Raw genomic sequence first — 57353 nt, forward strand, 5'->3', positions numbered from 1 at the left:
TTGCCAAACCGGCGACTGCCAGTCATCTACCAGAAGGCATGGCGGCTCTGCCCCGCTTACGTCAGTGCTTTGAGTGGACATCATGGCCTCTTCCAAAGAGCGATTCATCGGACTCGAGTGGCTGAGATTCTTTCTCGGTCTCTACATCGTTATTTTCCATACCCTGCACAACTATCCGTCCATTAGAAGCTGGTCGGGCTATGTCACGGATCTGGGGTTTTTCTCGACCAGTACCTTTTTCATTTTGTCAGGCTTTTTGCTGGCCCATGTGTATCTCAACGACCAGAACGAGATGCGCGAGTCGGCCAGAAGCTTCATGACCAAGCGCTTTGCCAATCTCTATCCGATCCATATCGGCTCGTGTCTGCTGGCCATGGCGGTGTCGGCAGGCGTGGGCTATCTGGCCCTGACGGCGCAGGATGCCGGTACGTCGCTGCGCTTTGTGCTCTACGACGTCAACAACGACACCGGGATCGTCAATCCCGAAGCGCTGCGCCACACCATGGGCGACGTCGAACTCTGGTTCAATGTCGTGCTTAACGTCTTCATGCTGCATGCGTGGAACCCCTACTATCTGACGTTCAACCCGCCGTCCTGGTCCATCTCGGCGCTGTTTTTCTTTTATCTGACCTTTCCCTTCATCGCACCGCGGCTCATGAGGATCAAAAGGACGCGACCGGCCATTTTGATCACCAATCTGGTTTATCTGGTGCCGCCGCTGCTGGTAGTGGCCTTTACGCCCTATGACATGCCGGAAACGGGCATTCTGCATCGCAACCCGATCATTCGACTGCCCGAGTTCATCGCCGGCATTTTGCTGTGTGCCTTTTACATGCAGCAAAAGGACGCCGGCAGGCGGCTCAAAATGCGCGGCAAGCTGACGCTGGCGCTCTATATCGTGGTGTGCTGTCTGGTGGCCACCTGGCTGCTCGAGCAGGGCCGGGCGTGGTACTACCTGCTGCATAACGGGTTGCTGCTGACGGCCGAAATGGCGTTGATCTATCTGTGCGTGCATATCCCCCCGCCCGGCAGCAAGCGGGTAACTACCCTGGCCGGGCGTCTGGGCGGGGCATCGCTGCCCATGTTTGCCCTGCATGTGCCGCTTTATGTGATCTTTACCCGCAGCGAGCAGATCCTGAAGGGCGAGCCTTCCCTGTGCCCCGACAATCTGCGCCTGTGCCTGGCGGCGGCCGGCGATATCTCGATATGGCTCTATCCGGTCTATCTGCTGATGACCGTCATCCTCTGCGTACTCTTTCAGGAGCAGTTCGTGGTTCGGATACGCCGCTGGATTCTGGGGTGGATGCTGCCCTCGGCCCCGGTGCGTCAAAAGACGCACGCCGAACGCATGGCCGATCCGCGGGAACCCCGCTGAGGGAAGGGGGCGGTCCAGGTTACAATAAGGACCGCCCCGCAATGGCGTGATCGAACATCTGTCCCATGAGGTATTTTTTGAAAGAGAGCCTGCAGACCTGGTGTGCCCAGCGTCTGGCCAGCCACGGCTGGCATCGTGAGGTGCCGCCCGAGCGTGCCATGAGCGTTTCTCGTGCCCTTGCCCGCCTGCGCAGCATGGATATCGAGGAGCCCGGCGCGCTGGGGTGGCAGATGGTGGGACGTGTTGATCAGGCGCAGCGTGATGAAGCCGTCACCATGCTGGTACTGGCCTTCAATGCGCAGTGGCTGGATGAATCGGCCCTGTCGCAGTGGCTGGGCTGGCTTAAAGAGGGCGCGTCGCAACCGCCCTGGCCCGATCAGGGCGACAGCGTGATCTGGCGGGCCCGCGCCCCCTTCGGGCCCATCATGATCGACAGCCCCGACAGCGCTGCGCTGGAGCGTGAGCGCACCGGCCATTTTCTGGACCGGGTCTGGTCCATTCATGATCGCGAGGAGCTGATCCGCATGCTGCTGTGGCTGGCCGGGCAGGGCCACCGCCATGGCTGGGAGCTGGATCATCAGCGCTTGACGGCCATGACACGGGCGCAGCGCCTGAAATGGCATGCGCGCATGGCGCCGCAGGCCACCTATGCCGCGACGCTCGAGGCGCTGGTTGTGCAGGGCCAGCCCCGCGATGTGGCGGCCTGGGACTGGCTGCGTCTGGTGGATCTGGCCTGGGCCGGCATGGCCATGGGCTGGCTCGATCAGGAGGAGGCCAGAGGCTTTGCCGCCCACGGCGTGGACCTTCTGAGCTGTCGCTACGAGAGCTGGCATGACGTGGCGCTGGCCTGGCAGCGCGGTCGCAGTCTGCATGAAGGGCTCGATCTGATGGAGAACGTTACGGCGGACTGGCAGCTGCTGCTCGAAGCGCCCGACGGCCCGTGGCAGCGACCGCTGCATCAGCTGCTCGATGATGATCTTCGCCGCCGCTCCAGGGCCATGATCCGCGAGCTGCGCCGTAGTGCTCGCCACTGGGCGCTGGCCGTGGCCTCGGTCAGGGAGCCGGATCTGCTGTATCGCCAGCATGTGGCGCCCGCGGTCGGCGACGACCATCGCCGGCAGAGCCGGGAGTATCTCACCGACATCCTGGACTGGCGCCCGGAAGAGGGTGTGGCGGGGCTGTCACGCTTCTGGATGCCGGGGCAGGTTCACCATCTCAATCAGCTGGCCTCTGATGCGCGTCATGGCAGACTGCCGGAAACCGCAACGCCCTTTGGCACGCCGTCGGCCGAGCTGCTGGCCTGTCGTCAGTCGCTGGCGGCGTGTGCGTCGGTCTCGGCCACGATTTTCATGGCGGAAAAATACGCCTTTCATCTGCAGATGTTTGAAAGCGCCGACTATGGTGAAACCGAGCGGCTGACGCGTTATTACACGCGCCTGGCCGCCACGCTGAGCCGTCACTATCGCGATATGGACACCATGCTGGAGGCCTGGGCGCAGTGGGAGCGGCTTCTGCCCGAGGACAGCTCGCAGGGGTCTCTGGCGGAAGATATCGAGTGGCATCGTCATGACCCCGGCAGCCCCTTCCACTGGCTGACCGCGCCTGCCGGGGTCCATGATGAGCCCGGCAGGCGCCCGTCGCTGTCACGGTTTACGGCGCTGTCGCTGTCGGGCCCTCTCAATACCGTGCTCTGGGGCGAGCCCGAAAGGCAGTATGGGGCACAGGCCAATGACATCCGCGAGTGGCTGGAGAGTCATTACGGCATCAGCGCCGACACGCAGCTGACCCGCTTTCTCGATTTTCTGGTCGAGGCGGGGGACCGCCAGGAATATCTGATCAACTACGCCCCCTATACCCTCAATCAGCGACGCCTGGCGCAGGAAATTGCGGTGCTCGAGTCCGCGGATCGCAGCGAGGACGAAAATGTCCATCTGGAAAGACTGCGTCGCGTGCTCAACAACGATCACCAGTGCAACGACATCGACATGGCCGCATGGGATATCGCGCAGCTGGTGGACCTGGCCGCTGCGGCGCGTCAGGTGGGCTGGTTGAGTGTCGAAGGACTCCACTATTACCTGGATCAGGCGCTGACACTGGCATCGCGCCACTATAGCGGCTGGTGGGCCTACGGCAGGGGCATGCTGGCGGGGTACAGCTTTTTCATGATGGCCACCCCCGAGCGCGAGCAGTTTCTGGCGGAATTCAGTCAGGCCATGACGGCCTGGCAGACAGGACTGCCACCGCTGGCAGGCTGCTGGGCCAGTCTCGACTTCCCCGGGCACCGTCTCGGGCGCTGGCCGCCGCTGCATGCCGATACGTTGCCGGGAGATGCCCGGGTGCTGCATTAACGGCACTTCGGGTTACGTTCGGCATTGTCCTGTTACTATCGACTGACCTTCGATTAATGCTTTGGTCACAACAAGAGTGATTTGATTAGTTTTTAATACTCGCCACACCCGGTCGAATTCCTTACCATCCTGAAGGCGCTGTAGCCGGCGCCTTTCGTTACGTTCCACGCGATACTTTCAGGATGTCTCCAGTGCTCGATCAACAAAAAGGGCCGTCTATATGCGGCGAATAATCGTGGGTAGTCTGGTGTGTCTTGCCCTGGGGGGGTGTGCTGCTTCGCAGTCCGGGTCACAGGATGGTGTACAGGAGAGGGCCATGCTTTCGCTTTCGACGGTCAAAACGTCGAAAGCGAAAGCGGGAAGGCACTTTCGCCAGGCCTACAGCACACCCGGGGACGCCTATTCGGCCGATGTCGAGGCCGCGTTGATGGCGGAGTACGATACCTGGGCGGGCACGCCCTACCGGTTCGGCGGCGAAAGCAGCAGCGGCATCGACTGTTCGGCGCTGGTACAGCAGGTCTTTCGGGACAGCTTCAGCCTTGACCTGCCGCGGACCACGGCCGGTCAGGTGCTCACCGGTCGTCGCATCGACAAGTCATCGCTCAGACCCGGTGATCTGGTCTTTTTCAGACCGTGGCGCGGTGATCGCCATGTCGGCATCTATGTCGGGGAGGGGCGTTTCATGCACGCCTCGAGTTCGAAGGGGGTCAGGATCTCCCGGCTGGACAATCCCTACTGGAGCCGGCATTACTGGCAGTCGCGCCGGGCGCTGAATGCTGACATGGTCGCCATGCGCACACCCTGACGTTCCAGCGCTTTCGGGCAACGGGCCGATACCGCCATGGTATCGGCCCGTTTTGTTTTGATGCTCCAAGGGGCCGTAGCAGGGCGGTCCTCATGGCACGGCCCCGACCATCTTTCCCCGGAAAGCCGCTTCTGTCGAAAACCCTTGAGAGGTCAGCCGGTCCGATGCTGACCGGTCTGCATTTCTTGTACAAAGTGTATAAAAATGTTGTACGATAATGGCGTAAAAGGCTGGCAGGATGCCGGTCTGAAAATGGACTTCAGGATTTGTCAGGTATGGATACCCGAGTTGCAGGTTCTTCGGCACGCGCCATCGAGTCGGCGCCCCTTCCATTGGCTGTCACGGTGCCCGACAGCGAGTCATCCCCCCACCCGATGCATGACCGGCCCTGTGGTTACGGCGTGTCGTTGCTGGATATTGCACCCCATCATCGGGTGCTGGACATGTATGGTGCCAGCCAACAGCGCATGCGGACGCTCGCCGGTGCGCTCGATGAGCGGGGTGAGCTGGTCGCCAACATCATGGGGGCGCTGTCGCTGGAAAACGCCTCGCTTCGATACCGGCCCGACAATGTGGTCATGACCCGGCTCGAGGATGAGCGTCTTTCCCGCAAGGAGATGGGGGCCTTTGATCGGGTGCTGCTCGATATTCCGGCACTGATCGGTCGACATCTGTCACCGCGACAGCGCGCCGAGCGACTGGTGTCCCTGCTGCTTCGCGCCATCGAGCTGTGCCGCGAGGGTGGTCGGGTGGTGTACATGACGCACGGCCACCCGGCACAGAACAATGAAATGGTGGTCGATCAGGCCATTAATGATGCCCACAAGGGTGTGGCCATGGGCAGTATCAATTTCCCCGGTGCCATCGCCCGCTCGGGAGATACCTGCTGTAATGGCCAGCAGCTTGACCCCCGAATTGCCCGTGCGTTGCATGTCATGGACCACACGGGCGGCGATGATCGTTTCATGGCTGTGCTCGAGTGCGGGCGCTCGTAGATCGGGCGCCCTCCGCACAGGTCAGCATCGACGCCGGTACCCCCCATCACTACAATGACGCCTCCCTTGCCGCTGGTATCGAGGATGTCTCACTTGATCTTTCGCCTGCGTGGTTCATGCCGGGTGGTCATGACATGGACGGCGCACCAGCTGGTGACCTGGCGCATTTCACCGGCAGGGCTTGCCCTGGCGGCCATCGTGCTCGCCGTGATCACCGCGCCCCTGTTGTATGCCCATCAGTCCGTGCTGGCGGTACTGGCCGTGGCCCTGTATCGCCTGCTGAGCGTGCTGTCCGGCTGGGTCTCCGGCGCCCTGGGACACGTCGATGCCAGGCAGCGCTATCTGCGCCCCTTCATGGAAATCATTTTGATTCTGTCGGTCATGAGCGGACTGTCGCTGTATTCGCCCGGACAGCTTTTCTGGCCCGCGCTCGCTCTGGTGATCGTGGTGCTGGTCTTTGATCTCGAGAGGCGCCTGGCGGTACTGCTTCAAAACGCCTGGCAGTGTGTCATTAAAACGGGGAAATTCGAGTACGGGGTTGATCTGGCCACGGGCAGCGTCGGGCGTACCCTGCTGCTGATGTCGGCCTGCTACTGGCCGCAGAGTCTTGCCTGGAGCGGGGTCGGATTTGCGGGGGGCTGTCTGGTGGTGCTGGCCTGGCGACTGGTATCCAACTACCGGCTGCTGGGCCGCTGCCCGGAGACAGCGGCGCCAGCGCCTGTCATTGAACAGGTGGTTTCTGACGCGCCGCACGGTCAGACATAAAAAAAGGCAGCCAATGGCTGCCTTTTGAAACACCGACCGTTAGTGATCAGTGCTCATGACCGCCTTCGCCGTGTACGTGGCCGTGCTCGAGCTCTTCGGCACTGGCTTCACGGACTTCTTCGACGCTGACGTCAAAGTTCAGGGTTTCACCGGCCAGCGGATGGTTGCCGTCAACGGTGACCGTGTCGCCTTCCAGCTTGGTCACGGTGACCAGCAGCGGGCCGCCTTCGGTCTGTGCCTGGAACTGCATGCCGGGCTGAATGTCTTCAACGCCCTGGAAGGCATCACGCGGCACTTCCTGAACCAGAGAGGGCTGGACTTCACCATAGCCTTCGCTGGGCTCGACCCGTGCCTGAAGCGTGTCACCTGTGGTCTTGCCTGCCAGCTCCTTCTCCAGGCCGGGGATGATGTTGCCGGAACCGTGCAGATAGGAAAGCGGATCACGACCTTCAGAGCTGTCGAGGACTTCCCCGGAATCGTTTTTCAGAGTGTAGTGAAACGATACGACTGTGTTCTCTGCGATCTGCATGATAAGGGTCCTTTTGCGTCGGTACGTGTTGGTTGCTCTCTAACGGTCGGGGCATCGTTGCCATCAATGCGTGCCGACGTGCTGACTCATCAAGATGGCGACGGCCACATATTTTTCAACCCCGTGTGGCTCATCAATCGCGCTTTTTTTGCGATATCATGCCAGCATGGTGTCGAGCCGCATGCCGGCCGGTGTCATGGAGACCCCGCGGCACAGGCATTGTGCCCGGACTCATACGGAATTATAGACGTTCAAACACCCGCGCAGGAGAGCTTATGACCATTGCTGTCATCTGGATTGTTATCTTTGCCATCGCAACCGCGCTGGCCTGGAAGAGCTGGGAAAACGGCTTCGGCAGGATGGTCAATCGCTGGGTGCCCGCCATGCTGCGACTGGATGATGATCAGACCAGTCGCATTACCTGGTGTGTCGTGGCGGGGGTGTTGTTTGCCACGCTGATGACCAACCCGGCGTCCATGCTGCTGACCCTGGTATTGATCGCCCTGATTGCCCTGATCGTGCGGGCCGTCATTCGCTTTGCCCTGAGCAAGGTGCATTGACATGCCCGGGCGCCATTTGTCGGGTCGGCTGTAGATCGACACCGGCAGGGCGTCAGGGATTCAACGCCATCAAAAAGGGCTCCCTCGGGAGCCCTTTTTGACGTTGCGCCCCGGGCAGTTGAGCGGTCAGTGCGAGATGCCCCTGTACTCGCCGGCATCGCTGGTGGCGCGGCTGACCGCCACGATGGCAATCAGCGAGGCGATAAAGCCGGGGATGATTTCATAGATGCCCGGGCCGCCCAGAAACGCGGCGTTCCAGCCTAGCGCGATCCAGACCATGACCGTGACGGCGCCCGCGACCATGCCGGCAATGGCGCCGGCACCGTTGGTGCGCGACCACATCAGCGACAAAAGGATCAGCGGGCCGAACGCCGCACCAAAGCCTGCCCAGGCGTTACTCACCAGGCCAAGGACCTGCGAGTTCGGATCGGAGGCAATGATGGCGGCCACGATGCCGACCAGCAACACGCTCACTCGACCGACCGTCACCACTTCCTTCTCGGAGGCCTGCTTGCGCAGAAACAGGCGGTAGAAGTCCTCGGTCAGCGAGGAGGAGGCCACCAGCAGCTGGCTGGAGATGGTGCTCATGATCGCCGCCAGCAGGGCCGCGTAGAGGAAACCGGTCACCAGCGGATGGAACAGCAGATTGGCCAGAACGATAAAGATCGTTTCCGGGTCCTGAATGTCCATGCCGTTACGAACGGCGTAAGCCCGGCCGAACAGGCCCAGCGAGACGGCACCGATCATGGAGATCAACATCCAGCTCATGCCGATGTTGCGCGCCGTGGGCACATCCTTCAGGGAGCGGATGGCCATGAAGCGCACGATGATGTGCGGCTGGCCGAAATAGCCCAGTCCCCAGGTGACCGCGGAGAGCCAGCCGATGAAGGTCAGCCCGTCCGTCCAGGACAGCAGGGTGGGATCAACCTCGTTGAGGGTCTGCGAGGCCTGGCCGAACCCGCCGCCGCCTTCACCGAAGAGCACCACGGCCGGCATGATGACCAGTGCCAGCATCATGATGCAGCCCTGCACGAAATCGGTCAGGCTTACTGCGAGAAAGCCGCCCACCACCGTATAGACCAGTACCACGCCCAGCGTGATGATCACGCCGGTGCCGTAATCACCCAGCCCGCCGATGTTGATCAGGCCCGAAAAGGCGCTCTGGAAGAGCTTGCCTCCGGCGACCAGGCCGGAGGCCGTATAGATGGCGAAAAAGACCACGATGACAATGGCCGACACCACCCTCAGCGACAGGGACCGGGTAGGGAAACGGTTGGCCAGAAAGGCCGGAATGGTAATGGCGTTGCCGTAGTGCACCGTCTGTTCGCGAAGGCGCGGGGCGACCAGCAACCAGTTGAAAAAGGCCCCCAGCAGCAGACCGATGCCGATCCAGGCCGAGCCCAGACCGGAAGCGAACATTGCCCCGGGCAGCCCCAGCAGCAGCCAGCCGCTCATGTCCGAGGCGCCGGCCGACAGCGCCGCCACCTTGGGGCTGAGCGTGCGGCCCCCCAGGATGTAATCTTCGGAGGTCGATGTCGAGGTGCGCATGGCATACAGACCGATACCGATCATGAGCGCAAAGTAGGCAAAAAGGCTGATCCAGACACCGATAGCCATAAAATTCTCCTGTGTTCTGATTATTGGGTCGGAAGGTTTCCTGCAGGTGTCATGCGCAGGGCGGGCGCGAATGGGAACCCCTTTGGCCAATGTTTTCAACCATCCAGGGTTTCCCATGGTGCATCGGTATTACGATAGTGGAATCAATCGTCGCCCATGGCCAGCAGCGAAGCATTGCCCCCCAGGGCGGCCGTATTGATCGTCCGCGTTTTTTCGTTGGCAAAGCGCAGCAGGTAGTGAGGGCCGCCCGCCTTGGGGCCGGTGCCTGAAAACCCCTGGCCGCCAAAGGGCTGGACACCCACCACGGCGCCAATGATATTACGATTGACGTAGACATTGCCGACCCGGATACGACGTGCCACGCGATTGGCAAAGGTCTCGTTGCGGCTGTGCACGCCAAAGGTCAGGCCATAGCCGCGTTCGTTGATGGTATCGATGACCGTATCGATCTCGCTGGCCTTGAAGGTGGCGACATGCAGGATGGGGCCGAACTGCTCGGTCTCCAGCGCATCGATGCCATCGATTTTAAACGCCGTCGGCGCAATGAAGGTGCCATTGGCGGCAACGGCCGGGTCGATGGCGGTCTCGGCAATCAGGCGGCCTTCGCCCCTGAGCCGATCGATATGCGCCTGCAGCCCCTGGCGGGCCTCTTCATCGATGACCGGCCCGACGTCGGTGGCAAGGCGGGTCGGGTCGCCGACGTTGAGCTCGGCCATCGCACCCTTGAGGGTGTCGATGACGCGCTCGGCGATGTCCTCCTGGACATACAGCACACGCAGCGCCGAGCAGCGCTGGCCGGCACTCTGGTAGCTCGAGGCCACCACATCCTTGACCACCTGTTCGGGCAGGGCGGTGGAGTCGACGATCATGGCATTCAAACCGCCGGTTTCGGCGACCAGCGTCGGCAGTGGGGCGTTGTCGCGTGCGGCCAGCGAGCGGTTGATCAGCTGCGCCGTCCCGGTCGAGCCGGTGAAGGCAACGCCGGTGATGCGTCGATCACTTGAGAGCACGGCGCCGACCGTGGCGCCATCGCCCGGCAGCAGCTGGACGACCTCGCGCGGCATGCCGGCCTCGTACAACAGCTCGATCACGCGATGGGCGATCAGCGAGGTCTGCTCGGCCGGCTTGGCCAGCACGGTATTGCCGGTGACGGCGGCCGCCATGGTCTGGCCGCAGAAGATGGCGATCGGGAAGTTCCACGGGCTGATGGTGGCAAAGACCCCCTTGCCCTGCATGATGAGCTCGTTGGACTCCCCGGTCGGCCCGGGCAGGACCGTGGGCGCCTCGAAGATGTCCCGCGCGTTGGCGGCGTAATAGCGACAGAAATCCACCGCCTCGCGCACTTCGGCCACGCCGTCGGGCAGCAGCTTGCCACCCTCCATGCAGCACAGGGCCATCAGCTCCGCCATGTGCTGCTCCATCAGATCGGCAAAGCGCTCCAGGATGGCGGCGCGCGTCTCGACCGGGGTGTCGTTCCAGTCCGGAAAGGCCTGCCAGGCCACCTCGATGGCGCGCGAGGTCTCGTCAGCGCTGGTCCAGCGCACTTTCCCAACGGTGCGCTGGTGATCCCAGGGGCAGCGGACGTCCTGGTGCTCGCCGCCGTTGTCCTCCAGCTCGAAGCCCACCAGCGGCCCGGCGCGGTAATGACGCTCGAGAAAGGGCGCCATGTCCTCGATCAACGGCCTGAACTGGCTTTCAATGTTGAGGTTGATGCCGCGGGCGTTGCGTCGACCGTCGGGATAGAGCTCGGCGGGCATCGGGATGTTGGGGTTGAAGTACTGCTCGATGCCGGTCAGGTTCTCGACCGGATGAACGCACAGGGACTCTACCGGCACGCGCGGGTCGACCAGCTGATGCACGAACGAGGAGTTGGCGCCGTTTTCCAGCAGGCGGCGCACCAGATAGGGCAGCAGATCCTTGTGGGCGCCGACCGGGGCGTAGATGCGACACCAGGTGCCTTGCGGGGCCTGCTTGAGGGCCGCTTCATACAGGGCCTCGCCCATGCCGTGCAGGCGCTGGAATTCGAAGGGGCGCTCGCTCTGGCGGGCCAGATCGATAATGGTCGAAATGGTATGGGCGTTGTGGGTAGCAAACTGCGGGAAGAGACGTCCCCGGGTGTTGTCGGACAGCAGGTAGGTCGCGCAGGCCAGATAGGAGACATCCGTGCAGGCCTTGCGGGTGAAGACCGGATAGCCATCGATACCGAGCTGCTGGGACTCCTTGATTTCGCTGTCCCAGTAGGCGCCCTTGACCAGACGCACCGGGATTTCATCGTTTTGTGCATCCGCGATGCGTGTCAGCCAATGAAGCGCCGGCAGGGCGCGCTTGGAGTAGGCCTGGATGACCAGGCCGAATTTGCCCCAGCCCTGACAGACGCTGGAGGTATACACCGCCCGGAACACCTGCAGCGACAGCTCGAGGCGATCCACCTCTTCGGCATCAATGGTCAGGGCCACATCCAGGCCACGCGCCAGCTCGACCAGCTGCTGTACGGTGGCGACCAGCTCCTCGAGGATCTGCTCGCGCCGGCCGAACTCGTAGCGGGGATGCAGCGCCGAGAGTTTGATGGAGATCGACGGCGCCGGCGTATCGGAAGAAAGCTTCTGGCTGGTTTTGCCCACGGCGCGAATGGCGCTGGCGTAATCATCAAAATAGCGTTTGGCATCCTGTCGGGTCAGCGCGGCTTCCCCCAGCATGTCGTAGGAGTAGGTGTAGCCCTTGTCGAACTGCGGCTTCGAGCGCTTGAGCGCCTCGTCGATATCCCGGCCCAGCACGAACTGGCGACCCATCACCTTCATCGCCTGGCGCATGGCCTGACGAATGACCGGCTCGCCCATGCGATTGACCATGCGATTGATGAAACCGGCCGGGCGACCGTCCTGCGGCTGGTCCAGCTTGATCACGCGGCCGGTGGTCAAAAGCCCCCAGGTCGAGGCGTTGACGAACCAGGACTCGCTTTGACCCGCGTATTTTTCCCATTCTCCGACGCTGAGACGGTCCTCGATGAGCGCATCGGTGGTCGCGCTGTCGGGGACACGCAGCAGCGCTTCCGCCAGACACATCAGCATCAGACCTTCCTGAGTGCCCAGGCTGTACTGCTGCAAAAGCTCATCGATGGAGTCCGAAGCGGTATCCATGGCACGCACTTCGCGCACCAGCGCCGCTGTACTGTCGGCGATGCGTCTGAAATCGGCGTCGTCGGTCTGCAGCAGTGCGATGAATTCCCGCACCAGGTCATTTTCATCAACGATGTAGTGCGCGCTGAGGCGATCAAAAAGAGCGTCAGGTGTCTGCTGCCAGGTGCCGGCATCGAGTATTTGTTGGCTGTTGAGCATGTTGAAGTTCCTTGCCGCAGGGGACGGCCAGCATCGGGTCAACACGCATGAACAGGCGGCGTGTCGATGGCTGGCGATGACAAAGGGATGGCCACTGTCTTGACTTTAGGGCGCCGCACTCGGCGTCGTCTTGTCGATTTGCCGGGAAGGATTGTCAGATTGACGGAAGTTGCGCTGACCTGTCGATGACGCAAAAGGACAGGCATTTCGGCAATACGTCTTTGGTCCTACTTGAGCAATAAGGCACAACAAACCGGGGCCATGGGTCTACGGTTCAGGGGGCGGCGCTCTGGCGCAGGGCGCCGGGGGAGTGGCCGAAGTGGCGCCGGAAGGCATGGGACAGGGCGCTTTGATTGGCAAAGCCCGAACGCTGGGCAATGTCGATCAGGGGCAGGCGGGACTCCAGCAGCAGTTTGCGGGCCGCGTTGAGGCGCTTGCGCAGGATGTACTGATAGGGCGGCAGTCCTGTGCGGATGCGAAACAGCTCGCTGAAATGGGCGCTGGACAGATGCGCCAGCCCGGCCAGATCCTCGACGCGGATGCCCCGGGCCAGATGCTGGTCGATGTAGTGATCCAGCATGGCCAGATCGAGCCGCGACTGTGGCGTTGTCTGCCGGTCGAGCAGGCGGTGGGAGAGCATCGACAGCAGGGTGGTGATCAACAAATCGCGATCGACGTCCGGCTGATGCGTGATCTCCTCCACCATGAAGGTGATGTAGGCGCGGGCAGCGCTGTCGAGCGCAAAGTGAAACGGCCGGGAAAACAGCTGAAAGTGGTGTCGATAGGCGCCGGAAAGGCCCGGCGCATCGTCAAAGAGATCCAGCAGCAGCTGGGAGTTGTCACCGATACCGCGGTAACGGTGCTCCCGGTCTCCCGGGATGGTGCAGCCGTGATAGGGCGCGATGTGCAGGGGGCGGCCATCGATGATGATTTCGGCTTCACCCGCCAGGCCGATCACGATCTGGTGAAACGGATGGGCGTGCGCCTGACTGCTCTCCTCCAGCGGCGCCCGGCGAATGACATTGGTACTGGTCAGCGCAATGGTCATGGCAGTTTGATACCCGGACAGGGCGCGCGCATCGACCCGGTCAAAAGGCGCGCCGGTCATCGAGCGACAGCCGCGCCGTCAGGTGCTGGCGCAGCGCGCGAATCTCCTCAAGGCCGGTTCCCGAAAACAGGGCGCCGCCCTGCTCGAAGCGCCAGGGCTGACCGTACTCATCCATGATGACCTGGCAGCGTCGGCGCACGTTTTCCAGGTAGGGGTCATGGCGGATCGGGTAGCCGATAATGGTATGCCAGCGCGCCTCGGAAACGCGGTTTTCCAGCGTCTCGTCAAGCAGGGTCAGCAGATCGTCGGCGCTGGTGCGGTAGCGCGGGGTGCGCGACAGGATCAGGGCCGTGACCATGAAACCGCAGATCAGCAGACAGACGGCAAAGGTCAGCAAAAAGGTAGCCATGGGCGTCATCGGTTGCCGGATCAAAACGCCATTCTAGCATGTCCCGCGCCGGGACCGAGAGCCTCAGCGCCCGGGCGGCAGGTCGTTGACGGCGGCTTCGCGGCTGCGCCGAATGCGCTTGAGCCACAGCTGCCTGGCGTGATGCCGAAGATTGGAGACATCATCGGTTTCATCGACGATGTCCTGGCCCAGGATGGTTTCGAGGATATCTTCCATGGTCAGCACGCCCACCCAGGTGCCGTGGTCGTCATACACCACACACATATGATGGTGGTCATTAAGCATGCGGATGAATACCTGTTCGGCGCTGTCAGTGTCGTTGATCGACTCGATGGGATGCATGATCGATGACAGGGTGGCCTCATCAAGAGCGTGATAGGCATCCATCTTGTGGACATAACCGATGGTCTGCTCCGGCGGCGTCATGACAGGGTAGCGCGTAAAGGGCAGGTCACCGTATTCGCCATCAAATTCGGTCACGGTCATGTCGGGAGTTGCGGTGATGCAGACCGTGCGTGGCGTCATGATGCTGCGCACCTGGATATCGTGCAGGTTGAGGATATTGACGATGGTCCGGCTTTCATCGGTATCCACCACGCCGCGCTCCTGTCCCAGCCTTGCCAGTGCCTTGATCTCTTCGCGGACATCGACATCATCTTCCTTGCCGCCGCCGATGCGGCGCGTAATCTGCTCCGAAAGCCAGATAAAGGGCAGCAGCACCCAGATCAGCCCCTTGAGCGTGGGTGCCAGAATCGGTGCCAGCTCTCGCCAGTAACGTGCCCCAATGGTCTTGGGCAGGATTTCCGACAGCACCAGAATCAGAAGCGTCATGATGGCCGAGGCCACGCCGATCCAGGTTTCGCCGAAAACGACGGACACCTGCGCACCCACGCCCGTTGCGCCGGCCGTATGGGCGATGGTGTTGAGGGTCAGAATGGCGGCCAGCGGCCGGTCAACATTGTCCTTGAGCTGGCTCAGGGCGCGGTGCAGTGCCGGCCGCGATTCCTGCAGGCGGGCAATATGGCTGGGTGTCAGGGATAACAGGGCGGCTTCAAGTACCGAGCAGACAAAGGAAATACCTATGGCGCCCAGGGCAGAAACAATCAGAAGGATCATGGGGGGCTCAGCATTGTGTTGAGGCGGCCATTAATGACACTTCTGCGAGCGCGGTTGATTAAAAAAGGGTTAAAGGAACAGAAAATATGTTACGAAATGTAATTATTCATTTTGGCCCAGGGTACCTGTTTTAGCGGCATGAGACGCACCGTTGGCAACAGATGTCGCTATTTGGCGACAGACGTGAAGAATATTTAATAAATCTTTTTTCGAATTAAATAAAATGATCACAAAAGTGGCGTCTTTTAAGACTTTAGCGCCGGGGCACGGTGAGTATAATTCCAGCCGTCATCAATTGATTAACCCATGTAATGCTAAAAGGCTTACGCGTTCGGCATGCAATCCCTTGACTCACTGGAGCTGGCCATTCTGACGCGCCTGCTCAATACAGGCCGATACCAGCGTGTCCGTGTCAAGGCCATCGAATTTGGTGTGCCGGATGTCGAGTTTGCCCGCGCCATACGCTATCTCGATAAAAGAGGGCTGATTGACGCGGTCTGGCAGCATCAGAGCGCGCCTCGGCTGTGGTGTCGCCTGTTGCGACGTCCCTGCTTTGATCAATGCTGCGGACGCATTACCGAGCACGGGCTAAACGTGATCATGACCGGCTAGGATGAGCTGTTCTGTATGTGATCACTTCCAACAAGGCTTCAAAACCGTCACGGGGCAGGAGAACCAGCGTATCCTTGAGCTGCTACAAAGGGGTCGTCAGGACCGGGCGCGGCATCTGATGTGGTGCTTGCAGGCATAAAAAAACCGCCACAACGAGGTGGCGGCCATGCAAGGAACAGTTAAGCCAGACGCATTCCTCAGCGACTGAAGAAGAACGTCCTGCCTACTATGACCATCGTGTTGACGGTTTGATCCCCGAAATCGAAAATTTTTTATTCGATGGCCTTTTGCCATTCAAACAGCGCCCCGGGGCAGGCCGCTTGTGTTTGCGGTCGGAGGCTTTTATGATGAGCGCCATGCGGGTATAGCTCAGTTGGTAGAGCGTCAGCTTCCCAAGCTGAATGTCGTGGGTTCGAGTCCCATTGCCCGCTCCAGTGCCCCCGCCTTCCATATCTCCCTTGATACATCACGAGTACTTTCAGCAGCGCTGTTCGCACTGCAGGTCTCCTGTTTGTCGCGATGCCTGTGCTCCGTGTCTGCCCGGCCGTTACGGGTCATCCCCGACTGAAAAAGTGAAGTACCCGATTGACACCCAGACTGTCGGACCAGGCGGCCGGCGTGTACATCGTGGCGATGAACATCTGATCATCGCTGCCCACGTATTGCTCGAGATCGGCCAGAAGGTAATCCGGTGTGGCCGGGGTTCTGACCAGCCAGGTTGTCTCGAAAACATGCAGACTGTCCGGGTAGCGCGCCAGCGCTTCCATCAGATGATGGTACGCCTGGTATGGATGGGTCAGGTGACAGGTGATCATGTAGTCAGCCATGCAGGGCTCCATCGACTCTTCGATCAGGGGACTGCCGGAGATTTACTCCGGCAGCAGGAGGCGGTGTGGCTGTCGGCCCGGGCGAGCGGGCAGAACAGAGGAGTTGGCAGATGGCAGGAAGGTCAGCCGCCCGGTCCCGTGTCCATGCCGTGCTGTGCCATGGCCGGGCCCAGCCTGAGTTCGGCATTTAAATCGCGCAGGGCCGTGCGCAGACCTTCTTCGAGACAGGGGTGATAGAAGGGCATTTCCAGCATTCTGGCCACCGTCATGCGCTGCTGGTGGCACCAGGCGAGCAGGTGCGCCAGGTGCTCCGCCCGGGGGCCCAGCATTTCGGCGCCCAGAAAAAGCCCCGATCCCTGCTCGGCATACACCCGCAGCAGGCCATGATTTTGTCGCATGATACGGGCGCGCCCCTGGTCGCTGAAATCGACCTCGCCCGTGGCATAGCTGTCGCGGGGGCGCTGTTCGATTTCGGCCCACGTCAGACCGGCCTGCGCAATCTGCGGTTCGGTGAAGACCACGGTCAGCATCGAGCGGCGCTGACCGGCCCGCAGGTCTGGATGGCGCCCGGCATTGTCACCGGCGATGCGTCCTTCATCGGACGCCTCATGCAGTAGCGGCAGTGCGGCATTGGCATCGCCGGCGATAAAGATGGAGGCGGGGGTGCCGTCCCTGCGCTGACACTGCAGGGTATAGCGATCAAATACCGGCAGCCCTTCTTCCACGCGCAGATCGGCGCGGTCGATCTCCAGCCCTTCGAGATTGGGCGGCCGGCCGGTGGCTGCCAGCAGGTAGTCGAAGCGTTCGGTGATCTCACGTTCACTGTCGCGCTCGACAAAGGTCACTTCGACATGGTCATCGACCCGCGCCACGTGTTGCGTTTGTGCCGACGGGTCGAGAGGAAATTCGCGGTTGAAGAGCTCATCGGCCCGTTCAAGCAGGGCGGGGTCGCTGATCGGGCCGATGGCGCCGCCCACGCCGAACATGCGAACGCGCACGCCCAGTCTCGACAGCGCCTGTCCCAGCTCCAGGCCCACTACCCCGGGGCCGAAAACGGCGATCGATTCGGGCAGGTCGTCCCAATAAAAGAGATCGTTGTTGGTAATCAGGCGATCTCCGGCCGCCTCGAGAAAGTCCGGGTAGTCGGGGCTTGAACCGGTGGCAATGACGATTCGCTCGGCGTGAATACGGGTATGGTCGTCCACGATCAGGCTGGTGGCGCTTTCAAATACGGCATGGCCGCGAAGGCGATGTTCGCTGTCGATGCTGTCCACCGAGTCGAGAACGCCGTCAACGAAGTGGTCGCGCTCACGCTTGACCCGCGCCATGACATCGCGACCGTTGATGTGGATGGCGCCGTCGACATGAATGCCGAAGGCGCTGGCATCATGTAGTTGATGGGCCGTTTCGGCGGCGGCGATCAGCAGCTTGCTGGGCATGCATCCCACCCGCGCGCAGGTGGTGCCGTAGGGGCCGCCCTCGATCATGATCACGCTGTCGGTGTGCGCGCGGGCCGCGTTATAGGCGCCAAGACCGGCGCTTCCTGCGCCGATGATGGCAACGTCTACACGTCGTTCCTGCATGTAGAGAGACTCCGGTATCAGGGCGTGCGGGTCGGTCGTGCACACACGAAAACGGCCACCCGAGGGTGGCCGTTGTGATCATCTCGATCGCGGATCGATCAGGCCGCAGCGGCCTGATCAAGATGCGCCTTGAGATCTTCGGCACCGCCAATATGGCGGCCATCGATCCAGACCTGCGGAACGGTCGCATGGCCGGTCATGGCGCGCAGGGAGCGGCTGGTGATGTCGCGATTGCCGATGGAGATGTCCTCGTAGGCAATACGGTTATCCGCCAGCGCCTGCTTGGCGCGTGCACAGTGTGGGCAGCCGGGCTTGCTGATAATGGTAGCAAAGCTCGGACGATCTGCCTTCGGATTCAGGTAGTCGAGCATGGTGTCGGCGTCGGACACCTCGAAGGGGTCGCCCGGCTTTTCCGGCTCGATGAACATCTTGTCGATCCTGCCGTCACGGACCACCATGGAATAGCGCCAGCTGCGCTTGCCAAAGCCCAGATCGGTCTTGTCCACCAGCATGCCCATGCCTTCGGTAAAGTCGCCGTTGCCATCGGCCAGCAGGGTCAGATGCTCGGCTTCCTGATGTTCACCCCAGGCTTCCATGACGAAGGCGTCGTTAACGGACAGGCAGATGATTTCATCCACGCCGTTGGCGAAAAGCTGCTCTGCCAGCTCGTTGTAGCGCGGCAGGTGGGTAGAGGAGCAGGTGGGAGTGTAGGCGCCCGGAAGGGAAAAGACGGCCACGGTGCGGTTGGCGAAAATGTCCTTGGTCTGAACGTCGATCAGATCACCGCCCTGACGCTGTTTAAGCGTGACTTCCGGGACGTGTTGCCCTTCACGATTCTGCAGTTCCATCATTTGCTCCATATATTATTGAAATACTGCGATGTCGAACACCGCTGCCAGAAAACACTTTTCAGTATATGGCTTCAGGGAGCATCACGATATTTGAATAAGACAAAGGTCGTAATAGGAAAGGATAATTGGAAAGAAATATCTAATTTATCCAGGCGAGTCGGCAGGACGCATGACTACCGGTAGGCGTAATGAATGCGCTCCTGTTTGCGCGGGCCTTCGACCGTCCAGGTCAGATCGAAGCCATCATCGTTCATGATCAGCTCCCCGCTGTAAAGATCCCTGACGCACAGGTGCGGAGAAAGACTCATCAGCCGGTTGTCCTCGACCACCACCAGTGGAAACAGAAAGACGGCATCTTCCGGGCCGCGACGCTCGTGATAGAGCTCGACACGATCCTCCACGACTTCGAAACGATAGACGTTGCTGAAGGCAAGCGTGCGTCCGTTGGCGTGGGTGAAGCGGCCCTTTTCATGAAATCGCAGCACGGGATGGTCATCGCTGACACTAACCTCGCCGACACCGCGACCGGCCCAGTCGCTGGACGACCGCGGCCCGGGCGAGGCCGTAAAGGTAAGTTGCCGGGTTGCCCTGAGACGCTCGGTCAGGCGTATAATCGTTGTTAACCTTGAAAATCTATCTGGTTGACTAAGCATATGGGCTATCTACTCGGGGTCACGCTCTTGTGGTCCTTCTCGTTCAGTCTGATCGGTGTGTATCTGGCCGGTCAGGTGGACAGCTATTTTGCCGTATTAACGCGCGTCTCGCTTGCCTGTCTGGTCTTTCTGCCCTGGCTTCGTCCGCGACTGCTGGACCGGCGTCGAACGGTCGGGCTGATGGGGGTAGGGGCCGTACAGCTGGGGCTGATGTATGTGTGCTATTACCAGTCCTTTGTGCTGCTCAGCGTGCCCGAGATTCTGCTGTTCACCATCTTTACCCCGATCTACATCGCCTTGCTGGATAATCTTCTTTGCCGCCGACTGGACCCCTTCCAGCTGGCGATGGCGGCGCTGGCCGTGCTGGGCGCGGCGCTGATCCGCTATCAGAGCGTCGGCGACGCCTTCTGGACCGGCTTTTTCATGGTGCAGGGCGCCAATCTGTGCTTTGCCATCGGGCAGGTCGGCTATCGACACCTCATGCGCGGCGTCGAGGGCAGCTTTCCGGCGCTCAACGTCTTTGGCTGGTTCTTCCTCGGGGCGCTTGCGGTCGCGCTGCCGGCCTGGTGGTGGCTGGGAGATGCCACGCATCTGCCCACAACATCAGTACAGTGGGGCGTGCTGGCGTGGCTGGGCATGGTGGCCTCGGGCGTGGGCTATTTTCTGTGGAATCAGGGCGCCCGGCGTGTGGATGCCGCCACGCTTGCGGTGATGAACAATCTTTTGATTCCGGCCGGACTGCTGGTCAATCTGGCGATCTGGAACCGTGACGCGGACCTGTCCCGGATTGCCCTGGGCGGTGCTGTCATGCTGCTGGCCCTGGTGGGCAGCGAGTGGTGGCGACGCCGTACCCTGGCCTCGGCCAACGGCGCGGCTGAATTTTCCTGAGGCGCGGTTTACCCCCCGGCAGGGCGGGACGCATAATGCCGCCTCGATGAAACAGTCTGGACAGGGCATGACACAGTTCAACCGGGTAGGGTTGGTGGGGCGACCTGACAGCGACATGGTCGTTGAAACGCTGGAGCGTCTGACGGTATTTCTGGAATCGCGCGGGCTTGACGTGTACTTCGAGGCCGAAACGGCCAGAACCTGCATGATCCGACAGGAGACAGGCATTTCGCTGGAGGAGATCGGCCGGCACTGCGATCTGGCCATTGTGGTAGGCGGCGACGGCAGTCTGCTTGGCGCCGGACGCATGCTGTGTCGCTTCAATACACCGGTACTGGGTGTCAATCGCGGCCGGCTGGGCTTTCTGACCGACATCACGCCCGATGAGGTCGAGCATCGCATCGACGAGGTGCTCAACGGCCACTATGAAGTCGAGCGGCGCTTTCTGCTGGATACCGAGGTCAGGCGGGATGGCGTCGTCATCGGGTCGGCCTGCAGTCTCAACGATGTTGTGCTCCATCCGGCCGCTGCCGTGCGCATGATCGAGTTCGAGCTCTATATCGATCGACAGTTCGTCTATCGCCAGCGTTCGGATGGGCTGATCGTGGCGACCCCCACCGGGTCCACGGCCTATGCGCTCTCCGGCGGTGGTCCCATTTTGCATCCACGCCTCGAGGCCATCGTGCTGGTGCCGATGTTCCCGCATACCCTGTCGAGCCGACCCATCGTGGTCGATGCCGCCAGTGATATCCTTCTGGAGGTGGTGGACAGTCACGATGCCGAGCTGCAGGTCAGCTGCGACGGTCAGATGAAGGTGGTAGTACAGCCCGGCGATCAGATCTCCATTCGACGCAAGCCCGAATATCTGAAGCTGCTTCACCCGCCGGGATACAGCTATTTCGAGGCCTGCCGCAGCAAGCTGGGCTGGAGCAGTGGTCTTGTCGGTTGAGACAGCATGCGACAGGCCCACTCCGGGGCCCGGCGAAGGCTTCGACCTGATTGGCGATGTCCACGGCTGCGGCGACATGCTCGAGTGTCTGCTGGAAAGGATGGGATATCAAAAGCGCGGCGGGGTCTACGCGCACGCCTCCCGCCGCGCCATCTTTCTGGGCGATCTGATCGACCGTGGCCCTCACGTCCAGAAGGCGCTGGAGATCGTGCGCACCATGGTGGATGCCGGCACCGCACTGGTGGTGATGGGCAACCATGAAGCGCATGCGCTCAAACAGTGTCTGGGACAGGGCGGCCGCAGCTTTACCATGCCGCGCGTGGGCGGCCGCAGCGAGCGGGTCATGTATGAGACGCTGGCCCAGTTCGAGCGTGCCCCCACCCTGTGGGCGTCGTATCTGGAATGGTTTCTCGAGATGCCGCTGTGTCTCGAGTTCGAGCACTTTCGCGTGGCGCATGCCTGCTGGGATGAATCGCTGTTGCGCCCCTTTCTGAACGACCGTCCGGATGGGCGGATCGACCGGCATTTTCTGGCAGCGGCCAGCATTCAGGGCAGCCCCGAACACCGCGTGCTCGATCGCACCACGCGGGGGACGCAGCTTCGCCTGCCCGAGGGCAGGGTGATTCATTCGATGGACGGCACCCGGCGCAGCGTATTTCGCACGCATTTCTGGGCCCGTTCGCCGCAGACCCATGGGGATGTCGTCTTTCAGCCCGACCCGTTACCGCCCGAACTCGATGGCCGGGCGCTCAGCGACGAGCAGCGACGCCGGCTGGTATATTATCCGCGTTCACAGCGGCCGCTGTTTGTCGGCCATTACTGGTGCGAAGGGATTCCGAGCCTGCCGGCTGCCAATATCGCCTGTCTGGATTATAGTGCGGTCAGGGGCGGGCGGCTGGTCGCTTATCGCTTCGACGGTGAAGCCACCCTGGAGGCCGGTCGGTTTTGCTGGGTCAGCGCCGACACGTGAGATCATGAAAGCGACCATGCAATACAATCCGGAATTTTTTGACCGTGCCCGGAACTTTTGAGATACGGCGTCGTCAGAGTAAGTGTTCCCTTGAATGATCCCTTGCTCTTGTCCGGCGGACCCTCTCCGCCGGACTTCTTTTTTTGTGCCGGCGTCACCCTTCGAACCATGAGCATGACCGGCTGGCAGGTTCCAGCCTAAAATGGAGTCAGCATGCCTCAGGCGCTGCGTTTTCCTCTTGATGCCGACATTGATGAACTGCGTCATGCCCTCTGGAAACATCGCATCGGCCATCACTATTCGCGTGATCAGGAAGGTCAGGTGATCTGGCTGATCGAGGATGTTCAGCTGGAAAAGGCACGCGAGCTGATCGACCGGTGGCGACAGGGCGAGCCCATGGCGCTGGATGAATCCCCCGAACCGGTGGCACGCGCCGGATCCATCAGCGGCGCGCTGCGCTCGGCGCCGATCACGACGCTGCTGATTGTCATGTGCCTGGCCGTCTTTGGCTGGCAGGGCATCGATGATATTCAGGCGCTGACGGCGCTGGCCATCGCCCCCATTGCCATTGAAGGCCAGCAGCTCTACGCCGCCACGCTCGGGTACGCCCTGTCTCAGGCGGAAGTCTGGCGGCTGTTCTCGCCGGCCTTTTTGCATTTCAGTCTGATGCATCTGGTCTTCAACCTGCTCTGGCTCTGGTATTTTGGCCGTCAGGTCGAAGTCCTGCAGGGGCGCTGGCGGCTGCTGGCACTTTTGACCTCGGCCATGCTGGTCTCCAATCTGGCCCAGTACGCCACCGGTACGGTGCTTTTCGGCGGCATGTCCGGGGTGGTCTATGCGCTGGTCGGCTTTGTCTGGCTCTATTCGCGCCTGGTGCCCAACAGCGGCTTCCAGTTTCCCACCATGCTGATGGTGTTCATGGTGGGGTGGCTGGTGCTGTGCATGACCCCGGCTGCCGGCTGGATCGGGTTTGGCAATGTGGCCAACGAGGCCCACCTGGGCGGGCTGTTGCTGGGGCTGGCGGCCGGGCTTCTGGGCTCGCGCTTTCATCCGCGACGGGCAGCGCCCAATGACAGACACGAGGATATCGACGGGTAACCCATGAGCGACATGAATTTCGAGCGCATGATCGAGCAGCTCACGCCGCAGATGTATGAAGGCCTCAAGCGCGGCGTGGAGCTGGGCAAATGGCCGGACGGCCGGGCGCTGACCCCGGAACAGCGCGAGCTGTGTCTCGAGGCCATTCTGCGCTTTGAGGCGACCCACAACGTGGCCCCCGAGCAGCGCACCGGCCACATCGACCGTCACGGCTGCGGCAGCGACGAGCACGGTGAGGCCAAAGGCGACAGCATCAAATGGGTCAACTAGACCTCGAGCCTCTTCAAGGGATGCAGGCGCCTTCACAAGACTCGTTCGAGGGCGCCGGTGGGCTTGCCCGCATGGCGGTGACGGCCGATGCTGCGGGCCGTGCCCACTATGAGCTGCGCGTTGGTGAGCACCGTGAAGGGCTCAATGACTGGCTGGGCCACGATATCGCGCTGTCGTTTGGCGGGCGTATCGTCTGCGTCAACTGCCAGCGCCCGACGCGCAAGAGCTTCGGTCAGGGCCACTGCTACCCCTGCTTCAAGCGTCTGGCGCGCTGCGATACCTGCATGATGGCGCCCGAGCGCTGTCACTATTTTCAGGGCACTTGCCGTGAGCCCGAATGGGGCGAGCGCCACTGCTTTGCGCCTCATGTGGTATATCTGGCCGCCAGCTCCGGGGCCAAGGTCGGCATTACCAAACCCTCGCAGATGCCCACGCGCTGGCTGGATCAGGGCGCGGTGCAGGCGCTGCCGATCCTGTCGGTGGCGTCACGGCGTCAGGCGGGCATGGTGGAGGCGCTGTTTCGACAGGAGATCAGTGATCGCACCCACTGGCAGCGCATGCTCAAGGGCGAGACCGCCGATGTCGATCTCATCACCCTGCGCGATGATCTGATGGAAAGACTGGCGCCGGGACTGGCATCGCTCAGGGCGCAGTTCGCTGAAGACAACATCCAGATGCATGGCGAGCAGCGTGTCGCCCGGTTTGACTACCCGGTGCTGGCCTGGCCCGAGCGTGTCAGGGCCTTCAATCTGGACCGCACCCCGCAGGTCGAGGGCCGACTGATGGGGCTCAAGGGGCAGTACCTGATCCTCGACACCGGCGTCATCAACCTGCGCAAGTACACCGGCTATCAGGTCAGCGTGACCCTTTCGGCGCGATCATGAATTCGGAAGCTGACGCGTCGATGTCTGCCGGGGCTGGCGCTTGCGCTCCATCTGCGCCAGAAACCATGCCATGATGCGCCGATACAGTTCCGGCCCCAGCACGACATCCTCCACGCCGACATCCAGATTGGGATTGTCGTTGACCTCGATGACCACCACCCGGTCACCGCTCTGCTTGAGATCGACCCCATACAGGCCGTTGCCGATCAGGCGTGTCGCCTTGAGCGCGGTTTTGATCACCTTCTCGGGCGCCTTTGCCGGGTCGATGGTCTCGAAGCCGCCGCTGCGCACCCGAGCGCCGCTGTGGTCATAAATCTGCCAGTGACCGCGGGCCATGTAGTAGCGGCTGGCAAAGAGCACCTGGCCGTCCAGAATGCCGATGCGCCAGTCGTACTCGGTGGGCATCCACTCCTGTAGCAGCAAAAGCGCCGAGTCCTCGAACAGCCGTCGGGCTTCCTCAAGCAGCTGCGCCCTGGAACTGATCTTGACCACGCCGCGCGAGAAGGCGCCGTCCGGTATTTTCAGTACCTGCGGAAAGGTGAGGGTGTCGGCCAGCGTGTCGAGACGGTCCAGGTCGCTGCGATTGAGCAGATGCCCCCCGGGTGCCGGGACGTCGCGCGCGCGCAGCAGGGCGTGCAGATAGACCTTGTTGGTACAGCGCAGAATCGACTGAGGATCATCGATGACGACCAGACCCTCATGCTCGGCGCGGCGCGCCATGCGCCAGGTATGATGATCAAGCCGGGTGGTTTCGCGAATGAACAGGGCATCGAACTCGGCCAGCCGGCCTTCATCGCGTCGGGTGATCAGGCTGACATCAATGCCCATCGAGCGCCCGGCGCGGATAAACTGCTTGATGGCGCTCTTGTTGCTGGGTGGCATCGCCTCGGCCGGGTCGACCAGAATGGCCAGATCAAAGCGATAGCGTCGCCGGGCGGCCGGGGTGCGCCACACCTGGCGGGAGTGAGCGTTGAGCGCGCGGGCAAACCGCTCTTCTTCCTCCGGGGCCACGTCCCGAAGCGACAGGGCCCGAAGGCGTGCCAGCCGCCAGTCGCCGTGACGCCGGACCAGGCGTGCCTCCATGATCGGACAGGGCAGGTGGGCAAAGAGTCGGCGACCCAGTCTTGCCAGCGCGTCACTGCCGGTGTCGCCAAAGAAAAGCCGCAGATCGAGGCGCTCGCCCTGCAGGGCGCCACGCCGGTCGAGCTCGGCCATCATGGCATTGAGCCCGTCGAGCTGCAGATCGATCAGCGCCTTGCGCCCCAGCTGATTGAGCGTCTCCACGTCCGGTTGTACGCGCTGGCCGCGGGCCTGGGCCAGCAGCGACACGTAATAGCCGGTTTCCAGATAGTCGAGCCCGCTGCACAGATTGATAACGTGGGTCGCCCGGTCCTGATCTGTAGTTGCCTCCAGCGCCAGAAAGTCATCGGCGCTGATGATGTCATCGCTGGGATAGTAGGGGCGCCAGTCGCCGGGATGATCCACCACAATACGTAAACGTGACATGACGCTCTCCGCCACTCAGGGGCAATACGCGCATCATAGGTCGCCGTCGGACGTTGTGGAATAGGGTCAAACGCTCACGAGCGGCTGTCCTTTTGATCGGCATGGCGGGCATAGGCCCGTGCCGAGACGATGCTGGAGCTGCCGTGGATCACGATTGATGCCACCACCACCAGGGTGACCAGTGGCCAGACCATGTCGAGATCGGCCTTCTCGCGCACTTCCAGCGCATAGAGCAGGGCCGCCACGCCCAGCGGCCCGATCCAGCCCAGCCAGGCGGCGGTTCTGAAATCCCTGAACGGACCCAGCAGCGGCGACAGCAGCAAAAGGGCCGGCAGACGACGCAGGAGCACGATCAGCACGGCAGCCAGCAGGGCCGGCCAGCCCAGCGACAGCCACCCCTGCCAGGGCAGGACAAGACCCAGCAGGAAAAACACCGGAATGGTGAACAACCGCTCGAGCGTGGACTGCATCTCCTCCTGCTGCAGATCCTCGTTGTCAGTCACCGTATGAGACAGGCCCAGGTTGCCGATGAAAACGCCGATGATGGCGTTCATGCCGGCCAGGTGCAGGCCGAAGAGCAACAGCAGACTAAAGGCCAGCGCAAAGGGGAGCAGGGTGCTCTGGGACATCCAGCCGGCCCCGTTGGCCTTTTGCAGCGCTTTCCCGGCAGTCAGTCCAAGCACGTAGGCCAGCCCGGCACACAGCAGGTTCTCATAACCGACCGTGACCAGAAGCCAGTGCAGGCTCTCCAGCGGCGCGCCCCGGGTGAGACTCAGCCAGAGCGCCATCGCCAGCATGACCATGGGCGAGGCCAGGCCGTCGTTGATACCGGATTCGTAGGTAATGGTGTGACGCATGGGCGCGGGGATCAATCGCTGTGCCTGATCGCCCTGAACGACGGTGGCGGTGACGACCGGGTCGGTGGGGGTGAGTATCCAGGCCAGCAGAAAGGCCAGCGTCCAGCCGGTGGCCATGGTGATCTGGAGCAGTACGGTCGTGAACGCGGCCATCAAGACCATGCCACCGATGACGATGACCGCGAGCGGTCGCCGGTAGTCGTCAAGAAAGCGCCGTTCCATCTGCAGCGCTGCCGAACTCAGGGCCATGGCCATCGTGATCCGACAGGCCCACTCCATCAGCGTGGTGACATCATTCATCGAATCAAGCGACACCAGATGGGTGATCGGGCCCACCACGACGCCGGCCAGCAGGGCAAACTGGACCTCGGTGGCGTACCACTGGCGAATCTTTTTGATCATCAGGCCGTTGACAAGCCATAGACACGAAATGCAAACGGCAATGATCAGAACAGTGTGGGTCATGCAGGCAATACCGGCTCGGTTCAGGAAAGGCAGTGCGCCCCAGTGTAGTCAATACGTGAATTCTTCGGCCTGGATGCACCACACGGCAGGGTCGTGGCGGTGGGAAAATGATAGGATTGCGACCCTTTGAATCCTGACCGGGAGAAGATCGCATGGCTTTCACGCTGCGTGCAGCGGGGGGCAGGGACGCGGCAGCACTCAATGCCCTGGAGCGCACCTGTTTCGGTGACAACGAAGACAGTTTCAGCCCGTCGCAGCTGAAGTATCTGGTCACCAGGGCCAATGCTCAGACGCGTCTGGTCGTGGACGACAATGATGCCCTGATGGGGTACGGCACGCTGCTGTTCCGGCGCAACGAGAAACGGGCACGCCTTTACTCGTTTTGTCTGCATCCGGACGTGCGCGGCCAGGGGCTGGGGCAGCGGCTGCTGCTGGCGCTGGAAGCCGTGGCCCTGGCGCGAGGCTGCGAGAGCATCTACCTGGAGGTGCGGGCCGATAACCGTGCGGCCATCTCGCTGTATCGGCGCATGGGCTATGAGGTGCTGCACTGGATGGAGGATTATTACCACGATGGCTGCGCTGCCTGGAAAATGATCCGCTCGCTGGGCGAGCACGCCGATCCGGTGTCCTGATTGCCCGGGCGGATCTGAAGGCGTGCGCCCCAGGGTTGGTAGCAGCCACCTCGGGCGCTATGATCGGCGGTCCAGGTTTTTAAGGGAGTGTGGCATGTCAAGTCTTCCTCCGGATCCTGCCTCGGATCGTCGTGCACGCTCTCCCATCCATCGTGCCTTCTGGATCGTTCTGGCAGCGCTGTGTTTCGCCATCGGCATCGTGGGCATCTTTCTGCCCCTGCTGCCGGCCACCGATTTCATGCTGCTGGCGGTAATCTGTGCGTCGAAAGGGTCAAAGCGCTTCGAGCGCTGGATTCGGCGCAACCGCTTCGCGGGGCCGCTGATCCGGGCCTGGGAGGAGGAGCGTGCCATCCCCCTGCCGGCCAAGATCCTTTCGATCGCCATGATGTTTTTCAGCGCCTGGGTGATCTGGGTGCATACCGGTTTCAACTGGATCTTCTGGGGGCTTTTGATGGTACTGATGGTTGTGGGGACCTTTGTGGCCACGCGTCCCCTGCCTTCCGGAAAACCGCGTGTCCCGAATGAGTGATTCATGCGCTATCTCTGGATAGGCCTGGCCGGGCTGTGCTTTGCCCTCGGCGCGGTGGGGGTGGTCGTGCCGCTGTTGCCGACGACCCCCTTCATGCTGGCCGCCGTGGCGCTGGCCTCGAAGGGCTCGCCGCGGTTTGCCCGCTGGATTCGACAGCATCGGCTGGCAGGCCCCGCCATACAGCACTGGGAGCGCGAGCGCGCTATCTCGTCCCGCGCCAAGGCCGTTGCGGTGGCGACCCTGATCTTCAGCGCCGTGGTGATCTGGCTCACTATCCCGTCTCTGGCCGTGCGTATCGGGGTGACCGCCTTGCTAAGCGGCATCGGCCTCTGGCTCGTGACGCGCGCCACGCCCACCCGATAACGCCGACTCTGCCGGTGGTGGGCGCTTGCTTTGAGCCGGCAATGGCTTGCGGCGTACACTAGGGCCACGATGGATCACTTTCAGGAGCCCCTCATGGCCGAGCCGCAAGCCATTTATCTCAGCGATTACCGCCCCCCGGCCTACACCGTCGAGAAAACCGAGTTGACCTTTGATCTCGACGCCAGCGCCACGCGGGTGAGGGCGCGCCTTCATGTGCAGCGCCACCCCGAGCATGACGCGCAGGCACCACTGACGCTCTACGGTCATGGGCTCACCACCGAGCGCATTGCCATCGATGGTCAGGCGCTGCTGGAAAACGAATACCGCATTGAAGACGAACAGCTGGTGATCGACCGGGTGCCGGGCGCCTTTGTACTGGACACCGAGGTGGTCATTGACCCGGCGAACAACACCGCGCTGGAGGGGCTTTACGTCTCCGGGCCGATGTTTTGTACCCAGTGCGAGCCCGAGGGCTTTCGTCGCATTACCTGGTATCCCGACCGACCGGACGTGATGGCGGTGTTTACCACCACGGTCATCGGTGACCAAAAGCAACAGCCGGTGCTGCTCTCCAACGGCAACCCCGTTGAGCGCGGTGAGTTGCCCAATGGTCGTCACTTCGTCACCTGGGAGGACCCGCATCCCAAACCCTCCTATCTCTTTGCGCTGGTGGCCGGCTCGCTGGAGTGCGTACGCGACAGCTTCACCACCATGAGCGGGCGCGACGTGACGCTCGAGCTGTGGGTCGAGGCGCAGAATCTGGAGAAGACCGACTGGGCACTGGCCTCGCTCAAGCGCGCCATGGCGTGGGACGAAAAGGCCTACGGGCGCGAATACGATCTCGATCTGTTCATGATCGTGGCCGTGGATGACTTCAACATGGGCGCCATGGAGAACAAGGGGCTCAACATCTTCAACAGTGCGGCGGTGCTGGCCAACCCGCAGACCACCACGGACGCTGCCTTTCAGCGCATCGAAGGCATCGTGGCACACGAGTACTTCCACAACTGGTCGGGCAATCGCGTGACCTGCCGTGACTGGTTTCAGCTGGCGCTCAAGGAAGGCTTTACCGTCTTTCGCGATCAGAGCTTTTCATCTGATATCAACTCGGCGCCGGTCAAGCGCATCGAGGACGCCGCGCTGCTGCGCACCCTGCAGTTTGCCGAGGATGCCGGCCCCACAGCGCACCCGGTACGGCCCGACCATTTCATCGAGATCTCGAACTTCTACACCCTGACCATCTATGAGAAGGGGGCAGAGATCGTGCGCATGCTCAGCAATCTGCTGGGCGAGGAGACCTTCCGTCGCGGCAGCGATCTCTACTTCGAGCGCTTTGATGGCCGGGCAGTGCGGGTCGAGGACTTTGTCGATGTCATGGCCGAGGTGTCGGGTGAGGATCTGAGCCAGTTCATGCGCTGGTACGCCCAGGCAGGCACGCCGCAGCTCACCGCGCGCAGCGACTACGACGCCGAACAACGTCAGCTCACCCTGACCATCGATCAAAAGACACCGCCCACTCCGGGTCAGGAAGAGAAGCAGGCGCTGCACGTGCCGGTGCGCATGGGCCTGATCGCCCCCGACGGGCGTCCGGTCGATCTGGTCATCAACGGCGAATCCCACGGCACCGACACCGTGTTGCACCTGCGCGAGGGCGAGCAGCAGTGGGTGTTCGACAACGTTGACGAGGGCGCGGTGCCGTCGCTGCTGCGCGGTTTCTCGGCGCCGGTGCGCCTGGAATATCCCTGGTCGCGCGATGAGCTCTCGCATCTGATGCGCTTTGACGAGGATGGCTTCAACCGCTGGGACGCCACCCAGCGTCTGGCGCTGATCGCGATCGAAGAAATGATGGTGGCCCGCCAGCGCGGCGAGTCCATGACCCTGGATGCGCGCCTGATCGAGGCCTTTCGTCATCTGCTGAATGAACCCACCGATGATCGGGCGGTACTGGCCGAAATGCTGCGCCTGCCCAGCGAGGCGTGGATCGCCGAGCAGCAGAGCCGGGTGGATATCGATGCCATTCACGACGCCCGCCGCGCTGCCATCGAGCAGCTGGCGGACAATCTCTATGCCGAGTTCGAGAGTGTCTATCACGCCAGTCAGCTGTCGCAGGCGTACGCCCCCACGCCCGAGCAGATTGCCGCGCGCAGTCTCAAGAACGTGGCGCTCTCCTATCTGGTCGCCAACGGCGAGGTCGAGGCCCTCAACATGGCCCGCGCCCAGTACGAGGCCGATCACAACATGACGGACGTGCGCGCCGCGCTGACGCTGCTGGCCCACTCCGATCGCGCCGATCTGGGCGACCCGGCCATCCGCGCCTTCGGTGAGCGCTGGGCGCACGACTCGCTGGTGATGGACCAGTGGTTTGCCACCCAGGTCACGCGCCCGCAGGCGGATGCGCTGGAGCGCGTACGCTTTCTGATGAAGCATCCGGCCTTTTCGATCAAGAATCCCAACCGGGTGCGGGCGCTCATCGGTGCCTTTACCCAGCAGAATCGGGTCAATTTCCACCGCCTCGACGGGGAAGGTTACCGGCTGCTGGCGGATGTGGTGATCGAGCTCAATCGGCTCAACCCGGAAATTGCCGCGCGCATGATCGTGCCGCTGACGCGCTATCATCGCCTGGATGACAAGCGTCAGGCACTGATGCGCGGGGAGCTGGAGCGCATTCGACAGGAGTCGCTGTCGCGCAATCTCTATGAGGTGGTGGAGAAGGCGCTGGCCTGACGCCGGTGTCGCCTCACGCAAAACGGCGCCCGCAGGGGCTAATGCCAGTCAGTTAAGGTTTTCCCCCACCGGCTGACAATGCGATAGTCCGGTATCAGTAACTTGCTGATACCGGACTTTTTTATGCATTTCAGTCAGGCCATCGATGCCATCAACCGGGTAAGGCCCGACAGCTTTTCAAGTTTGGCGGACGTCCTTTCCCCCGAGCTCATCGACACCTGTCTGGAGCAGGCCGGCGTGGCGACCCTTCGCAAGCGGCGACTGCCGCTGGATCTGGTCGTCTGGTCGATTGTCGGCATGGCCCTGTTTCGCCATATCCCCATGGCGCAGATGGTTAACCAGCTTGATATCGTCCTGCCGGGCAAGCGTCCATTCGTGGCCCCCAGCGCCGTGGTACAGGCGCGTCAGCGCCTGGGTAGTGACGCAGTCAGACATGTTTTCGAGCAGACTCAGGCCCTGTGGCATGCTCAAACGCCTCAGCCTCACTGGTGCGGACTCAGCCTGCTTGCCGTGGACGGCGTGGTCTGGCGAACGCCGGACTCTCCCGATAACCAGACCGCCTTCGCGCGCACGCGTAATGCGCAGCGCGAGGCCGGCTACCCGCAGGTACGCATGGTGTGCCAGATGGAGGTGACCAGCCACCTGATCACGGGGGCCGCGTTCGACAGTGTCGCGACCGGCGAAGTGGCCCTGACGGAAGACCTGATCGCCGGCACACCGGATCACTCGCTCACGCTGTTTGACCGCGGCTTTTATTCACTGGGCCTTTTGCATGCCTGGCAGCAGGCCGGCGAGCAGCGCCACTGGCTGATTCCGTTACGCAAGGGAACCCACTACGAGGAGATTCGCTCGCTGGGGCGCCAGGACCGTCTCGTTCGGCTGACCACTTCGCCACAGGCGCGTGCCAAATGGCCGGATTTACCGGTCTCGTTCGAGGCGCGCCTGCTGCGCCGCAAGGTTCGGGGCAAGGAGGTGACGGTATTGACCTCGATGACGGAAACGATGCTTTTTCCGGCCGCCGACATCGTGGATCTTTACAGCTACCGCTGGGAAATCGAGCTGGGATATCGAGAAATGAAGCAGTCGCTGCTGGACAATCGGCTTACGTTGCGCAGCCGTACACCGGAGATGGTGCGTCAGGAGCTGTGGGGCACGCTGCTCGCCTACAACCTGATCCGTTTTCAGATGGCGCGAATGGCTTACAGTCTGGACAACATTCACCCCAACCAGCTGAGCTTTCACCAGGCGGCCAGCTTTATTATCAAGGAGTTATCGATGCTGCCGGCGGTATCGTCGGGTCGGGTGCCGGCGGTGGTCCAGTCGATCACGGAGATGGCGCCGGCCTTTGTACTGCCCGATCGACGAGAAAGATCGTACCCGCGAGCGGTGCGGGCACGACCGCAGAAATATCCGGTCAGGAAAAAGCCAGTCAGCACTAACTGACTGGCATTACCCGCAGGGGCGCCGTTTTTTTGATCCCGACAATCGGGCCAGGCCGGCGTCGGGCAGGGCCGGGAATCGCCTCAGGGCGCGATGGCACGCGTGGCGTCGGTAAAGCCCATCAGTGAAATACTGGTATCCAGACGCTGGCCGTTGGGATCAAAGAAGCTGACCGTGGCCCGGGTACCGCCGCGGAGCTGGCTGAGCAGCTGGCCCTGCAGGGGCAGATCGGCGCGGCAGGCCTCGTCCATGCAGACCTGATAGGGAAAGGGAAGCTCTTCACCGTTGTCGACCTGCAGCTGCATGCCGGGGGCAAGGCGGACGCCCAGCGGCAGCAGAAAGACCATGACCGGGTCACTGCCCTGCGGCGGGTAGGCCACGACCACGCGCATGACGGGACGGTCGCTTTCGGGGCTGTTGACCAGCTGCGTCATGGTGCAGCGCGTGTCATTGCCACCGCCTGTCGGGCAGCGCACTTCCCAGTCCCTGAACTGCTGGATATCGGCATCGGGTACCTGCTGCGGCTGAACCTGTGAGGCCTGGGCTGCGGGCACCATGTAGAGGGAAAACAGCATCGTCATCAGGGCCCAAATCCCTGAAACCGACAGACGGCGTAAAAGCATGTGCACTCTCTCCTGTAAATGACGGGCACGGATCATGTCATGCGGGGACAACCCCTGGGGGCCACACACTAAGCCCTGGCGCTCGTTTAATAAAGCGCCACGCCGGTCAATGAGCGCCGGGGAGCGGCGTCAGGGGGCAAGGTGTGTCGAGATGGGGCGATTGCCGAACACCGGGCGCAGGACAAAGTTGGAGTGCACGCCGGTGACGCCTTCAATGGGCGTGATGTGCTCCAGCAGCAGGCGCTGGTAGTCATCCATGTCTTCAACGCGAATCTTGAGCTGATAGTCGACCTCCTGGCCGGTGATCATCAGGCATTCAATGACCTCGGGCAGGGCGGCCACCTTCTGTTCGAAATTGGCAAAGCGCTCGGGCGTATGGCGATCCATGGAGATATAGACCAGCGCCATCAGACGATGGCCCAGCCTGCGGGCATCGACCTGCGCCTGATAGCCGGTGATCAAACCGCTCTCTTCGAGGGCGCGTACCCGTCTCAGACAGGGCGACGGTGACAGACCCACGCGATCGGCCAGCGCCTGATTGCTGATGCGACCCTCCGTCTGCAGTATTTCGAGGATTTGGCGGTCGTAGCGATCGAGCGCAACGGTGATCCGACTTTCGGCCATTTCAAGATGCCTTTTTTCAGATAATGAGTATTTTTTGGCATGATATTGCGCCCACGGTGCGCTTTGCCAACATAATCGCAAGGACCTGCCGGCAGGGCCGCGCTATACTGGGGCCACTGCCACAAGCAGTGCCGATCCGGCTTTCGGGTCTGCTTCACAAGAGCCGACATCCATGAAGCCCTGGCCGGGCATGAAACATTCCTTCAGCGCTTATCAGAGGTCACCATGACTGCTTTCAACCATCGCAAGTACAGCCCGGCACCCCGTGTGCCTGCCTTCAATCGCCAGTGGCCCGATCGTGATCTCGACACCGCGCCGATCTGGGTCAGCGAGGATCTTCGCGATGGCAACCAGGCGCTACTGGAACCGATGAGCGTGGAGCAGAAAAAGCGCTTCTGGAAGCAGATCATTCGGGTTGGCATCAAGGAAGTCATGGTCGGCTTTCCGTCGGCCAGCCAGCCGGACTATGACTTCGTGCGCTGGCTGATCGAGGAGGACCAGATTCCCGAGGATGTCACCATTGCCGTACTGGTGCAGTGTCGTGAGCACCTGATCGAGAAAACCTTTGAGGCGCTGGTGGGCGTCAAGCGCGCCATCATTCACCTCTACAATTCGACCTCGACCACCCAGCGCGAGCGCGTGTTCGAAATGGACCGTGACGGCATTATCAATATTGCGGTCAGCGGCGCGCAGTGGGTGAAACAGCATGCCGATCGCTACCCGCAGGTGGACTGGCGCTTTCAGTATTCACCGGAAAGCTTCTCCAGTACCGAGCTCGATTTCTCGCTGGCCATCTGTGAAGCCGTCATGGATGTGTGGCAGCCCACGCCGGACAACAGGTGCATCCTGAATCTGCCCAATACGGTGGAAGTGGCGGGCCCTCACCATCATGCCGACCAGATCGAATATTTCTGCCAGAACATCAGCCGGCGTGACAGCGTGATCATTTCGGTGCATACCCATAACGACCGCGGCGGTGCCGTGGCGGCCGCGGAGCTGGCCCTGCTGGCCGGTGCCGAGCGGGTCGAGGGCACGCTGCTGGGCAACGGCGAGCGCACCGGCAACATGGACATCGTGACGCTGGCGATGAATCTTTACAGTCAGGGCATCGATCCCGAACTGGATCTTTCCCGCCCGGATGAAATCATTCAGGTCGTGACCGAATGCACCGGCATTACCATGCATCCGCGTCATCCCTGGGTGGGCGAGATGGTCTATACCGCCTTCTCCGGCAGCCATCAGGACGCCATTCGCAAGTCGCTCAAACGACAGGGCGATGACGAGCCCTGGCAGGTGGCCTATCTGCCGATCGACCCGCGCGACATCGGGCGTGACTATCAGGCCGTAATTCGCGTCAACAGTCAGTCGGGCAAGGGCGGCATGGCCTTTTTGCTGGAGCGCGATTACGGCATCAGCCTGCCGCGCTGGATGATGCTGGCGCTGGCGCCCCATGTACAACAGGAGAGCGAGCGCTTGAGCGGCGAGCTTTCAAGCGACTCCATTCGCCGGCTGCTGTTTGCCACCTTCATGCGCGAAACCCCGCTGTCGCTGGTCGACTATCGCCTGTCGCGCGCCAGCGACGAGGGGCTGTCGATCACGCTCGAGCAGGACGGTGAACCCCTGACCCTGGAAGGCAGCGGCAACGGCGCCATGTCAGCCTTCATGAATGCCTGGCAGCGCCACAGCGGCCAGCAGGTCGGCATTCTCGACTACAACGAGCATTCACTGGGCGAGGACAGCGAGGCCAACGCCATCGCCTTTGTGCAGCTCAACGTGGATGGCCAGCGTATCTGCGCGGTGGCCGAGGACAGTGACACCGTCAGCGCCTCGCTCAAGGCCGTGATTTCAGGCATCAACCTGTGTAACGAAAGCGCCGGCAGTCGGGACGGCCTGACGGCCATTGCCGACAGTACAAGCGCCTGACAACGTCGGCGCCAAAGCGTCAGCAAGGGCCTGTCACCCCCCGGGTAACAGGCCCTTTGCGTATTGCTCGGTGCTCAATAGGGGGAGGTCAGCAGCATCTGAACGTCGGCATCCATGGGCACGCGGAAGCTGGTGGCGCCCAGTACCAGCTGGTCGGCCAGGCGTACGAGCCGGGCGCTGACGAACACTTCCCCGCGGGCCACCGCGTAGGTACCCAGCAACACGGCGCTGGCGTTGTAGTTGTTGCCCAGACGCTGGACGTTGCGGGACAGGATCATCTCGCCGGCATACTCCTCGATATAGAGACTGTCGCGCAGCTTGACCTCGATGACGTTGAGACCGTTGTCGACCAGCCGGGAAGTCATGGCCTCTGTCAGGGTGCGCCCCAGCGTGGAGGAGCGGCCGAGCTGGTCCACGTCAACGAAGGTGGTGGCAATGATGGTATCGCTGGCGGCAAGACGGCCGCGGGCGCTGTTGACCAGTCGCTCGGCGGCGGTATCGACCCGGGAGAGCAGCGTCGGCTGTTCGGGGACGGCCGTGTAGCCGGGCAGGGCGGAGCAGCCCGTGATCAGCAGCGATAGCATCAAAACAAGAACCAGAGACAGTCGGGACAGTCGTTTGCTTACCATTGCGATGAGACCCTCAGCCCGTCCCGGGCTTCATAGTGGTGGCTGTCGCCGGCGTTGACGTAATAGATGTTGGAGGACGAATACAGCAGCGTGTCGAACTCGCTTGCCCGGGTGGTAATGATGACCTCCGTATTGCCAACCTCGGTGATGTTGCCGCTGAAGGCATCATACAGGGCGATGCCCGGAAGCAGCGCCAGGGCGGGTTCCGACCAGTGGTTGATCGGCTGGAAGGCCCATGCCACACCGGCGGCAAGCATGGTCAGGGTGCCCGGCGGATGGCGGATCATGCCGCGGTCGCTGTGTTTCACGACCTGTACTTTTGGATTGATGATGACCGCGCCTTCGGGCTGCGTGCTGACCAGCGCGCCCTGCTGCACCAGCTGGCTTTCCAGCAGCGAATGAAAGCCCCGGGCAAACGGCGTGGCCGACTGCGACGAGGCGAGATACAAGGGGCTGCTGCGAAGGCGCTGGTCGGCCATGATGCTGCGCGCTTCGTTGCGGGCCAGCACGTCCCAGTGGTGGGCGGCCTGCATGCGCTGCTGGTCACTGATCTCCCAGGTCGTGGCCATGGGGGCCTGAGAGGTGTTGACGTTGAGGCAGCCGCTCAGCGTGGCGGCCAGGCAGACGACGCCCCAGATCCTTGATGACATCAGTACCCTTCCCTTGACGGCGCAGGCCCTTCGGCGTGCGCCATGATTGATCAGGAAGGTTTTATCGGCGACGTCGGGGCCGGCTTGAGCCCGACGGTGTCAGGGGATCAGCCAGGACAGTACCAGAAGGCCCAGCACCAGCCAGATCAGTCCGCCGATGATGCCGCCGCGCAGCAGGGCGCGAACGCCGCTGATCAAAAGCATCAGGCCGATCACCAGAATGGCCAGACTGAACAGGGACGGGCTGATGCCCAGCGAACGGGTCAGTCCGTCGATGAAACCGTCCATGGCGCCGAACAGATTGGCGAAAATGGAGGCCAGAAATTCAACGATGGCGCGAATGATGTCGCCCAGCGTTTCGCCGACCCAGCTGAAAAAACCGTCTGACTGCATGGTGAAATATCCGCTAGAAGTGAAAGGGCGTCAGGCGCCGGTCGCGCCGGCCTGCGCGCGCAGCCAGGCAATTTCCTGATCCCAGATGGCCGGTTCGATGGTTTCCAGAATCATCGGAATCCCGTCCGTGCGCGCATCCTGCATGATCGTTGTAAAGCCTTCACTGCCGATATTGCCCTGACCCAGGCTGTGGTGGCGATCCACGCGGCTGTCCAGGGTGCTCTTGGCATCGTTGAGATGCATGCCGCGCAGATAGTCAAAACCGACCACGGCCCCGAATTCGTCCAGGACGGCCCGGGTGGATTCGCGGGTGCGCAGATCATAGCCGCCGGCGAAGGCGTGGCAGGTATCGATGCACACGCCCACGCGGGATCTGTCATCGACCTGCTCGATGATTTCGGCCAGCTGCTCGAAGCGATAGCCCAGATTGCTGCCCTGACCGGCGGTGTTTTCGATGACGGCCGTCACTCCCTTCGTTTGTGACAGCGCCTCATTGATCGACTCGGCAATAATTCTTAGACACTCGCTTTCGCTGATTTTGCGCAGGTGGCTGCCCGGATGAAAGTTGAGCAGGGTCAGACCCAGCTGCTCACAGCGCTGCATCTCGTCGAGAAAGGCGGCGCGTGATTTGGCCAGTCCTTCGGCTTCCGGATGGCCCAGATTGATCAGATAGCTGTCGTGGGGCAGTATCTGGCCGGGCTGGAAGCCGTAATGGGCACATGCCGTTTTAAAGGCCTCGATCACCTTGTCGTCCAGCGGTTTGGCCTTCCACTGACGCTGGTTCTTGGTAAACAGGGCAAAGGCGTTGGCGCCGATATCGACCGCGCGCTTGACGGCCTGATCAACGCCGCCCGCGGCACTGACGTGTGCTCCGATATATTTCATGGACTACCTGACACTGGCTTGCGGTTGCTGAAAGGGCGCATGGTACGCAATCGTTGGCATGAGTGCTTGAATGACGCTGATAGCAGTGCGCTTTTTCAGCCTGCAGACAACAGGGCGGGCGTGAGCCCGCCTGTCGGTATTGCGGTGACTGGCCCCGTCGGTGACCGCGTTACTGCTGTTCCTTTTTCTGCTCTTCGCGCTTTTTCTGTTTGTGACGACGCTGAATCAGCCCCTGTTTGTGCTCGCGCTGGGCTTCAAGGTCGCCGCGAATCTGGGCATGGCTGATCAGGGCAAAGATGAAGGTTCCGCCGACCACGTTGCCGGCAAGCGTGGGCAGGCCGAAGTGGAACAGGAATTCGCCCCAGCTGGCGCCGCCTTCAAAGACCAGATACAGCACCTCGCTGGCGCCCACGATGATATGGGTCAGTTCGCCGATGGCCATGACGTAGGTAATGATCAAAATGATCCAGACCTTGGCCTGATCCGCCGCCGGTATCAGCCACACCAGCGTGGCGATCATCCAGCCGGCCACAACGCCCTTGGCGAACATTTCGCCCGTCGTATTCTCCATCACATGCTCTGCCAGGGCGGTAAAGGCGCCCTGGGTCGAGGCGTCAAAGATGGGCAGGTGCAAAAAGGTCCAGGCGGCAATGGCGGCGCCGATCATGTTGCCGATCAGTACCACCCCCCATATACGGCTCAGGGAGCCGAAGTTGGCCAGCGTCGGATGACTCATGACCGGCAGAACGGCCGTCACCGTGTTTTCGGTAAACAGCTGCTGGCGGGCCAGAATCACGACGATGAAGCCGATCGTGTAGCCCAGACACTCGATCAAAAATCCGGTATCGCTTTCCGGCAGGTTGGCATGCAAGAGACCGCGCGCCACCATGGAAAGGCTCATTGAGATGCCGGCGGCGATGGCAGACCATAAAAGCGCCATGGAATCCCGCGATAGTTCCTTTTGACCATCCTTGCGAAGCCGCTGGTGCACGGCGGCCGCCTGAGAGGGCAGCTCGCGGGTCTGTTCGTTGGCAACCTCTTCTACCTCGCGACGATCTTCCGCAGTGTTCTCCGGTGTCGAGTCCTGCTGTTCCTGCTCTGAAGTCTCGGCTTCCAGGCCGCCTTCAAAGTCGTCCTGCGCCTGCTTGTTCTGGTCCTGACTCATATGGCGTGCCTGCTTGCTGTCTCGATAATCGGTGAGCTTAGCGTAGTCTCGCTCTCCCTGAATCAACAGGACATGTTGGCCGGGCGTCGGGCAGCCTGTACAGTGCCGGCTCGTATTTCAATAGAGCCTGATAATGGGTCATCCTGCCGGTAACCGTCGCCTGATTGCCATGATGATGGCGCTGATCGTACTGACCCCCATGGGGGTCGATATCTTTTTGCCCTCGCTGCCCATGCTGGCGCAGGACTTTGCGCTGGATACAGCCGGCATCAAATGGTCCATCACCCTGTATCTCATCAGCATGGGGGTCGGACAGCTGATAGCCGGCCCGCTGGTGGATGCCCTCGGGCGACGTCCCATGGCGATTGCGGGGGCGCTCGTTTATGGTCTGGCCGCAGCCCTGTGTCTGATGGCCGATCAGATCACGCTCTTTTACATCGGCCGCCTGATGCAGGGATTGGGCGCTTCGCTTGCCACCGTGGTGGCGTTTGCGTGCGTGCGGGACCGCTTTGAAGGGCAGCGCCGGGCGGGCATTTACAGTTTCCTGAATGCAGCCGTGTGTGTAATACCGGCACTGGCGCCGTTACTGGGAAGCGTGCTGGCCGCCGTCTGGCACTGGCGCGCCAGTTTTGTCTTCATGGTGGTGTTTGCGCTGGCGGTAACCCTGTTTTGTCTCCGGGGGCTGGAGGAGACCCGGCCGGCCGGCAAGCGAGGGCATCAATGGTCGCGCTATGGGCAGGATGTCCTGGCCATTCTGCGCGACGGGCACTTTGTCTTTCATGCCCTGATCGCCATGACCGGGATGACGGTCATTCTGATCTATGTCACGACAGCTCCCATTCTCCTGATCGATCAGGCAGGGTTGAGCGAGCTTGCCTTCGGCGGCTGGTTCGGCACCGTGGCCGCCATCAATGTAATCGCCTATTTCCTCGCGCCTCGGCTGATTGCGCGTCTGGGGCAGCACCATGCCATCCGTACGGGGCTTGCCATCATGGTGGCCGGCGGTGTGTTACACGGCCTCTTCTACACCCTTTTCGGGGCGGGTGTGGCCACGTTCATGCTGTCCAATGCCGTGATGGTAACCGGCTTTTCACTGACGCTCGGGGCGGCCCTGAGTCTGGCACTCGAGCCCTATGCTGACCGGGCCGGGCTTGCCTCATCGCTGGCCGGCTGCTGCCAGATGGGGGGCGGGGCGCTCATGGCCTCGCTTCTGACGCTATTGCCGATACCGCCGCAATGGCTTCTGGCCCTGACGGGGGTACTGGGCGCGGGCGGTCTTTTACTGACGACATTTCAAGGCCTTTATCGTTGTCGCCTGTCCGGGTAACGGGTTACGCCTGTTGTCGACGTGTCACACAGAGGTAAAAAAAGACAGCGTTTCATTATGACTACTGAGAAAAGGGGCAGCCGAGGCTAGAATGTTGTCTGCTCGCTCGTCCCTGTATGGCCCCCTTTTGTAACGCTGCGGCATTGTGAACCGTATTGTTCGTCGGAAAATAGCGTAAAATGCTGCACTTACTTTCGGCTGGCACAAGGGTATGGTGCCGTGGTAAACAGGCCTGCCCGCTGTGATGAAGCATACGCTGTCACGCATGGCTGCCCTGAGCCTTTATCCTGCGTGGCAGGCTTGTGTATGCCCCCTATCTTTATATATATCAGGGCTCTTCAAGGATGCTTATGAGGAATGTTGCTGTGACGTCTTATCTGAAAACCTCCGGTAGTCCCGCGGTTTACACTGCCCTGAAAAGAGGTGCCGTCCTGGCTTTCGGAATAGCTTCACTGTTTTCCGTTCAGTCCGCTCTGGCATTCGATTTCAATGATGTCAGTCAGGAAGCACAGGAGCTTGCACAGCGTGGTTACAGCGCGCCTCAGAGCAATCTCCCGGGCTCGCTTTCCGGATTGAATTTCCAGCAGTATCAGCAGATCCAGTACAAGCCTGCCCAGTCGCACTGGCGCAGCGACAATCTGCGTTTCGATCTGAGCTTTTTCCATGAGGGCATGCACTACAACACGCCGGTGACGATCAATGAAGTCAACGGCAATGACGTGCAGGAGCTGACATTCTCGCCGGACAATTTCAACTACGGCAACCTGGACGTCGACAAGTCGCAGTTCAAGGACCTTGGTTTCGCCGGCTTCAAGATCAACTACGGCGACTCTCCCGACAAGAAGCACGAGTCGATGGTCTTTCTTGGCGCCAGCTACTTCCGGGTGGCCGGCAAGAATCAGCGCTACGGGGTGTCAAGCCGTGGCCTCGCCGTGGATACCGGGCTCAATTCGGGAGAAGAATTTCCGCGCTTCAAGGAGTTCTGGGTCGTCAAGCCGCAGGGCGACGATCGCTATCTGACCATCTATGCGCTGCTTGACTCTCCCAGCGTGACCGGCGCCTATCGATTTATCCTGCGGCCGGGCCAGGACAGCGTGGTGGATGTGCAGTCGCGCCTTTTCCTGCGTCGTCAGGTCACCAAGCTGGGCGTGGCACCGCTGACCAGCATGTATCTTTTCGGCCCCGCGCAGCCGGCGGACGGCAATAACTACCGTCCGGCCATTCACGATTCCAATGGTCTGCAGCTGGCGACCAGCGACGGTCAATGGCTGTGGCGCCCACTGGCCAACCCCAAACGCCTGTCGGTGGATACCTTCCCGGCCAATAATCCGCGTGGCATCGGCCTTTTGCAGCGCGATCACGATTTCGGTAACTATCAGGATATTCCGAACCGCTATGATCTGCGCCCGAGTGCCTGGATCGAGCCGCAGAACGGCTGGGGCGATGGCCAGGTAGAACTGGTACAGATTCCGACGCCCGATGAGACCAACGACAACATTGTCAGCTTCTGGCGTCCGACACAGGAGCTGCCCACCAACCAGCCGCTGGACTACAACTACTCCATCAACTGGACGCTCAACGAGTCGCGCTATCACACGCCCGATCTGGGCTGGGTGGCTCAGACCCGTCGTGCGCGCGGCGAGGTGGTTCAGGGCAATCTGGTACGTAAAAAAGACGACAGCACGCTGTATGTGGTCGATTTCGTCGGGCCGAATCTCAAGTCGCCGGGCAGTGATGCCAATATTCAGGCAGATGTCGATCTCGGCGATAACGGACAGGTCGTCCGCAGTGAGGTGATTCGCAACCCGGCGATGGGGGGGTATCGTCTCAAGCTGAGCGTCAAGGCCAATGACACCTCGAAGCCGGTCAACATGACGGCGTTTCTCAAAAATGGTGACTCGCGCCTGACGGAAACCTGGAACTACGTGCTGCCTGCCAATGAGTGATGATGCCTATTCAAGCCCGGCCCGGGCCTATCTCGAGCGCCTGGCGCTCGGGACCCGAAATCTGGGCAATCGCCGCGAGCTGCTGGCAATGGCTTCCGAGGATACGCCCCTGTTTCAGGTGCACGAGGAGCTTGGCAAGCAGCATCTTCTGCAGGATGACCCCTCCAGTGCGTCGGTACTCCGGCGCCTGGAGCTCGCCTACGGTACTACCCCTCTGGCGCCGCCGGAGGTGCTGGGCACCGACAAGGTGGGGCGGGTCTGTCTCAGAACCATGCCGCCCATCGAGCGCACCTCGATTGCGCCTCATCCCTGGACCACCAGCCCGATCAAGCGTCTGAAAAAGGGCTATCATCTGCGCCGCGGTAATCTGAAACCCCGCGAGCGCAAGACGCAGGCGCCCGAGGCGCCGACAGCCCCGCGCTGGAAAACGGTCGGTACCATGCGGCGCTGGACGCTGCTGGCGCTGGTCATGGTGCAAAGTGCCGTCGCCGTCTGGTACATGAGCACCGTACTGCCCTATCAGGGCGCACAGTGGCTTGAAGTGGCCGAGCTGGTTCTGTTCGCTTTGCTGTTCTGCTGGGTGTCGGCCGGTTTCTGGACGGCCCTGATGGGGTTTTTCCAGCTGCTGAAAGGGCGCGACAAGTACAGTATTTCGGCCAGCAGTGCTGGTGATGAGCCGATCGACCCCTCGGCCAGAACGGCGATTGTCATGCCGGTCTGTAACGAGGACGTCGATCGTGTGTTTGCCGGCCTCAAGGCGACCTACGAGTCCGTGCAGCGCAGCGGTAATATCGAGCATTTCGATTTTTATGTGCTCAGCGACAGCTACGACCCTGACATCTGTGTCGCGGAAAACCATGCCTGGCTACGGCTGTGCCGTGAGGTTGGCGGATTCGGACGCATCTTCTATCGACGCCGATCGCGTCGGGTGAAGAAAAAGAGCGGCAACATCGATGATTTCTGCCGCCGCTTTGGCGCCAAGTACCGTTACATGCTGGTCATGGATGCCGACAGTGTCATGAGCGGCCGCTGTCTGACCCGACTGGTACAGCTGATGGAGGCCAATCCGGACGCCGGTATCATCCAGTCGGCGCCACTGGCCGCCGGCAGTAACAATCTCTATGCCCGCCTCCAACAGTTCGCGACCCGGGTCTACGGGCCGTTGTTTACCGCAGGCCTGCACTTCTGGCAGCTGGGGGAATCCCACTACTGGGGACACAATGCGATCATTCGTGTCGAGCCCTTCATGTATTACTGCTCGCTGGCGCCACTGCCGGGCAAGGGCGCCCTGTCGGGCGAAATCCTGTCGCACGACTTTGTCGAGGCCGCGCTCATGCGTCGTGCCGGCTGGGGCGTATGGATTGCCTATGACATGCCGGGCAGCTATGAAGAGATGCCGCCCAACCTGATCGATGAGCTCCAGCGTGACCGGCGCTGGTGTCAGGGCAATATCATGAATTTTCGCCTGTTTCTGGTGCGCGGCATGCACCCGGTCCATCGGGCGGTGTTTCTGACCGGTGTCATGTCGTATCTGTCGGCACCGCTCTGGTTTTTGTTTCTGATGCTGTCCACGGCGCTTCTGGCCGTGCATACCCTGACCACGCCCGAGTATTTCACCGAGCCCATGCAGCTCTTTCCTCGCTGGCCCGAGTGGCATCCGGGCAGGGCGGTGGCGCTCTTTTCCACCACGCTGACCCTGTTGTTTCTGCCCAAGATCCTGAGCGTGATCGTGATCTGGGCCAAGGGGCCACGCTACTACGGCGGGGCGGTGCGTCTGGGCCTGTCGATGGTGATCGAGTCGCTGATCTCGATGCTGCTGGCGCCGGTGCGCATGCTGTTCCATACCCGCTTTGTGCTGGCGGCGCTGATGGGAATCGAGGTCAAGTGGAAATCGCCGCAGCGCGATTTCAGCGAGACGACCTGGAAGGATGCCTTCATGCGTCATGGTGGCCAGACGGTGTTCGGTATTGTCTGGACGCTGTTCGTTTTGTGGCTGGATCCGCTGTTTCTGCTGTGGCTCTGGCCGATTGTTGGCGCCCTGATGCTGTCGATTCCGGTCTCGGTGATCACCAGCAAGGTAGGGCTGGGTCGGGCGTCCTTCCGGGGGCGCATGTTCCTGATCCCCGAGGAGTCCAATCCGCCACGAGAGCTGCGGGCCACCTGGCGATTCGTGCGCAATGCGCGTCATCAGCCGCCGGCACCGACCTTTGTGCAGACCGTGGTTGACCCCATCGACAATGCACTGGGTTGCGCCATGGGCGTGGCACGCCACAACAAGTCCGAGGCGATCGAGTCGCAGCGTCAGTCGATGGTGCGTCAGGCCCTGGTGGGCGGCCCCGACAGGATGCCCAACAAGGAAAAGCTGTTGGTGCTGGATGACCCGGTCATGCTGTCGAGGCTGCACTATCAGGTATGGGATCGAAGTCATCAGTATCCCGCCTGGGTCGATGAAGCCTACGCCGATGATCCGCCGCCGCGATTTATCTAGGGCGTTGCTCCGACCCGAAAGGGCCCTGCCACTGGCAGGGCCTTTTTTATCGCCATAACGATTGACGTCATGGCGATAAAAAAGGGGCCCGGCTGAATGCCGGGCCCCTTGAGGCAGTGGCAGGCCGGGCCCGTCAGGCCGAGTGGAAGTCCAGCCCGTTTTCGGTGGCCTTGATGATGCCTGCGCGAATCACGAAGTCGCCGAAGTGTTCGCCGGCCTCACGCTCTTTCGCATAGCGATGAATCATCGGCGTCAGCTCTTCGAGAATGGTCTTCTCGTCGATGTTCTCGCGATACATCTTGTTGAGCCGGGTGCCGGTGAAATCACCGCCCAGATAGAGGTTGTAGCGACCGATGGCCTTGCCGACAAAACCGATTTCGGCAATGAAGGGTCGGCCGCAGCCGTTGGGGCAGCCGGTCATGCGGACAATGATCGGGTCGTTTTCGAGCCCGGCATCCTTCATGATGGCATCGAACTTATCGAGCAGCGTGGGCAGGTAGCGCTCGCTTTCTGCCATTGCCAGACCGCAGGTGGGAAAGGCCACGCAGGCGATCGAATGCTGGCGCAGGGGACTGACATCCTTGAGCATCCGGTAGCGATCGATAATGCCATCGATCTGCTCGCGAAGCTCGGGCCTTACGTTGGTGATGATCAGGTTCTGGTTGCAGCTCAGCACGATATCGCCGTCATGGATTTGAGCGATTTCACGCATCCCGCTCATGATCTGCATGCCGGCGTGGATGGGATTGTCGTCGGGATAGTCGCGAATACGGCCATTTTCGACGAAAAGTCCGTAGTGCCACTGGCCGTCTTCTCCCTGATACCAGCCGAGAATGTCGCCGGTGGTGGTGAACTCGAACGAGCGCTCTTCACCCAGCGCATAGCCCAGATACTTCTCGAGCTCGGCCCGGAAGCCGTCGGCGCCCATGGTGTCGACGGTATACTTGAGACGGGCATGCTTGCGGTTCTTGCGATCGCCGTTGTCACGCTGGACCAGCATGATCTTTTCGGCCACGTCCACGGTCTGTTCGACACCACAGTAGCCGATGACGGTGGCGCGGCGCGGATAGGTCTCCGGTTCCCCGTGCGTGGAGCCCATGCCGCCACCCACGGCAACGTTGAAGCCCTTGAGCTCACCGTCTTCGACGATCGCGATGAAGGCCACATCATTGGTCAGCACGTCGGTTTCATTGTCCGGCGGTACGGCCAGGCCGATCTTGAACTTGCGCGGCAGATAGTGCTGGGTATAAAGCGGTTCGGTGACCTCTTCGGGACCGCCGGCAACACGCTCTTCACCCAGAAAGATTTCGTGATAGGCGCGAGTGCGTGGCAGCAGATGATTGCTGATGTCCGCTGCCAGATCATAGACCTGACGATGCACCGCCGAGCGATGCGGATTGGCCGTGGAGGTCACGTTACGATTGACGTCACCGCAGGCAGCGATGGTGTCGATCATGGCGTCGTTGACCGTTTTCAGGTGCGCGCGCAGATTGCTCTTGAACACGCCGTGATACTGAAAGGTCTGACGCGTGGTAATGCGCAGCGTGTTGTTGGCATAGCGCTGGGCCACGTCATCCAGGGTCAGCCACTGCTGGCTGCTCATGCGGCCCCCCGCGATGCGCAGACGCACCATGAAGGAGTACAGCGGCTCCAGCTTTTTCTTGCGGCGCTGATCGCGGACGTCGCGATCATCCTGCATGTAAAAGCCGTGGAACTTGGTCAGCTGGGTGTCGTCAGAGCTGACAGCGCCGGTGGCGTTGTCGGCCATGTTGTCCATCAGCCGCCCACGAAGGTAGTCACTGTTGACCTTGAGGCTTTCATTGGGGGCATAGTCGTCAAGCGACTCGTCGCGGAGTCTGGTAATAATATCGGTCATTGTCAGTATACGTCCCGCTGGTAGCGTTTGGACTGCTGAAGATCGCGGATGTACTGGGCGGCAGCGTCCTCGTCGAGGCCGCCGTGCTCCGTGGCGATATCCAGCAGTGCCTGGTGGACATCGGCTGCCATGCGCTCGCCATCACCACAGACATAGAAATGGGCGCCACGCTCGAGCCAGGCGTAGATATCCGCCCCTCGTTCCCGCAGACGATCCTGCACGTAGACCTTTTCAGCCTGGTCGCGCGAGAAGGCAACGTCCAGACGAGTCAGCAGGCCCTTTTCCCGCCAGCTCAGCCATTCGGCCTGGTAGAGGAAGTCGGTGTGAAAGTGCTGATCGCCAAAGAACAGCCAGTTATCGCCGTCGGCATCGGCATCGTCACGCTCCTGCATGAAGGCGCGGAAGGGCGCCACGCCCGTGCCCGGGCCGACCATGATAATCGGCGTGCTGTTGTCGTGCGGCAGCTTGAAGTTCTTGTTGCGGTCAACGTAGATCGGGATCCTGTCGCCGGGTTCTACATGATCGGAGAGGTAACCGGTGGTTACCCCGTTGCGGGCGCGCCCGTGGGATTCATAGCGCACCACGCCCACGGTCAGGTGGACCTCGTCGGGCTCGGCGTTGTAGCTCGAGGCGATCGAGTAGAGCCGCGGCGGCAGCTTGCGCAGGGCCTGTGTAAAGGTGGCAGCGTCCAGGTTGTCGACCGGGAACTGCTCGATCACATCGATGATGTGACGGCCGTAGACCCACTCCTTGAACTCGTCGCGCGCCTCGTCACTCAGGATACGGCGCAGCTCGGCATCGTCACTGAGCTCGGCCCACTTTTCGAGAAAGGGGCGCGTCAGCGTGGTGACTTCAAACTCGGCGAGCAGCGCATCGCGAATCCTGCTGCCGGTGTCGAGCTCGGTGTCATGGCTGATTCTGAGCTTTTCCAGAAGCTCATCGACGTAGGCTGGATCGTTTTGCGGCACCACGCCCAAAGCGTCACCGGGCTCGTAAACGATGCCCGAGTCTTCCAGCGACAGCTCGATGTGACGGGTCTCCTTGCTGGAGCCCTCGTCGTTGAGCACGACCGTGTCCAGAATCTCGGCATAGAAGGGGTTTTTCTTCGACCACTGGCTGTCACCGGCCGGCGCCGCCGGGGCGCTCTGATCGGCGGCTGCCGTGGTGGCGCCGGAGAGTTCGGCGTAGCGACCGAGAATGCTCTCGATCCAGGCCTCTGCCGGTTCTTCGTAGTCAACGTCGCAATCGATACGATCGCTGATCCGCTCGGCGCCGAGTTCGGCCAGACGGGCATCGAACTCCTTGCCCATCTGACAGAACTGATCGTAGCTCGAGTCGCCCAGGCTCAGTACGGCAAAACGGTGGCCGTCGAGCTTGGGGGCCTTGCGGCCATTGATCAGCTCGTAAAAGCCGATGGCAGTGTCCGGTGGATCGCCTTCGCCCTGGGTGCTGACCACAACCATCAGGTTGGTGGGATCCTTGAGATCCTTTTTGGTCATGTCTGCCATGTCGACCAGGCGAACATTGAAGCCGTGTGCCATGGCGCGATCACGCGCCTGTTCGGCCACGCCTTCGGCATTGCCGGTCTGGCTGCCGTACAGGACGACAATTTCGGGTAGTGCAGAAGTGGTCTGGGTTGTACCTGCTGGTAATGCAGCGCTCATCTGGCCGCCGGACGCATTGAGTCCGGCGAGATACCCACTCAGCCAGGTCATCTGATCGCGATCCATGCTGCCCAGTACATCGTTGAGACGCTGGGCCTGATCGCCATTCAGAGGACTGTTGGTGTCGAGCAGGGGGCCTTGTGACATCGTGGATATCCTCATCTGTCCCCGGGGGAGGAAGGCGAATGCTAGCGACCTCCCCAATGAATTAAAAGGTATAAATTATAATGCTTTTATAACTTAAAGAAATTAATGGCGGGCCGGACCTGCCAGTGTCCTTGCTCGGCTGCTTCGCTGTACCGTGAGATGATCAAAACGATGCCACGAAAGCCGGTCATGCCTGTCAGGGACCAACAGCGGCTTTCGATGTCCCGCGTGAACACGATATCGGTGCTGTCACCGGCCGGCTTGAGTAAAAGCGCTGCAGAATGTAGCACGCCTTGAGTCGTCAATAGCAGGCCGTTACGAGCGCCGGGAGGTCACGCTCGCTCCAGTGTTCAAAAATGCCGGAGTATACCCTTATTCTTTAAAGCGCACGATCCGGGTGTCGGTAAGAGGCGCAATGGCTCTTTCTGCCGGCACTCCGGGGCAACGATGCGTCGGGAGAGCAGCCTTCGGATCATGCGTGCGTGGTCCTTGTAACGGGAAAGATGAAGCGGACCGGATGGCATGCTAGTTTTCATGACCTTTGGTCAGCGTCGTGACGCTTGCGTTTGTCACGACGTCTATCATCCTGCAATGGCGGTGAAGCGTGATGTCGATATTACGGCGGGCAGTGCCTGACAGGACGGCAATGGTGTCGTCACTGCACCGATGTCCCCAACTTGATGAAACAGGAGTGCGATATTGAATTTCTGGCTGATTGTGAACGGCAAGGGGGTCGGGAATCCTGCGCTGCGCGAGGCAGTGGATCGCATTCGCAACGAGGGGATCAATCTTTCGGTCCGGGTGACCTGGGAGAGCGGTGATATTGCGCGCTTTCTGAAAGATGCCGTGGATCAGGCAATCGATCGCATCATTGTGGCCGGCGGGGACGGTACGCTTCATGAAGCCACCAATGCGCTGATGGGCATCGAAACGTCGAATCGCCCGACGCTGGGCATCATTCCCATGGGGACGGCCAACGACTTTGCCTCTGCGACAGGCATTCCGGAGCCGCCTCTCGACGCGCTTTCCCTGGCGGTGTACGGCACGCCGCGTGCCATCGACATCGCTCGTATCAACGATCTCTATTTTCTCAATATGGCCTCCGGTGGTTTCGGGGCCAAGGTGACCAGCGATACACCGCCGGCCTTGAAAAAGCTGCTGGGCGGTGGCGCCTATTCACTGGTGGGTGTGATGCAGGCCTGGCGTTTCGAACCCTTTCGCTGTCACCTGCAGACTCATGATGGCAGCTACGAGCGCGACCTGATCGTGCTGGCGGTCGGTAATGGCCGGCAGGCCGGTGGCGGTCAGGAGCTGACGCCGAGAGCCCTGCTCAATGATGGGCTGCTGGATGTGCTGACCGTTGAATCCTTTTCACTGGTCAGGGTCGGCAGCGCCATTCATGAGCTACGCGAGCTGCCACGAAACGGCAGGCTGGTGCGCTATCACCAGTTGACCTCCATGGATTTTCAGAGTGAATCGCCGCTGCCCATCAATCTGGATGGCGAGTTCCATGAATTTACTCAGGCCAGAGTCGAAGTCTGCCCGGGGGCAATGTCGATCGTTTTACCCGATGAGTGCCAGCTATTGTATGAGGGCAAGCCACGACATCATTACGGGCGCAGCAGCTAGCTCCCTGGATAGGGTGTCCGGGTTCAATCTGAATGTTACAAAACGACGACTGCATGTACGTGGCTGCCCGGCTATAAGTAACAGGCCAACAATGTAACGCATCAGTGTTAATACGTTGGTGCGTCTGAATTGGTCTACGCTTTTCAGAGTACGCAGAAATGGTGCAAGCCGTTTCAAGGGGCAGTATTTTATCGCCTCCGAGCCGTACCTGTATCGATGTGGTTTTATCTTGAAGTAATCAGGGAGGTATTCATGAAAGGGAAGACAATCGCGGCAGCAGGCCTTGCCTTTACCATGGCGCTCGGTCTGAGTGCCTGTGGCCAGGACGATCCGGCCGATGAAGCGGGTGATCAGGCTCAGGAAGCCAGTGAAACCAGCCAGTACATGGATGGTGAAGGTGCCAATGCGACCTCCGATGGCGCTGCCGAGCAGGCCGGTACCGATAATGGTGACATGAACGATGACACCATGGATTCCGACAACGGCGATACCATGTCGGGCACGGATGACATGGACGAGGATTCGGGCACCATGCAGGGCATGAACGAATCCCAGGAAAGCACCGATGAAAGCACCGGCATGCGCGAGGGCGGTACGGGTCATACGGCGACCAATGCCGGCTCATCGGGCACCATGAGCCAGGCGGAAGAAGCCGAGCAGATCAATAACTCCTCGAGCAACACACAGTAAGTCGACAGGCAGGTCGTCATGCGGCCTGCCGGGTTCGGCAGCAAGGGACACTGGTTCGAAAGCTGCCGACCGTCGGACATAAAAAAGCCCGCGCCATGGCGCGGGCTTTTTGCAAGGCGGTCATGCTGATGCAGTGATCAGTCCATGGCCTTGATGTTGGCGGCCTGAAGGCCCTTCTTGCCCTGAGTCACTTCAAAGGAGACCTTCTGACCATCCTGAAGCGACTTGAAGCCTTCAGCCTGAATCTCGGAGAAGTGTGCGAAGAGATCGTCACCACCGTCATCGGGAGAGATAAAGCCGTATCCCTTGGTGTCGTTGAACCACTTGACAGTACCGGTTGCCATCTTTGATGTCCTTGCTTTATTTGCAGTAATACCGAGCCGCAGCCCGTTTATGCGTTGGGCTTTCAGAGGAATGACGATCGAAGGATCGGTCAGACATTCTACCTGCAAAGCTGCCTCCATGAGCATGATCCAGTCGCCTGAGAAAGGTCAAGTCCAATTTGCCAATCTTCAGGTACATGCCATCATGCATTGGAGTGATCAGCACAAAGAGGCAGGATTGATGAACGTTCAAAATGTCGATTATCAAAATGACCAGGCAGCACGGCAGTTTACGCAGTCGCTGCGCGAAACCGGGTTTGGTGTGGTGCGCAATCACCCGGTGCCACAGGCGCTTGTCGAGCGAATCTATGCCGGATGGGCTGCCTTTTTCGAAGACGAAAGCAAGCATCGATGGCGTTTCGATCCCGCGACGCACGCCGGTTTTTTCCCGGCCAGCGTTTCCGAGACAGCAAAGGGGCAGACGCAAAAGGATCTCAAGGAGTACTTCCATATCTATCCAGGGACAAGGGTGCCCGACAGCCTGCAGGCCGATATTGACGAGTACTATCGAATTGCCCAGGAAGTGGCGACCACTCTTCTGGGATGGATCGAGGCCAATACCCCGGAAGAGGTCTCGGAGCACTTCAGCGAATCGCTTTCCAGCATGATTCGCGACAGCCATCAAACACTTTTGCGCGTGTTGTACTATCCGCCGTTCGAAGGCGATGAGGGCGAGGGCGCCGTGCGTGCGGGAGCCCATGAGGACATCAACCTGATTACCGTCCTGCCGGCGTCCAACGAAGCCGGGCTGGAGGTCAAGGGGCGTGACGGGCAATGGTTGCCCGTGCCCTGTGATCCGGGTCAGTTGATCATCAATGTGGGGGATATGCTGCAGGAAGCATCAAACGGCTATTTCCCGTCCACCACCCATCGAGTGGTCAATCCCGAAGGGGCTTCGCGCCAGCGTGCTCGCCTCTCCCTGCCGCTGTTTCTGCATCCCAGACCGGAGGTGGTGCTCTCCGAGCGCTATAGCGCCGATGGTTATCTCCAGCAAAGGCTCAGGGAGCTGGGTGTTGCATGAATGCCGTCACCTCGCAGCCGCAGTGGCCGCTGGACTGGCGACCCGGCAACCATACCGATGACCTGCGTTTCGCCCAGCAGCTGGTCGAGGAGACCATGTCTCCCTACTGGCAGAAGCGACGCATGGTCTTTAGTCGTCAGCTTTTCAAGGAGCAGTGGGTGCGGTTGGAGACGGCCATGATCATGCGTGATGCGCAAAGGGCCGGGCTGATTGCCTGGGATGTGGCAGAGGACATTCATTATCTTCGCGAACTGCACCTGACGGCGCCGTGGCGAGGGCAGGGCATTGGCGCTGATGTGCTGATGCACTGGATCGCCCGACAGGAGGCACTGGGGGCAAAGAGCATGCGCCTCAAGGTCTTCGCCGAAAACCCCGCGCGTCGGCTCTATGAGCGCATGGGGTTTCAGGTCATGCCGAACTCGAGCGAGATCTCGGGGCTTTTGAACATGGAAAGACAAGTGTGACGATGTACTTTTGCATGCTTTGATATTGACTGTCTCACCGCCTGTCACCATATCGGGTGCAGTTATCGTTTCTTGAAAGGGCAACGCCATGTCTGCACCCGAACACGCGCCAGCACATACGGCCAACACCACGCAGGGCACCCATAACATGCTTATGGGGTATCTGCTGTGGCTTTTTGGTTTTACCGGCGCCCATCGCTTCTATTACGGCAAACCCGTGACGGGAACCATCTGGTTTTTCACCTTTGGTCTTTTCCTGATCGGCTGGATTGTCGATCTCTTTTTGATTCCGCTCATGGACCGCCAGGCGGATCTGCGTTTTCAGCGTGGCAGCCGAAGCTACACCGTCAGCTGGATTTTACTGACCTTTCTGGGCGTGCTGGGTATCCATCGCATGTACATGGGCAAGTGGATCACGGGCATCATCTATCTGTTGACCGGCGGCCTGTTTCTGCTGGGCGTGCTCTATGATTTCTGGACACTCAACGACCAGCTGTCGATCAAGCATCAGCGCGAGCGCTAGTCTTCGAAAAGGACGCCATCATGGCCGCTGAATCAAAAGCCGTCATCTATGCTGCCATGGCGGGCAATCTGGCGGTGGCCATTACCAAATTCGTGGCTGCTGCCATCACGGGCAGCTCGGCCATGCTCTCCGAAGGCATTCATTCGGTGGTCGATACCGGCAACCAGGGATTGCTGCTGCTGGGCATGCATCGGGCCCGCAAGCCGCCGGATCGGGACTTTCCGTTCGGTCACGGCAAGGAGGTCTACTTCTGGAGCTTTGTGGTGGCCCTTTTGATCTTTGCGATCGGGGCGGGCGTGTCGCTCTATGAAGGAGTGATCCATGTCCTGTCTCCCGAGCCCATCTCCTCTCCACTGGTCAACTACATTGTACTGGGACTGGCCATCCTTTTCGAAGGCGCCTCATGGCTGTTTGCCCTGCACGGCTTTCGCAAGGCCAAGGGCAAGTGGGGCTATGTGGAAGCAGTACAGCGCGGCAAGGACCCGTCGCTTTTCATGGTGCTGTTCGAGGATTCGGCTGCCATGCTGGGCCTTGTGGTAGCCCTTGCAGGGGTCTGGCTGAGTCAGGTGACCGGCAACCCGATCTTTGATGGTGTGGCGTCCATCGTGATCGGCCTGATACTGGCAGGCACCGCCGTATGGCTGGCCATCGAAACCAAGGGACTTTTGATCGGCGAGAGCGCCAACCGCCGTGTGGTAGAAGACATTCGTACTACGGTGGGCAATCATTCCCGGGTCGAGGCCGTCAATGAGGTGTTGACCATGCACATGGGCCCGAACTTTATACTGGTGAACCTGAGCGTGCGCTTTGATCGCCGGATGCCGGCCGAGCGCCTCGAGAGCGTGATCGCCGAGCTTGATCAGAGCCTCAAGGCGCAGCATCGCGAGATCAAGCGGGTGTTTATCGAGGCCGAGTCGAGTCTGACTGCTGATGCGTCTGTATCGTCCGGGACGTCGGAATAATGTGCCGGATCACAAACCATGAAATGAGGGCCGTGATCCATTATCCCGGCAGAGAGGTTTATCCTGGGTAATGGCACGACACTGCGTGAGCTTTTAACGTCGCTCGATGAAGGCATGAGGGCCACGATGTCAGTATCAATGACATTTTGACGACCTTTATGGGCCCGGAGGCCCTGAATACATATCATGATACGCCACTACGGCATCGAGGTTTCTCTTGAGTAATGGCACGACACTGCGTGAGCTTTTAACGTCGCTCGATGAAAGGCATGAGGGCAACGATGTCAGTATCAATGACATTTTGACGACCTTTGAATCCAGAGGGTTTGGGCCTCTTCTGGTGATTCCTGCATTTTTGGCGCTGGTCTGCCCGGTACCGGGTATTCCCACCGCCTGTGGCCTGTTCATGGCATTGATCGCGGTTCAGCAGGTATTCGGGCGTACCCACCCCTGGCTGCCAAAGCGGCTGCGCGATGTTTCCGTTGATGCAGATCGCTTTCATCGTACGGTGGTTCGGATCAAGCCCTGGGCCAGACGCCTTGAATATCTCTTCAAGCCCCGGCTGGTCTTCATGGATTCCTCCATGGCGCAACGTCTCATTGCCGTGCTGGTAACGCTGATCAGTCTGTCGATGGGACCACTGGAACTTTTGCCCTTTGCGGCAGCACTGCCTTCCGGCGTATTACTGTTGATTGCGCTGGGCATGACGGCACGCGATGGGCTGGTGATACTGCTGAGTCTGTTGATTGCCATCGCAGGCTCCCTGTGGCTGGGGTTGGCGCTATAGGCGCATGTCGGTTTGACCATTGTCGTAACAGCCCTGCCCGGTGATTCGCCAGTCAGGCTTTTGTAAATATCCCGTATTCATGGACAGCCCTGAAAATTACAGGGGCAACCATCACACATCATATGGACCTGCATGACTGAAACAACCCGGCTCAGCGAGCTGATGACGTCGCTGGATAAAGAGCATGAAGGGGATGATGTCAACCTCAACGATGTTCTGGAGACCTTCGGGTCGCGCAGCTTCGGTCCGCTTCTGGTCATACCGCCACTGGTGGCGCTGGCCCTGCCCATTTTCGGTCTGCCCACCATCTGCGGGGTGGTGACGGCGCTGGTTGCCATTCAAATGGTCATGGGTCAAAACAGCCCCTGGCTGCCCAGGCGCCTGCGCCAGCTGTCGATCGATGGGCAGCGCTTTCATCGCACGGTAGAGAAGCTCAATCCCTGGGTGAGGCGACTGGAGAAGCTTTTCAGGCCGCGTCTGGGGTTCATGAACAATGAGATGACCCGGCGCATTACGGCGCTGTTCATTGTCCTGATCAGCCTGTCCATTCCCTTTGTCGAGCCGCTGCCGATGGCACCGGCGCTACCCTGTGCCATGCTGCTTCTGGTCGCGCTGGGCATGCTGATGCGTGATGGCCTGGCCATGCTGATTGGCCTGGTCGTGGCCGTGGCAGGGATGGCGGGGTTCTTTTTGTTGCTATAACTTTTCCTGCCATAAACAAGGGCCCCTTCGGGGCCCTTGCTCTTCGATGATGCTGTCGTTCAGCGTTGCAGGGCGTCGCTATAGCGCGTTGTGCGCTCGTGCTCGGTTATCATGTGAACACCTTCGGTGGTGCCCTTGGCCAGTCCTTCGAAAATGGCGCGATAGGTCAGCACGGCCTGCACGTATTCGCGCGTTTCGCGAAAGGGGATCTCTTCGATAAAGAGGTCAAAGGGCTCGTCGCTTTGGGCCAGCCAGCGATCCACCCGGCCGGGGCCGGCATTGTAGGCGGCGGCTGCCGCAACACGATTGCCGCTGTAGCGCGCCGCCATGTCGCGGATATAGGCGCTGCCCAGCATGACGTTGGTCTCCGGGTCTTCAAGACTTGTCACCCCCTGCCAGGGCACCCCCAGCTGCTGGCTGACATGCTGTCCGGTGCCCGGCATCAGCTGCATCAGCCCGCGTGCGCCAACCGGTGACTGGGCCTGGGGATTGAAGGAGCTTTCACGTCGTGCCAGCGCCATGAGAAGCCAGGGATCGACGTTGCGCTGCTGTCCCCACTTCTGGAAAAGGTCGGCATAGCCCTGCGGGAACCGCCAGTCGAGCGCATCCCAGTGATCACCGCGAATGGCAGCGTAAATGGCCAGGTCATACCAGCCCTGAGTGAGGGCATACTGCGTCAGCGTCGGACGCTGCGCTTCGGGGAGGTGGCGCATCAGGTAGTACCACTCGGCGCGGGCCAGCCCCGGCTCATCAATGCGATACAGTGCGGCCACGCGGCGCATCGAGGGCAGGGCGGCGGCATCCTGAAGATCCTGCTCGGCGATCGTGATCGGCGCGTTTTGAAGCGCA

Annotated in this window: 53 protein-coding genes and 1 tRNA gene (1 of these 54 running past the window's edge); 31 read left to right on the forward strand and 23 right to left on the reverse strand. The window is 61.0% G+C overall.

The window, feature by feature from the left end:
• The first annotated feature begins 82 nt into the window (after positions 1–82).
• From M1D97_RS06655 to M1D97_RS06675, 5 genes are all read left to right on the forward strand, one after another.
• A complete protein-coding gene (locus M1D97_RS06655; protein WP_456269947.1) occupies positions 83–1375 on the forward strand; it encodes an acyltransferase family protein in 1293 nt (430 codons plus the stop codon).
• Positions 1376–1440: 65 nt separating this feature from the next.
• On the forward strand, positions 1441–3723 hold the full coding sequence (locus tag M1D97_RS06660; protein ID WP_456269948.1) for a DUF1266 domain-containing protein: 2283 nt from the start codon (positions 1441–1443) through the stop codon (positions 3721–3723).
• A 316-nt stretch (positions 3724–4039) separates the two neighbouring features.
• A complete protein-coding gene (locus M1D97_RS06665; protein ID WP_456269949.1) occupies positions 4040–4528 on the forward strand; it encodes an NlpC/P60 family protein in 489 nt (162 codons plus the stop codon).
• Between the two features lie 275 nt (positions 4529–4803).
• Positions 4804–5523, forward strand: a complete 720-nt coding sequence (locus M1D97_RS06670) for a hypothetical protein (RefSeq protein ID WP_456269950.1) — start codon at positions 4804–4806, stop codon at positions 5521–5523.
• Positions 5524–5607: 84 nt separating this feature from the next.
• Positions 5608–6288: a hypothetical protein gene (locus M1D97_RS06675; RefSeq protein WP_456269951.1), complete on the forward strand. Its 681-nt coding sequence runs from the start codon at positions 5608–5610 to the stop codon at positions 6286–6288.
• 46 nt (positions 6289–6334) lie between these two features.
• Here M1D97_RS06675 and M1D97_RS06680 read toward each other — a convergent pair whose 3' ends face one another.
• Entirely contained in the window at positions 6335–6817 is a 483-nt protein-coding gene (locus tag M1D97_RS06680) for an FKBP-type peptidyl-prolyl cis-trans isomerase (protein WP_456269952.1), read from the reverse strand.
• 275 nt (positions 6818–7092) lie between these two features.
• On the opposite strand from M1D97_RS06680, the gene M1D97_RS06685 reads away from it, so the two are divergent.
• Complete coding sequence (locus M1D97_RS06685; RefSeq protein WP_456269953.1) at positions 7093–7377, forward strand: hypothetical protein; 285 nt, start codon at positions 7093–7095, stop codon at positions 7375–7377.
• Positions 7378–7503: 126 nt separating this feature from the next.
• Here M1D97_RS06685 and putP read toward each other — a convergent pair whose 3' ends face one another.
• The 5 genes from putP to M1D97_RS06710 form a co-directional block, all read right to left on the reverse strand.
• Positions 7504–8994: a sodium/proline symporter PutP gene (putP, locus tag M1D97_RS06690; protein WP_456269954.1), complete on the reverse strand. Its 1491-nt coding sequence runs from the start codon at positions 8992–8994 to the stop codon at positions 7504–7506.
• Between the two features lie 143 nt (positions 8995–9137).
• A complete protein-coding gene (gene putA / locus M1D97_RS06695; protein WP_456269955.1) occupies positions 9138–12329 on the reverse strand; it encodes a bifunctional proline dehydrogenase/L-glutamate gamma-semialdehyde dehydrogenase PutA in 3192 nt (1063 codons plus the stop codon).
• Between the two features lie 274 nt (positions 12330–12603).
• Positions 12604–13437, reverse strand: coding sequence for a helix-turn-helix domain-containing protein (locus M1D97_RS06700; protein ID WP_456269956.1), 834 nt, complete (start codon positions 13435–13437; stop codon positions 12604–12606).
• Positions 13418–13786: a hypothetical protein gene (locus M1D97_RS06705; RefSeq protein WP_456269957.1), complete on the reverse strand. Its 369-nt coding sequence runs from the start codon at positions 13784–13786 to the stop codon at positions 13418–13420. The genes M1D97_RS06700 and M1D97_RS06705 overlap by 20 nt, the downstream gene beginning before the upstream one ends.
• A gap of 63 nt (positions 13787–13849) precedes the next feature.
• Positions 13850–14902, reverse strand: coding sequence for a CNNM domain-containing protein (locus tag M1D97_RS06710; protein WP_456269958.1), 1053 nt, complete (start codon positions 14900–14902; stop codon positions 13850–13852).
• A 336-nt stretch (positions 14903–15238) separates the two neighbouring features.
• On the opposite strand from M1D97_RS06710, the gene M1D97_RS06715 reads away from it, so the two are divergent.
• Positions 15239–15514: a hypothetical protein gene (locus tag M1D97_RS06715; RefSeq protein WP_456269959.1), complete on the forward strand. Its 276-nt coding sequence runs from the start codon at positions 15239–15241 to the stop codon at positions 15512–15514.
• Positions 15515–15872: 358 nt separating this feature from the next.
• Positions 15873–15948, forward strand: a tRNA-Gly gene (locus M1D97_RS06720).
• A gap of 120 nt (positions 15949–16068) precedes the next feature.
• Here M1D97_RS06720 and M1D97_RS06725 read toward each other — a convergent pair.
• The 4 genes from M1D97_RS06725 to M1D97_RS06740 all read right to left on the reverse strand — a co-directional run bounded on the left by M1D97_RS06725 (position 16069) and on the right by M1D97_RS06740 (position 19260).
• Positions 16069–16341: a hypothetical protein gene (locus M1D97_RS06725; RefSeq protein ID WP_456269960.1), complete on the reverse strand. Its 273-nt coding sequence runs from the start codon at positions 16339–16341 to the stop codon at positions 16069–16071.
• A 122-nt stretch (positions 16342–16463) separates the two neighbouring features.
• Positions 16464–17924: a dihydrolipoyl dehydrogenase gene (locus M1D97_RS06730; RefSeq protein WP_456269961.1), complete on the reverse strand. Its 1461-nt coding sequence runs from the start codon at positions 17922–17924 to the stop codon at positions 16464–16466.
• A gap of 98 nt (positions 17925–18022) precedes the next feature.
• Positions 18023–18772: a glutathione peroxidase gene (locus M1D97_RS06735; RefSeq protein ID WP_456269962.1), complete on the reverse strand. Its 750-nt coding sequence runs from the start codon at positions 18770–18772 to the stop codon at positions 18023–18025.
• Between the two features lie 176 nt (positions 18773–18948).
• Complete coding sequence (locus M1D97_RS06740; protein WP_456269963.1) at positions 18949–19260, reverse strand: DUF6314 family protein; 312 nt, start codon at positions 19258–19260, stop codon at positions 18949–18951.
• Positions 19261–19428: 168 nt separating this feature from the next.
• Here M1D97_RS06740 and M1D97_RS06745 point away from each other — a divergent pair, with 168 nt between their 5' ends.
• The 6 genes from M1D97_RS06745 (at position 19429) to M1D97_RS06770 (ending at position 24487) form a co-directional block, all read left to right on the forward strand.
• Positions 19429–20316, forward strand: coding sequence for a carboxylate/amino acid/amine transporter (locus M1D97_RS06745; protein WP_456269964.1), 888 nt, complete (start codon positions 19429–19431; stop codon positions 20314–20316).
• Positions 20317–20383: 67 nt separating this feature from the next.
• Complete coding sequence (locus tag M1D97_RS06750) at positions 20384–21265, forward strand: NAD(+) kinase (RefSeq protein ID WP_456269965.1); 882 nt, start codon at positions 20384–20386, stop codon at positions 21263–21265.
• Complete coding sequence (locus M1D97_RS06755; protein ID WP_456269966.1) at positions 21255–22235, forward strand: metallophosphoesterase; 981 nt, start codon at positions 21255–21257, stop codon at positions 22233–22235. Before M1D97_RS06750 ends, M1D97_RS06755 begins: the two co-directional genes overlap by 11 nt.
• Before the next feature lie 213 nt (positions 22236–22448).
• Entirely contained in the window at positions 22449–23333 is an 885-nt protein-coding gene (locus M1D97_RS06760) for a rhomboid family intramembrane serine protease (protein WP_456269967.1), read from the forward strand.
• A gap of 3 nt (positions 23334–23336) precedes the next feature.
• Positions 23337–23603 carry a YeaC family protein gene (locus tag M1D97_RS06765; RefSeq protein WP_456269968.1) on the forward strand — a complete coding sequence of 89 codons (267 nt, stop codon included), beginning with the start codon at positions 23337–23339 and terminating at the stop codon, positions 23601–23603.
• Entirely contained in the window at positions 23591–24487 is an 897-nt protein-coding gene (locus tag M1D97_RS06770; RefSeq protein ID WP_456269969.1) for a DUF2797 domain-containing protein, read from the forward strand. Before M1D97_RS06765 ends, M1D97_RS06770 begins: the two co-directional genes overlap by 13 nt.
• On the opposite strand, the gene M1D97_RS06775 is transcribed toward M1D97_RS06770, so the two are convergent.
• Both M1D97_RS06775 and M1D97_RS06780 read right to left on the reverse strand, forming a co-directional pair.
• Complete coding sequence (locus M1D97_RS06775; RefSeq protein WP_456269970.1) at positions 24482–25993, reverse strand: RimK family protein; 1512 nt, start codon at positions 25991–25993, stop codon at positions 24482–24484. The genes M1D97_RS06770 and M1D97_RS06775 overlap by 6 nt on opposite strands.
• 74 nt (positions 25994–26067) lie before the next feature.
• Positions 26068–27315, reverse strand: coding sequence for a cation:proton antiporter domain-containing protein (locus tag M1D97_RS06780; RefSeq protein ID WP_456269971.1), 1248 nt, complete (start codon positions 27313–27315; stop codon positions 26068–26070).
• 152 nt (positions 27316–27467) lie between these two features.
• Between M1D97_RS06780 and M1D97_RS06785 the strand changes: the two genes are divergently transcribed.
• From M1D97_RS06785 to M1D97_RS06805, 5 genes are all read left to right on the forward strand, one after another.
• Positions 27468–27947, forward strand: coding sequence for a GNAT family N-acetyltransferase (locus M1D97_RS06785; protein WP_456269972.1), 480 nt, complete (start codon positions 27468–27470; stop codon positions 27945–27947).
• A gap of 94 nt (positions 27948–28041) precedes the next feature.
• Positions 28042–28476, forward strand: a complete 435-nt coding sequence (locus M1D97_RS06790) for a YbaN family protein (protein WP_456269973.1) — start codon at positions 28042–28044, stop codon at positions 28474–28476.
• Positions 28477–28479: 3 nt separating this feature from the next.
• The gene (locus M1D97_RS06795) at positions 28480–28839 is read left to right on the forward strand and encodes a YbaN family protein (protein ID WP_456269974.1); all 360 of its coding nucleotides are present in this window, start codon (positions 28480–28482) and stop codon (positions 28837–28839) included.
• Positions 28840–28932: 93 nt separating this feature from the next.
• A complete protein-coding gene (gene pepN / locus M1D97_RS06800; protein WP_456269975.1) occupies positions 28933–31563 on the forward strand; it encodes an aminopeptidase N in 2631 nt (876 codons plus the stop codon).
• 123 nt (positions 31564–31686) lie between these two features.
• Positions 31687–33006, forward strand: a complete 1320-nt coding sequence (locus M1D97_RS06805; RefSeq protein ID WP_456269976.1) for an IS4 family transposase — start codon at positions 31687–31689, stop codon at positions 33004–33006.
• A gap of 80 nt (positions 33007–33086) precedes the next feature.
• On the opposite strand, the gene M1D97_RS06810 is transcribed toward M1D97_RS06805, so the two are convergent.
• Both M1D97_RS06810 and M1D97_RS06815 read right to left on the reverse strand, forming a co-directional pair.
• Entirely contained in the window at positions 33087–33584 is a 498-nt protein-coding gene (locus M1D97_RS06810; protein WP_456269977.1) for an invasion associated locus B family protein, read from the reverse strand.
• A 171-nt stretch (positions 33585–33755) separates the two neighbouring features.
• Positions 33756–34250: an Lrp/AsnC family transcriptional regulator gene (locus tag M1D97_RS06815; RefSeq protein WP_456269978.1), complete on the reverse strand. Its 495-nt coding sequence runs from the start codon at positions 34248–34250 to the stop codon at positions 33756–33758.
• A 225-nt stretch (positions 34251–34475) separates the two neighbouring features.
• Between M1D97_RS06815 and M1D97_RS06820 the strand changes: the two genes are divergently transcribed.
• Positions 34476–36173, forward strand: a complete 1698-nt coding sequence (locus M1D97_RS06820; protein WP_456269979.1) for a 2-isopropylmalate synthase — start codon at positions 34476–34478, stop codon at positions 36171–36173.
• Between the two features lie 74 nt (positions 36174–36247).
• Here the strand turns inward: M1D97_RS06820 and M1D97_RS06825 are convergent, their stop codons facing one another.
• The 5 genes from M1D97_RS06825 to M1D97_RS06845 all read right to left on the reverse strand — a co-directional run bounded on the left by M1D97_RS06825 (position 36248) and on the right by M1D97_RS06845 (position 39895).
• Positions 36248–36802: a FlgO family outer membrane protein gene (locus M1D97_RS06825; RefSeq protein ID WP_456269980.1), complete on the reverse strand. Its 555-nt coding sequence runs from the start codon at positions 36800–36802 to the stop codon at positions 36248–36250.
• Positions 36796–37452 carry a hypothetical protein gene (locus M1D97_RS06830; protein ID WP_456269981.1) on the reverse strand — a complete coding sequence of 219 codons (657 nt, stop codon included), beginning with the start codon at positions 37450–37452 and terminating at the stop codon, positions 36796–36798. Before M1D97_RS06830 ends, M1D97_RS06825 begins: the two co-directional genes overlap by 7 nt.
• Positions 37453–37551: 99 nt before the next feature.
• The gene (locus tag M1D97_RS06835) at positions 37552–37845 is read right to left on the reverse strand and encodes a hypothetical protein (protein ID WP_456269982.1); all 294 of its coding nucleotides are present in this window, start codon (positions 37843–37845) and stop codon (positions 37552–37554) included.
• A gap of 30 nt (positions 37846–37875) precedes the next feature.
• Complete coding sequence (gene nfo / locus M1D97_RS06840) at positions 37876–38730, reverse strand: deoxyribonuclease IV (RefSeq protein ID WP_456269983.1); 855 nt, start codon at positions 38728–38730, stop codon at positions 37876–37878.
• A 169-nt stretch (positions 38731–38899) separates the two neighbouring features.
• A complete protein-coding gene (locus M1D97_RS06845; protein WP_456269984.1) occupies positions 38900–39895 on the reverse strand; it encodes a formate/nitrite transporter family protein in 996 nt (331 codons plus the stop codon).
• A 133-nt stretch (positions 39896–40028) separates the two neighbouring features.
• Between M1D97_RS06845 and M1D97_RS06850 the strand changes: the two genes are divergently transcribed.
• The 3 genes from M1D97_RS06850 (at position 40029) to mdoH (ending at position 45656) form a co-directional block, all read left to right on the forward strand.
• Positions 40029–41222, forward strand: coding sequence for a multidrug effflux MFS transporter (locus M1D97_RS06850; RefSeq protein WP_456269985.1), 1194 nt, complete (start codon positions 40029–40031; stop codon positions 41220–41222).
• 365 nt (positions 41223–41587) lie between these two features.
• Positions 41588–43168: a glucan biosynthesis protein G gene (locus tag M1D97_RS06855; RefSeq protein WP_456269986.1), complete on the forward strand. Its 1581-nt coding sequence runs from the start codon at positions 41588–41590 to the stop codon at positions 43166–43168.
• Positions 43161–45656: a glucans biosynthesis glucosyltransferase MdoH gene (gene mdoH, locus M1D97_RS06860; RefSeq protein ID WP_456269987.1), complete on the forward strand. Its 2496-nt coding sequence runs from the start codon at positions 43161–43163 to the stop codon at positions 45654–45656. The genes M1D97_RS06855 and mdoH overlap by 8 nt, the downstream gene beginning before the upstream one ends.
• A gap of 133 nt (positions 45657–45789) precedes the next feature.
• On the opposite strand, the gene M1D97_RS06865 is transcribed toward mdoH, so the two are convergent.
• Together M1D97_RS06865 and M1D97_RS06870 are read right to left on the reverse strand one after the other, a co-directional pair.
• Entirely contained in the window at positions 45790–47532 is a 1743-nt protein-coding gene (locus M1D97_RS06865) for an NADPH-dependent assimilatory sulfite reductase hemoprotein subunit (RefSeq protein ID WP_456269988.1), read from the reverse strand.
• 2 nt (positions 47533–47534) lie between these two features.
• On the reverse strand, positions 47535–49343 hold the full coding sequence (locus tag M1D97_RS06870; protein ID WP_456269989.1) for an assimilatory sulfite reductase (NADPH) flavoprotein subunit: 1809 nt from the start codon (positions 49341–49343) through the stop codon (positions 47535–47537).
• Positions 49344–50042: 699 nt separating this feature from the next.
• Between M1D97_RS06870 and yegS the strand changes: the two genes are divergently transcribed.
• Both yegS and M1D97_RS06880 read left to right on the forward strand, forming a co-directional pair.
• Positions 50043–50972, forward strand: coding sequence for a lipid kinase YegS (gene yegS, locus M1D97_RS06875; protein WP_456269990.1), 930 nt, complete (start codon positions 50043–50045; stop codon positions 50970–50972).
• A gap of 252 nt (positions 50973–51224) precedes the next feature.
• The gene (locus tag M1D97_RS06880; RefSeq protein ID WP_456269991.1) at positions 51225–51662 is read left to right on the forward strand and encodes a hypothetical protein; all 438 of its coding nucleotides are present in this window, start codon (positions 51225–51227) and stop codon (positions 51660–51662) included.
• Between the two features lie 137 nt (positions 51663–51799).
• Here M1D97_RS06880 and M1D97_RS06885 read toward each other — a convergent pair whose 3' ends face one another.
• Positions 51800–52006, reverse strand: a complete 207-nt coding sequence (locus tag M1D97_RS06885) for a cold-shock protein (RefSeq protein ID WP_456269992.1) — start codon at positions 52004–52006, stop codon at positions 51800–51802.
• Between the two features lie 220 nt (positions 52007–52226).
• On the opposite strand from M1D97_RS06885, the gene M1D97_RS06890 reads away from it, so the two are divergent.
• The 6 genes from M1D97_RS06890 to M1D97_RS06915 all read left to right on the forward strand — a co-directional run bounded on the left by M1D97_RS06890 (position 52227) and on the right by M1D97_RS06915 (position 56504).
• Positions 52227–53066: an isopenicillin N synthase family dioxygenase gene (locus M1D97_RS06890; RefSeq protein ID WP_456269993.1), complete on the forward strand. Its 840-nt coding sequence runs from the start codon at positions 52227–52229 to the stop codon at positions 53064–53066.
• Positions 53063–53530 carry a GNAT family N-acetyltransferase gene (locus tag M1D97_RS06895; protein WP_456269994.1) on the forward strand — a complete coding sequence of 156 codons (468 nt, stop codon included), beginning with the start codon at positions 53063–53065 and terminating at the stop codon, positions 53528–53530. Before M1D97_RS06890 ends, M1D97_RS06895 begins: the two co-directional genes overlap by 4 nt.
• Before the next feature lie 88 nt (positions 53531–53618).
• Positions 53619–54053: an NINE protein gene (locus M1D97_RS06900; protein WP_456269995.1), complete on the forward strand. Its 435-nt coding sequence runs from the start codon at positions 53619–53621 to the stop codon at positions 54051–54053.
• A gap of 20 nt (positions 54054–54073) precedes the next feature.
• On the forward strand, positions 54074–55015 hold the full coding sequence (locus tag M1D97_RS06905) for a cation diffusion facilitator family transporter (protein ID WP_456269996.1): 942 nt from the start codon (positions 54074–54076) through the stop codon (positions 55013–55015).
• Positions 55016–55232: 217 nt separating this feature from the next.
• On the forward strand, positions 55233–55802 hold the full coding sequence (locus tag M1D97_RS06910; protein ID WP_456269997.1) for an exopolysaccharide biosynthesis protein: 570 nt from the start codon (positions 55233–55235) through the stop codon (positions 55800–55802).
• A 132-nt stretch (positions 55803–55934) separates the two neighbouring features.
• Positions 55935–56504, forward strand: a complete 570-nt coding sequence (locus tag M1D97_RS06915; RefSeq protein WP_456269998.1) for an exopolysaccharide biosynthesis protein — start codon at positions 55935–55937, stop codon at positions 56502–56504.
• A 59-nt stretch (positions 56505–56563) separates the two neighbouring features.
• Here the strand turns inward: M1D97_RS06915 and M1D97_RS06920 are convergent, their stop codons facing one another.
• Positions 56564–57353 carry the 3' end of a transglycosylase SLT domain-containing protein gene (locus tag M1D97_RS06920; RefSeq protein WP_456269999.1) on the reverse strand. It continues 1139 nt past the right edge of the window, so the window shows 790 of its 1929 coding nt (coding positions 1140–1929); its start codon lies beyond the right edge, outside the window; the stop codon is at positions 56564–56566.

This window comes from Kushneria sp. AK178, assembly GCF_053903105.1.

Coding starts and splice junctions, on each gene's coding strand:
- pepN (WP_456269975.1), top strand. CDS start 28,933: ATGGCCGAGCCGCAAGCCATTTATCTCAGCGATTACCGCCCCCCGGCC.
- M1D97_RS06665 (WP_456269949.1), top strand. CDS start 4,040: ATGCTTTCGCTTTCGACGGTCAAAACGTCGAAAGCGAAAGCGGGAAGG.
- M1D97_RS06815 (WP_456269978.1), bottom strand. CDS start 34,250: ATGGCCGAAAGTCGGATCACCGTTGCGCTCGATCGCTACGACCGCCAA.
- M1D97_RS06905 (WP_456269996.1), top strand. CDS start 54,074: ATGGCCGCTGAATCAAAAGCCGTCATCTATGCTGCCATGGCGGGCAAT.
- M1D97_RS06885 (WP_456269992.1), bottom strand. CDS start 52,006: ATGGCAACCGGTACTGTCAAGTGGTTCAACGACACCAAGGGATACGGC.
- nfo (WP_456269983.1), bottom strand. CDS start 38,730: ATGAAATATATCGGAGCACACGTCAGTGCCGCGGGCGGCGTTGATCAG.
- M1D97_RS06895 (WP_456269994.1), top strand. CDS start 53,063: ATGAATGCCGTCACCTCGCAGCCGCAGTGGCCGCTGGACTGGCGACCC.
- M1D97_RS06795 (WP_456269974.1), top strand. CDS start 28,480: ATGCGCTATCTCTGGATAGGCCTGGCCGGGCTGTGCTTTGCCCTCGGC.
- M1D97_RS06880 (WP_456269991.1), top strand. CDS start 51,225: ATGAAAGGGAAGACAATCGCGGCAGCAGGCCTTGCCTTTACCATGGCG.
- M1D97_RS06660 (WP_456269948.1), top strand. CDS start 1,441: ATGAGGTATTTTTTGAAAGAGAGCCTGCAGACCTGGTGTGCCCAGCGT.
- M1D97_RS06850 (WP_456269985.1), top strand. CDS start 40,029: ATGGGTCATCCTGCCGGTAACCGTCGCCTGATTGCCATGATGATGGCG.
- M1D97_RS06785 (WP_456269972.1), top strand. CDS start 27,468: ATGGCTTTCACGCTGCGTGCAGCGGGGGGCAGGGACGCGGCAGCACTC.
- M1D97_RS06715 (WP_456269959.1), top strand. CDS start 15,239: ATGCAATCCCTTGACTCACTGGAGCTGGCCATTCTGACGCGCCTGCTC.
- M1D97_RS06735 (WP_456269962.1), bottom strand. CDS start 18,772: ATGGAACTGCAGAATCGTGAAGGGCAACACGTCCCGGAAGTCACGCTT.
- M1D97_RS06750 (WP_456269965.1), top strand. CDS start 20,384: ATGACACAGTTCAACCGGGTAGGGTTGGTGGGGCGACCTGACAGCGAC.
- M1D97_RS06705 (WP_456269957.1), bottom strand. CDS start 13,786: ATGGCTACCTTTTTGCTGACCTTTGCCGTCTGTCTGCTGATCTGCGGT.
- M1D97_RS06685 (WP_456269953.1), top strand. CDS start 7,093: ATGACCATTGCTGTCATCTGGATTGTTATCTTTGCCATCGCAACCGCG.
- M1D97_RS06825 (WP_456269980.1), bottom strand. CDS start 36,802: ATGGTAAGCAAACGACTGTCCCGACTGTCTCTGGTTCTTGTTTTGATG.
- M1D97_RS06730 (WP_456269961.1), bottom strand. CDS start 17,924: ATGCAGGAACGACGTGTAGACGTTGCCATCATCGGCGCAGGAAGCGCC.
- M1D97_RS06710 (WP_456269958.1), bottom strand. CDS start 14,902: ATGATCCTTCTGATTGTTTCTGCCCTGGGCGCCATAGGTATTTCCTTT.
- M1D97_RS06700 (WP_456269956.1), bottom strand. CDS start 13,437: ATGACCGGCGCGCCTTTTGACCGGGTCGATGCGCGCGCCCTGTCCGGG.
- M1D97_RS06780 (WP_456269971.1), bottom strand. CDS start 27,315: ATGACCCACACTGTTCTGATCATTGCCGTTTGCATTTCGTGTCTATGG.
- M1D97_RS06765 (WP_456269968.1), top strand. CDS start 23,337: ATGAGCGACATGAATTTCGAGCGCATGATCGAGCAGCTCACGCCGCAG.
- M1D97_RS06915 (WP_456269998.1), top strand. CDS start 55,935: ATGACTGAAACAACCCGGCTCAGCGAGCTGATGACGTCGCTGGATAAA.
- M1D97_RS06675 (WP_456269951.1), top strand. CDS start 5,608: ATGTCTCACTTGATCTTTCGCCTGCGTGGTTCATGCCGGGTGGTCATG.
- M1D97_RS06830 (WP_456269981.1), bottom strand. CDS start 37,452: ATGTCATCAAGGATCTGGGGCGTCGTCTGCCTGGCCGCCACGCTGAGC.
- M1D97_RS06760 (WP_456269967.1), top strand. CDS start 22,449: ATGCCTCAGGCGCTGCGTTTTCCTCTTGATGCCGACATTGATGAACTG.
- M1D97_RS06680 (WP_456269952.1), bottom strand. CDS start 6,817: ATGCAGATCGCAGAGAACACAGTCGTATCGTTTCACTACACTCTGAAA.
- putA (WP_456269955.1), bottom strand. CDS start 12,329: ATGCTCAACAGCCAACAAATACTCGATGCCGGCACCTGGCAGCAGACA.
- M1D97_RS06655 (WP_456269947.1), top strand. CDS start 83: ATGGCCTCTTCCAAAGAGCGATTCATCGGACTCGAGTGGCTGAGATTC.
- M1D97_RS06775 (WP_456269970.1), bottom strand. CDS start 25,993: ATGTCACGTTTACGTATTGTGGTGGATCATCCCGGCGACTGGCGCCCC.
- M1D97_RS06790 (WP_456269973.1), top strand. CDS start 28,042: ATGTCAAGTCTTCCTCCGGATCCTGCCTCGGATCGTCGTGCACGCTCT.
- M1D97_RS06725 (WP_456269960.1), bottom strand. CDS start 16,341: ATGGCTGACTACATGATCACCTGTCACCTGACCCATCCATACCAGGCG.
- M1D97_RS06805 (WP_456269976.1), top strand. CDS start 31,687: ATGCATTTCAGTCAGGCCATCGATGCCATCAACCGGGTAAGGCCCGAC.
- M1D97_RS06900 (WP_456269995.1), top strand. CDS start 53,619: ATGTCTGCACCCGAACACGCGCCAGCACATACGGCCAACACCACGCAG.
- putP (WP_456269954.1), bottom strand. CDS start 8,994: ATGGCTATCGGTGTCTGGATCAGCCTTTTTGCCTACTTTGCGCTCATG.
- mdoH (WP_456269987.1), top strand. CDS start 43,161: ATGAGTGATGATGCCTATTCAAGCCCGGCCCGGGCCTATCTCGAGCGC.
- M1D97_RS06890 (WP_456269993.1), top strand. CDS start 52,227: ATGAACGTTCAAAATGTCGATTATCAAAATGACCAGGCAGCACGGCAG.
- M1D97_RS06670 (WP_456269950.1), top strand. CDS start 4,804: ATGGATACCCGAGTTGCAGGTTCTTCGGCACGCGCCATCGAGTCGGCG.
- M1D97_RS06770 (WP_456269969.1), top strand. CDS start 23,591: ATGGGTCAACTAGACCTCGAGCCTCTTCAAGGGATGCAGGCGCCTTCA.
- M1D97_RS06810 (WP_456269977.1), bottom strand. CDS start 33,584: ATGACGATGCTGTTTTCCCTCTACATGGTGCCCGCAGCCCAGGCCTCA.
- M1D97_RS06865 (WP_456269988.1), bottom strand. CDS start 47,532: ATGACCGATATTATTACCAGACTCCGCGACGAGTCGCTTGACGACTAT.
- M1D97_RS06870 (WP_456269989.1), bottom strand. CDS start 49,343: ATGTCACAAGGCCCCCTGCTCGACACCAACAGTCCTCTGAATGGCGAT.
- M1D97_RS06845 (WP_456269984.1), bottom strand. CDS start 39,895: ATGAGTCAGGACCAGAACAAGCAGGCGCAGGACGACTTTGAAGGCGGC.
- M1D97_RS06820 (WP_456269979.1), top strand. CDS start 34,476: ATGACTGCTTTCAACCATCGCAAGTACAGCCCGGCACCCCGTGTGCCT.
- M1D97_RS06835 (WP_456269982.1), bottom strand. CDS start 37,845: ATGCAGTCAGACGGTTTTTTCAGCTGGGTCGGCGAAACGCTGGGCGAC.
- M1D97_RS06745 (WP_456269964.1), top strand. CDS start 19,429: ATGGGCTATCTACTCGGGGTCACGCTCTTGTGGTCCTTCTCGTTCAGT.